The sequence below is a fragment of the Vibrio sp. 1F253 genome, assembly GCF_041439295.1.
Classification (GTDB): Bacteria; Pseudomonadota; Gammaproteobacteria; order Enterobacterales; family Vibrionaceae; genus Vibrio; species Vibrio tasmaniensis_A.
Genome location: NZ_JBGONU010000003.1, coordinates 115,343 through 173,013 on the forward strand (window position 1 = coordinate 115,343; position 57,671 = coordinate 173,013).

A 57,671-nucleotide genomic window follows, 5' to 3' on the forward strand; every position below is an offset into this window, starting at 1 on the left:
CTGATGCAGTAATGCTTTCTGGTGAAACTGCTAAAGGTAAGTACCCAGTTGAAGCTGTTACTATCATGGCTCAAATCGCGAACCGTACTGATTCAGCTCTTAAAGCTGAGCTAGGTTCTCGTCTAGACAGCCCACGTCTACGCATCACTGAAGCAGTATGTAAAGGCGCTGTAGACACAGCAGAGAAGCTAGCTGCTCCTCTAATCGTTGTTGCAACTGAAGGCGGTAAGTCTGCACGTTCAGTACGTAAGTACTTCCCAACTGCAAACATCCTTGCTTTAACAACTAACGAAAAGACAGCTGCACAGCTAGTTCTTACTAAAGGTGTTAAGCCAGTTCTTGTTGACTCTATCGAGAACACAGACGCGTTCTACATCAACGGTAAAGAAATCGCTCTACAATCTGGCCTAGGTAACAAAGGCGACATCGTAGTTATGGTTTCTGGTGCTCTAGTCGCTTCTGGTACTACAAACACAGCATCTGTTCACGTTCTATAAGAATGAACCGATTCGCATAAAATATAAAAGAGGGCTTCGGCCCTCTTTTTTTATGAAACAAAATCTTGCCTAACTTTTCAGTACGCTGTATTATCAATCACATTAGAACTACGTACTGTTAAACTCCAATAAACTCTTCCTAAGAAACGGATTAGCAGACTAGAAATCAAATATACGTGAGGTTTGTAATGTCTAGTCCTACGCTTACTGACAAAGTATCAAAGATGATTCGCCAAGATATTCTCAATGGTGAATTAACCCCAGGTAAAAAACTCGTTGTCGCTGATCTCAAAGCACGATACAACGTCGGCGCATCTCCAATTCGCGAAGCCTTAGTGCAGCTATCTTGGAGTAAATACGTAAAGCTAGAGCCACAAAAAGGCTGCTGGGTATCACCGGTATCAAAGAAAGAACTCAATGACCTATATGAAAGCCTTCGTGTTGTCTCTTCTGTTCTGCTTAAAAAGGCAATTTCAGCAGGCGATGAAAGCTGGGAACTGGAAGTATTAACCTCCTACCACAAGCTATCACGCATACAATATGTCTCAGAAGAGTTTGATTGTGTTGAGTGGGAAGAACGTCACCAGCAGTTTCATGCAGCGTTACTTGAAGGCGCAGACTCAGAGAACATGTTTAAGTTCTTTGATGATCTTATCAATCAAGTAAAACGCTACCGCTTCCTAGCGATGTCAGCGAAAAGCGCATCTGATGATCTGTTCAATATTGATGAGCATGAAATGATCATGAAGCTGGTACTTGCTAAAAATGTCGATCAAGCGACAGAACTATTGGATCAACACCTGTTAAGTTCAATGAAGCGAATTGAAGAAGTTATCGAAGCCGCATAATGTCAAGATAGATTCTAACCACATAAAAACGGAGCCTAATAGCTCCGTTTTTTATTTCCAGCATTACGGCTGAACTACCACCCAAAAAATTCTTTGTGATGAGTATTGAGTAGCACAACCATAGGTAAAAAATACAATGCACTCAGTTGAAAGCCAAGAACGGCTAATGTACCTATGGTTAACCTCACTAAAAAATCGACAAACATACCACGCCTCTTTCAATCAGACTGTATGATCCCTAAACCCTTGCTTCAGCGAACCTAATTCAACTAATGCCTTTCAAGACTTTGATAGGGTTAGCTAACCAGTTGAATTAAGTTAACGGTGCCATCCTTTTACATCTGGCAAACACTCTATTAATTGCATCTTTTATCATGAGATGACATGAAGCAAGACTGTTTGATTATTGTTCAGTTTAGCTCAAATCACCGCGAGTATTAGACTTTAGTCTAATCATATAAACTTTGTGATTTAAGTCTCTCAAAAATGAGATTCCCAATAAATATGGATGCATGGCACTGGAGGGGATCAAGCACAGTAAATAACAGGGCACTCTATAAAAAGCGCAATAGCGCCCTAATGGAGAGCTACAAAGAAATGAATGGCAATAAGAAAGTATGGACAAACGATGCTTACTTCCAGAAAGCAAAACGGCCCAAATTAAGGGCCGTTCGTATCAGTAAAATCGCTATTTTTTTCAAACGATTAAATGCTCAGTTTTAGCTTAAAAGTAGCTTTAAATCTTTCTTCGTTAGGCTTTCAACGCTCGTTCACCACGTGCGATGCCAACAACCCCACTTCGAGCCACTTCAAGTACTTCCGTTACTTCAGACAATGCCTGAATGAAAGCATCCAGCTTCTCGCTAGTGCCGGCCATTTGAACCGTATATTGCGAAGCCGTCACATCAACGATTTGACCACGGAATATATCCGCTGTGCGTTTCACTTCAGCGCGAGCAAAGCCGCTAGCGCGTACTTTTACCATCAGAAGTTCACGCTCGATATGCTCAAGCTCAGACACTTCTTGTACCTTAAGTACGTCGATTAACTTGTGTAGCTGTTTTTGGATCTGCTCAAGCTGCATTTCGCTTGAGTTAGTGGTGACATTCAGACGAGAAAGCGTTGGATCATCCGTAGGGGATACATTCAAAGACTCGATGTTGTAGCCACGCTGAGAAAACAAGCCAACCACACGAGATAGTGCACCTGGTTGGTTTTCCATTAATAGTGAAAGGATGTGTCTCATATTATGTTCTCTCCGTTTTGCTTAGCCACATGTTATCCATACCCTCGCCTTTGATCTGCATTGGGTATACGTGCTCGGTGTCATCCACACTAATATCGACAAATACCAAACGGTCTTTCATCGCCAGTGCTTTTTCCAAACCTGATTCCAATTCATCCGGAGATGAAATACGCATGCCAACGTGGCCATAAGCCTCAGCGATAGCAGCAAAATCAGGAACAGAGTCCATATATGAATTAGAGTAACGACCTTGATAAACAATGTCTTGCCACTGTTTTACCATGCCTAAGAAACGGTTGTTAAGGTTAATAATCTTAACGGGAATATTGTATTGCAGCGCAGTCGACAGCTCTTGGATATTCATTTGAATACTGCCGTCACCAGTAACAATCACAACTTCTTCATCAGGTTTCGCAAACTTAACGCCCATACCAGCAGGTAGGCCAAAGCCCATCGTGCCTAGACCACCAGAGTTAATCCAACGGCGTGGCTTGTCAAACGGGTAGTACAAAGCAGCAAACATTTGGTGTTGACCGACATCAGAAGCAACATAGGCATCGCCATTGGTTACTTTATGCAGTGTTTCAATAACTTGTTGTGGCTTAATTCGACCCGACGTTTTGTCATACGCTAAGCAGTCACGTTCTTGCCACTGTTTAATTTCACTCCACCAGCTTTCCATCGCTTCTGCATCGTTAGTTCCACCTTGCTCAATAAGCAGGTTAACCATGCTTTCTAGTACTTTTTCCGCTGAACCTACAATCGGAAGATCCACTTTAACGTTCTTAGAGATCGAAGATGGATCGATATCAATGTGCATGATCTTCGCCTCAGGACAGTATTTATCTAGGTTATTGGTCGTTCGATCATCGAAACGTACGCCAATACCAAAGATCAAGTCCGCATTGTGCATCGCCATATTGGCTTCATACAAACCATGCATGCCCAACATACCCAAAGAATTCTTATGAGTACCAGGGAAAGCGCCAAGCCCCATTAGGGTACTTACCACGGGTAAATTCAGTGCCTCTGCTAATTTTAACAGCGGCTTATCTGCCTCAGAAATAACCGCACCACCACCGACATAAAGTACCGGTTTCTTCGCTTCAAGAAGGGCTTTTAGCGCCTTTTTGATCTGACCTTTATGACCCGTAACCGTTGGGTTATATGAACGCATTTTGATCGTTTCTGGGTATTCATAAGGAAGCTTAATTTGTGGGTTTAAAATGTCTTTTGGCAGGTCAATAACCACAGGACCTGGACGTCCTGTCGTTGCAATATAGAATGCTTTTTTAACGACTTCAGGGATATCTTCCGCTTTCTTAACGAGGAAGCTGTGTTTAACGATCGGGCGTGATACACCAACGATGTCACACTCTTGGAAGGCGTCGTTACCAATAAGGTTATTTGGTACGTTACCAGAAATAACAATCATTGGGATTGAGTCCATGTAGGCTGTTGCAATACCAGTAACGGTATTGGTCGCACCTGGACCAGAACACACAAGTACTACACCCGGCTTACCGGTAGAACGAGTATAGCCATCTGCCATGTGGGTAGCGGCTTGTTCGTGTCGTACTAATACGTGTTTAATTTCAGCAGTTTTAGCATGCAGCGCATCGTAGATATCAAGTACAGAACCACCTGGATAACCAAAGATTTGTTCTACACCCTCTTCAATTAGAGACTGCACCACCATCTCAGCGCCGGATAACATTTCAGCGCCGGATGACATAGCTGTTTCAGGTTTTGTTGTCATATTGCTCTCCTCACCAGTTTCCAATCACATTTGGTGAACATGTTGGGCTGGTTTTTCATAGTCTAGGGCTTATTCGTAGCCTAATTCGAAATACTTCCACTTTTTCGGCTATGGCTGTCTGTAGTGATAACAACAAACAGTAATACGAAACAACTTTAACGCTTTATTATCATCTGGTCTAACGCCTGTTATTCGGCAACTGTGCCAAAAAACCAACTATTAGCTCAAAGCATCAAATAAAACCCAATACAGGCTTTTGCACTAGGCTTAAACACTGCTTACTTGATAAAAAAAAGCACTTAATATTTCAACAGATCGCTATTTATCGATAAACAGCGAGCTTGTTGGTGTGCGCTTTCGCACATTGTGCTGTGTCATTAGAACAAAAAAATCCCCCTAAAAATGCAATCACATTCGTAGGGGGATTTTTAAACAACTGAAAATTTATCTAAACAGAAAACTACTTATCTTTAGGCTTTTCGTTGTACATTTCTTCGATTTCGTCTTGATACTTATCGTTAATAACCTTACGACGCAGTTTCTGGGTCGGTGTTAGCTCACCATCATCCATAGAAAATGCTTTTGGCAGCAACTTGAACTTCTTCACTTGCTCAAACTTCGCTAGCTCTTGTTGTAAGTCATTCACACGTTTCTCTAGCATTTCTACTATTTGGTGATTTTTAACAAGTTCCACACGGTCATGATATTTGATATTAAGCTCTTTGGCATACTCTTCTAGCGAGTCATAACAAGGAACAATCAGTGCAGAAACGAATTTGCGCGTATCAGCGATAACAGCAATCTGCTCGATAAAGTGATCTTTACCAATTGCGCCTTCAACCACTTGCGGTGCAATGTACTTACCGCCAGAAGTCTTCATTAATTCTTTGATGCGATCAGTAATGAATAGATTACCATTTTCATCAAAATGACCCGCATCACCCGTTTTCAGGAAACCATGCTCGTCAAATGTCTTAGCTGTCTCTTCTGGCATCTTGTAGTAGCCACGCATCACCATTGGGCCACGAACAAGGATCTCATCCTTAGCGCCAATTTTCACTTCAGCGCCCGGCATCGACATACCGATCGAATCAGGGTTAAAACAACGGTCATCCCAGCACGATACTGTTGCCGTGGTTTCTGTCATGCCGTAGCCAAGTTTTACATTGATACCAATCGCGTGGAAGAAGCGACCAATGGTTTCATCAAGCTTCGCGCCACCACATGGCATGAAGTTGATGTTACCACCTAACAGAGCTCGCAGTTTAGATAACACAAGCTTGTCAGCAAGCGCATGGCTCTTCTTCAGCATGAATGATGGTGTACGACCTTCTTGATGACAAACAGAAAGCTTCGCGCCCATGTTCACCGCCCAAGTAAAGAGTACTTTACGAATAAACGGTGCTTTAGATACCTTCTCGTGAATCGCTGAGAAAATCTTCTCGTAGAAGCGAGGAACAGCAGACATAACCGTTGGTTTAACATCACTCAGTGCGTCACGAACTTGCATGGTGTCTTGCAAATAGCAGTTGGTTGCGCCTTTATAAAGGACATAGAAAGTCCAAGCGCGTTCAAATACATGTGATAGAGGTAAGAAACACAATGAGACGTCGTCTTTGCTTAAGCTGAGACGCTCATCATGGCCTTTTAGTTGATAGCCAACATTAGTGTAATCAAGCATTACACCTTTAGGCTGGCCCGTTGTACCAGAGGTATAGATAAGCGTCAGTAAGTCATCCATGCTGGCATCCGCAAGACGAACATCAAGCTCAGCTCGCTGATCTTCAACACCACGAGCCATGAACTCTTTCCAAGAGACGGCAAAGCGATGTCCTTGCAGATCGATATCATCAGACATCGCCACAACAACTTCTAGCTGTTCACACTCTTCAAAAAGGCTAACCGCCGCATCGAATTGAGCTTGCTCACCAACGAATAAGATCTTCACATCCGCATTTTGGATAATGTAAGAAGACTGTGCCGCTGTGTTGGTTGGGTAGATTGGTACCGTTACAAGGCGCGCTTGTAAGGATGCGAAGTCAGCCACAGTCCACTGAGGCATATTGTTCGAGAAGATACCGATCTTATCCTGAACTCTCAATCCTTGAGCCAATAGCGCTAATGAAAGCGTATCGATTTGTTGTCCAAATTGTTCCCAGCTAATACCTTGCCATACATTGTCTACTTTGTGCTTCAAAGCTGTACGGTTGCCGCCTTGGGCAATTTGGTCACGAAGTCTTTTTACGATATGAAAATCTAAATTGGCCATCTCTTTACCTTTGGCTTACACCTGTAAGCTTTTTTGAGCGCACAAGTGTACCTCTGATCATGGAAAAGGCAACTGATGAAGCTCAAAGTTATAAGTAATAGTACGTCTCACGCTAAGTTTTCTATCAACAAAAATAGCAGGTACAAAAAAACCCTAAGCTAGACTCCTAGCTTAGGGCTTATAAATCATAGAAATTAGTGTCTAGTTAAGCGCCACTACTTCGCCACAGATCATCATTAACTGATCTCGTAACCAGATGTGTCCTTTGTCCTTTTCACTTGATTCGTGCCAGCTAAGGAAGCCAGAAATCGCCGCATTATCGAATGGGAAATCTAGAATCTGAAGCTGATCTTTGTTTGCTGCATGTTCTACCATCCAACGAGGAGCTATCGTCACAAGTTCAGATTGACCAACAACGTAAAGTACGTTGCTTAAGCTCGTACCTTCGTAGAAAGGTGTGCAATCGAGGTCACGGTAAGCTTGCTCAGAGAAGCTACGTTGACCGTGAATGCGAGACAGTTTAGCGTGCTTTTCGTTAAGTAACTCTGCCGCTGAAACTTCACCGTTGATGCGTGGGTGAGAAGCAGAAGCGACCACAACCAATTCATCTTGGAAGATTTCAGTGCTTGAGAAACCTTGCTCATCAAAACGCGAGTAATCAATAACGAAGTCAATTTCTTGGTAACGCATGCGCTCAGAAAGTTGACGGTCAAATTCCGCATCCATGTGCAGATTAACGCTAGGTGCTTGGTCGTTGATTGTCGACATAATCTTAGGTGCAAAACGCATGTCGCAAGGGCTACAAATTGCAAGTTTGAACAAACGAGAAGACGACTCTGGTGAGAATACAGAACTTGGCAATTCGTTGCGTACTAACTGCAGCGCTTGGCGGATTGGGCCAAACAACTGACGAGCACGTTGAGTCGGTTGAATACCACGACCTTGACGCATGAATAGCTCGTCGTTGAACATTACTTTCAAACGAGCAACAGCATTACTTACCGCTGGCTGAGACATGCCCAGATTATGAGCTGCACGTGTAATATTTTGCTCTTGCATAACTGCATCAAATACAGTCAAAAGATTTAAGTCGACTCCACGAAGTGTGCTTTCCATTCTGTAGCTTGCAATTGCACTCATTGCGTCTTTTTTCTCTAACATTCAAGTTGCCTCTTGTCGGTTCGACAGGGTTAAATTGGTAATGGTGTGGGAATAGATAATCACTAATTCTTATATTTATCAGACCGATGTTTTTCGGATTGCCATTACTATTAACCAATAAATCTCGAGCTACCAACAAGATTGATAAAGAATAATTTAATTTTACCTTAATGATTAAACAACACCTAAAAATCAGTTGCTTATGGAGTTATAAAAAAACATAAAATGCGTCACTTATGAATTTCATTTCGACTTATTTAGCTGTTCTATCGTTTTGGTTACATTTGTTACAAATTATTGAACTCGTGAATCGTTCAGCTAGGCAATTCAGAAATAACACTTATGGGTTAAGTGAGCGATGCATAACTAGGAAAATCCACCTTATCCCAAAGTTGCTTTCTCAAGTCATCTTGGTTGGACCATTTGCCCGCCAAAACCCACTCAACAAGTGCACTTGCCACGTCAGGGTAAGTGACCCTTTCAGCCTGCTTTTCACCGAGCCAACTACGCAAGATAGCCGCGTCTAAAAAACTCATGGTTTGAGCCAACCCGAGCGCTTCAAGCGTCGCCACATTACTTTGTTGTTCGAACTGTCCCTCAAGAGGCTTAAGAAGCAACTTCTTACCTAAAGTTAAGGCTTCAGATGGCAATTCAAAACCGCCGTTGGCCACCACACCAGAGCACTGATTGAGATCGAATTGGAAGCCGGCATGACTGAGTGGTTTGAACTCTATATTTTCGACTCGGCTATACTCAATCACATTCGGGTGATAACAGACAAAGTGATGAGAAACAAACTTCATCAACAACTCAGAGATCGCATCAAGATCCTCAAATGGTAGATAAACCAAGGTGAAGTCTTGTGTTGCTTTCGCTCGCTCATCACACGCTGGCGTGTGAACGATAGGTGGCAATATTGGCTGTTCAAAGTGATACCAGTGCAACCCAATGGCATGCTCTGTTGGTGCAAAATGCTGAATAACGGAATGTTCAATCCAGTTGCCCCCTTCTTTAGGCACATCGTAACGGAACGCATTTTGGTGGCTTATCCCAATACATGGCACACCTTTCCTCTTAGCCGCCCATGCCGTCACAGGTTCAAAATCATTAAGCACTAAGTCATAAGGCGCAAGATCGATCTGGTTAACCTCGCGGAGAAATCGCCAGATGTTGTTCTTGATGAATGTCTTGCCGTATTTAACCTTCCCCTGCTCGCTGTAAAAAGTTAAACCGCTGCGGGTCTGATAGTTGCCAAACGCTTCCATCGAAAAGAATTTACTCTCGTCTCGCCCAGAGAACAGAAAGTCGACATCAATATTTTGCTGACGAAAAGCGACGGCCATTGCTCTCGCTCTAGCGATGTGCCCATTTACAGTGCCCTGTACGCCATATAAAATTTTCATTCAGGTTCCTTGAAGATGAATAATTCGAGCTCTGCTGTCTTTGCCTGTGTCTTTTTAATATGAACAACAGAACAAACAGCCATACGACTAAGCGCTATAAAATGAAGTAAATGGCTAGGCTTGTGCACGCTATACCTAGCGCTGCGCCAATCAGTACGTCCGTTAAAAAGTGCACACCGAGTAGGATTCGAGAGCCTGCAATCGCTGTCGCCCAAATCAAGCTAAAGAGATAGAGACTTGGATAAAAATGTCCGATTAGAGTCGCCATAACAAATGCAGCAGCGGAGTGCCCAGATGGCAGGCTGTATTTATCTGACGGCACAATGTGAGAGTGAAGTAATGAAGAGAATTCAGCGGGTCTGCGGCGCTTTAGGGTGTTTTTGGCTACCCAATAAATCGGTAGCTCTATCGCAAAAGCGGCTAGACCAACCATTAAAAATTCACGACCTGTGTAGCCATCAGCTAACAGCGCAATCAGAGCGATCAACACATATAGATGACCATCCCCGGTATGAGACACCGCTTTACTCAATGTTGCATGTTGCCCGCTATAACGGTTCTTCAAACAGAAAACAGAAAATGCCACATCCCAGCGGACAACAGGTTCGATAGTACGCATACGATCTCCTTAACAATCCTTATTCAGTTAAGGCTCAAGGTATGCCCCTGAAATGACAGTTAAGTGACGTTTTGAATGAACTAAAATGAATTTTGAAGCGAATTAACCGCTTTCACTAAGTAAGCTAATAGGAGCCTAGAAGCAGCCGATAAAAATAAAGCGACACAAGGCCGCTTTATTCTTCTATGTTTTTGCTTCTTTATATAAGCAAACAAACGCTACTTCTATCGTGCTAATGGTTATAGCGTTCGCTAATGATAGTAGTGCTGACTAATGATAATAGCGCTAAAGGCTATAGCGCTAATGGCTCATGCTTTTTCACCAACCCAAAATCCGCCAATATGGCGTAGGCAGCAGGGATCATAAACAACACCAGTAAGGTTGAAGCAAATATGCCAAACACAATTGAAATAACCAGAGGCTGGATAACCTGAGCCTGCAAGCTGGTTTCCGTCAACAGCGGTAGCAAACCTGCTGCGGTCGTCATTGATGTCAAAAATACCGCACGGAAACGCTCGCGACTGGCCTTCACCACCGAGTCATGAACGCTATCTCCCTCATCAACATGGTGACGAATGTATTGCACTAACAAGATGGAATCATTGACCACGATCCCGGCAAGCGACACAAAGCCCATCATGCTTGGCATACTCAAAGCGTGCCCAAGTATCCAGTGACCAACCACTACCCCAATGAAGGCTAGTGGAATCGCCAACATGACGACCACAGGTTCTAAGTAACTTCTGAACTGATAACTTAGAATCGCAAATACGCCGAATAAGCCGAGCAAGAACCCTTTGCCCATTGAGGCTCCGGTCTTCGCGGCATCTTTGGCTTCACCTTCAAAATCAAAACGTAAACCCGGGTACTTCTGAATAAGTTTGGCGGCTTCATCTTTTTGGAACTGAGCCAGAATCGCGGATGAACTCGCTTTCTTATTATCAATATCACCAAAGATACTGATGGTTCTCAGCCCATCAATACGTTGAATTCGCACGTAGTTACGCTGGAAATCTAACGTTGCCAATGTAGCTAGCGGGATTTGGCTGCCATCTGCAGTGATGATTGGGAAGTTAGCCAGTTGCTGTAAATCACCCGCTTGTTCTTTATCAAGGCGTACCTCAATCGAAATGTTCTCAACCCCAATTTGGATTTCATCCGCAGTCTGACCAAAGAAGGCCGCACGCAATTGGGAAGCAATCATCTGCCCATTCACATTGTAGGTTTCCGCACCTGGGCGAAGTTTAACTAAGATCTCTTCCTTACCCATGCGCATGTCATCAAGAACACCATGCACACCATGCACACCATCAAACTGATTAAGGTACTCCTGAATATCCAAAGAAGCCGATTTCAATGCAGCAAGATCATCATGTTTGGCGCGGAGCTCGATAGCACGACCACCCGGCCCCATCGTCGGTTGTTTGAAAACCAGCGAGATAGGGTCCGCCAAATCGCCGATGTCTTCCCGCCATGCATCAATGAAATCATCGATCACCGTGTTGCGACTTTCTGCACCTCGTAAGTCTAAGCGCACGGTAGCTAAGTGTGGCCCTGATTCATTGGCATCCGCGTTTGCATTGAATTGGCTGGTGATATGCTCAACCAATCTATTACCGTCCTCGACGTCTTCACTCCACTGCTCATTCAAACGTTCAGCAGATGCGACTATTTTATCGACCACTTTCTCGGTTTGAGACAGTGATGCGCCCGGTGGAAGAATGATGCGAGCCTCGGCAATATCACCATCCAACTCAGGAAATGGTTGGAATTTGACAACACCACCAGCAATCAAGGCTACCGAAAGCAACAGCAGGGTCAGCACTCCGCCCATAAAGGCATAGCGGAATGTCACCACTTTCTCAACCATGTTCATCAAAGTGGTATTACGAAAGTTCTCAAACTTCTCTAACAACACAACTTTGAAGCGCAGCGCTGGCTTGTCATTCTTTTCTTTGTGTAATGAATGAGACAAGTGATTAGGCAAAATCAGGAAGGCTTCAATCAAGCTCAACGACAGCACTAATATCAATACTTGAGGAACAGCCTTAAGCACCGCGCCCATCTCTCCATCGAGAAACAGCAAGCTACCGAAAATACACACCGTAGTTAAGAAAGAAGATAACACTCCGGGAAGCACTTTCTTAACGCCGTTGTACACCGCATCATCAACGTTTTGCCCCCGATCTAAATGGGACGCTATCGATTCGGCTATCACGATGGCGTCATCCATCATGATACCAATCGCCATTAGCAAGCCAACCAATGACATGATGTTAATCGATAAACCAAGGTTAGCCATCAAGAACAAACCACCAAGGAAGGCTACCGGCAGGCCAGCAGCTACCCAGAATGAATAACGCAAACTGAAGAACAACCACATGGTGGCAAATACCAGAACAATACCTTGCCAGCCATTGCGCACCATCATGGTTAAGCGATCCCAAAGTACCGACGAGAGATCGTTGGTCATTTGTAGCGTCACGCCATCAGGGGCAATCGCGCTCTGATCTTCAACGAAACGCGTCACGTTCTCTTTGATTCGTAACGCATCATCTTCTTTGTTTTTACTGATTTTCAACAGAGCCGATGGCTTTCCATCAAACAACACCTTCTGTTCATCAAGCTCAAAGCGGTCGGTTATTTTTGCAATGTCTCTCAGACGGATCACTGATCCATTAGGCGCAGAGCCAACCACGATACTTTCCAGCTCAACCGGTGTAATTCGTCTTTCATCAAAACGAATCAGAAAATTCTTGTCTGGTGTTTCAACGTTACCGCTTGGCAGTTTTACATTCTGACGGCCAATCTGGTCTGCGATATCACCGACACTCAAACCCAGCTGGCGAATCGCTTGAGTATCCAGTTCAACGCGGTATTGATGATCAGAGAAGCCGCTAACATCGACTAGTGAAACATCATAATCAAGCTTCATGATACGTTTGAGGTCTTCAGCGTAGGCCTTAAGCTCCGGCCACGACGTTTCTGCTGTGATGGCGATATCAACAACTGGTTCATTCCAATCCAGTTCTTGAACAACAGGCGATTCAATCTCAGTCGGGAAATCATTGATCGAGTTGATTTGAGTTTGTACATCCACCAGCATTCGGCCGATATCCGCTTTCTCATTCAACTTCAGGATTAGACGTGCGCTACCTTCGATGGCTTCACACTGAGTCTCTTCAATGTTAGCTAGGCCATCGACGGCATCTTCCATTCGTACACACAAGCTCTCTTCCACTTCTTGTGGTGATGCACCGGGATACACGATGGCAGCCATAATGTAAGGCGGATCATAAGCGGGGAAGGTTTCACGCTTGATGGTTGATAATGAGTTTATACCCATGATCAATAACCCAAGCATCAACAAGTTTGCCGCTGTTGGGTGCCTAGAAAAGAACTTGATCATGACGCACTCTCCTGAGTATCCGATTCAAGCTTGGCCTCTTCAGAGTTCGACTCTTTCAGTAACATGCCTTCAATTGCTGGCAGAACATCATTGAGAACCAGTTTATCTCCAGTTTGTAGCTCGCCACTCACAACCACTTGATTGTCTCTGCGATAAAGCACTTCAACATTCACCACTTGCAAGCGCTGATTGTCATCCATCAGATAAACCTTATCACCGTGCAAAGCGCGCTCTGGGACAACCCAACTAAGGTTGGCCAAGCCTTCAATCTCTGCTTTGACGAACATGCCATTGACCAAAGGCGTTGCACTGCTTGGCTGCAGAGCTGAATAGTCTTGACCAATTTCAAGAATGATCCCCGCAGTTGCTTGGTTCTCATCAACGGTTTCACTGATTCTCGCAACCTTTGCAGGCCAATTGAGGTTAAGGCTGCCACTGTTTAGCTGAATACTTGCTTTGATTGGCGCTTCATAAGGGTTTGGTATGCCTGCGGCATCACGAGGGAATTGAGTAAAGCTTGAGGCTAAAGTTTGCATATCGTGAATAGAGAGTTGCGCCTCAACTTCCATAACTTTAATCCCGTGAGCAACAAACATCTCTTGCTGAAGATTAACCACTTGGTTCTGTTCAATATCGACCTGAGCTATTCGCATCGCTCTAGGTAAAGTAATGGTCGTTTTATCCAAAGAGCGTTGCGCCTCTTTTACTTTAGAGACATTCACCTTAATCACTGCTTCCGCAACACGCTTTTCATCTGGCATCAATGCAATTTGGTTGTCAATATCCAATACAAGCTTCTGTTGAGACAACGCACTTTGCTGCTGGAGATCAACATCGGATTGAGAAGTTAGGCCTTTCTTGCGCAGATCTTGTTTACGTTGCAGCTCTTTATTGCTGATCACTAAGCGGTTCTTTTCGATCTTTAAGGTCTGCTTAAGGTTATCTTCTTCTTGGTTTAACTTAGCTAATGAAGTCTGGCTTGATTTAAGATCCGCTTCAGCTTGTACCAACTTCAACTCGTAATCCAAAGGATCGATCTTAAGTACCTCAGTTCCCGCTGGAATGATCTGCCCTTTTTCTAGGTCTGGATGTCGATAAACAATCTGCCCTGTCACCTCGGCGATGGCTTTCCATTCAACTTTAGGGACTACTTTGCCAAAGCCCACTGCCAACGGCGCGATCATTTGTTGTTCTAAACTGACTGTTTCGACTAGACGAGCCCTATCTCCCGCGGGCTTAGTCGGCAGATCCGGCTTTAAGCCAATCGCAGTCACAAGGCCGATGACACCAACCGCAAGTGCTGGAAAGAAGAGTAGTTTTTTATTTATTTTCATTATCTTTTGTCCTGCTCTGCAGAAGGGCTCGGTGCATTGATAAAGCCTTCGGTCATCAATTGAATGTTGTGTTCGATTAAACGGTTAAGAAATTCTTCATTAATCTCAATACCATGGATTGCTAATAGAGGGGGCGGAGCAATGAAGGGAAACACCATCAAGCTTATATACGAAACTCGACACAACTTTGGATCCATATTCTGTTTTAAGATGCCTTGTTCAACCAGCTTTTCAAAAATGACATCTTGTGCTGGCTTGGCGACATCGAGAAAAACCTTTTCGAGCAACTCTCTTTGCACTTCAGAGGGAGGCATATTCATCACTTGAGCAATCAAGCGAGGAAACTTGGGGACCTTGACCATCTCTTTATAATAAGTCCGCATTAAATCAAGAAAGTTCTCATGGCTGCTTTCTTCAACCAATCTCTGCATTTGCAATTGCATCGGTCGTAGCGTTTCACGCAGCATCGCCTCAAATAATCCAGCCTTACTGCCAAAGTAATAACGGATCATCGCAATGTTCACACCCGCACGATCAGCAATCAGGCGTGTCGAGACCTTGTCGTATGACTGAACGACAAACAGATCACGAGCATGCTCAATCAATAATTGTCGAACATCTAAGTTCTGTTGAGGTCGCCCCGCTTTTCGTGCCGTCATGCATCAACCTATCTCTATAATTAATCATTCGATTAATTATAGAGATAAACAGGCATAACAGTAGAAGATTAATTACTCACTATTTAATCAATTGATTAATTACTTTAGTCACGCTTGTGATTTTTTTGGTGAATCGTTCCATTAAAAATATTTACTACAAAGTTTTAACCTACACATCAGCCAAACGATAAACTAACCCGCCAATACAAAACCACCATTTAGTTGATATCGCTAACACTTAAACAAAAAACAGCACAAACAAAACCAAAACACTGCCAATGCACGCTGATATTGGATTTTCTTGTTTGACGCTCAGAATAAATTACGGTAAATATGGTGTTAACAGTTTATTTACGGATATTTGTGTAATGATTTTTTCTTCTTCTCTACTGCTGAAACTTCTCCTTATCGTGAACCAATCGCGCGGGTAAGTTGTGGGTCAAGAACTACACAAATATTAAAACCCGCACTAAGCGGGTTTTTTTGTAACTGGCACTTTTAAAAGAACATCATTCTTAATAATAATTTGGATAGCAATCGATTCATTATCGATATAAGGAAGCACCCATGAACGATCAAGTAATAATTTTTGATACTACCTTACGTGACGGCGAGCAAGCATTGGCTGCAAGCCTTACGGTAAAAGAGAAGTTACAGATCGCTTATGCTCTTGAGAGACTGGGTGTAGATGTTATCGAAGCTGGCTTCCCTATTTCTTCTCCAGGCGATTTCGAATCAGTACAAACCATCGCTAAACACATCAAAGACAGCCGTATTTGTGCGCTTTCTCGTGCCGTAGCGAAAGATATCGATGCCGCTGCAGAAGCGCTTAAAGTTGCTGACCAGTTCCGTATTCATACCTTCATCTCAACATCAACGGTTCACGTACAAGACAAATTACGCCGCAGCTACGATGACGTAGTAGAGATGGCAGTGAAAGCAGTCAAGCACGCTCGTAACTATACCGATGATGTTGAATTCTCTTGTGAAGATGCCGGCCGTACCCCTATCGACAACCTATGTCGTATGGTTGAAGCCGCGATTAACGCAGGCGCTAAGACCATCAACATTCCAGACACGGTAGGCTATACAGTACCGAATGAGTTTGGTGGCATTATTAAAACGCTATTCGATCGCGTACCCAACATCGACCAAGCGATCATCTCTGTTCACTGTCACGATGACTTAGGTATGTCGGTTGCAAACTCAATTGCAGCTGTGCAAGCGGGCGCTCGCCAAATTGAAGGCACAATCAATGGTATTGGCGAACGTGCAGGTAACTGTTCTCTAGAAGAAATCGCAATGATCATCAAAACTCGTCAAGAGCTTTTGGGTGTTCATACTGGCTTGGATCACAAGGAGATCCACCGTACCAGTAAGTTGGTAAGTCAGCTTTGCCACATGCCAATTCAAGACAACAAAGCAATCGTCGGTGCTAACGCATTCAGCCACTCTTCAGGTATTCACCAAGATGGCATGCTAAAGAACAAGAACACTTACGAGATCATGACGCCTGAGTCTATTGGCTTGAAAAACAAAGCCTTGAACCTAACAAGCCGTAGTGGCCGAGCCGCTGTTAAGAGCCACATGGACGCTATGGGTTATAAAGATAATGAGTACAACCTAGATTCATTGTACGAAGACTTCTTGAAGCTTGCTGACCGTAAAGGCCAGGTGTTCGATTACGACCTAGAAGCATTGATGCACTTCGCGAATCTACGTGATGAAGATGACTTCTATAAACTTAACTACCTAAGCGTACAATCTGGTAGTGTTATGTCTACCACCAGCATCAAGCTGCAATGTGGTGATGAAGAGAAATGCGAAGCGGCTGTCGGCAATGGCCCTGTTGATGCTTTATACCAATGTATCTACCGCTTAACAGGCTACGAGATCGCGTTGGATAAGTTCGACCTAACTGCAAAAGGTGAAGGCGAAGATGGCTTAGGTCAAGCGGACATCATTGCTAACTATAAAGGCCGTAAGTACCACGGTACTGGCGTTTCAACCGATATCGTTGAAGCTTCTGGTCAAGCGTTGCTACACGTTATCAATAGCATTCAACGCGCAGACACTATTGCTGAAATGAAGCAGCAAAAATTCGCGACAGTTTAAGACCCCAATAACAGAGCCCTAGAGCCGATGTTGTTGGCTTTAGGGACAAAATTTAAAACGAGCCAAACAGCTCAGTAACAAGAATTAAAGGATTAACATGACAGATAAATCATACAAAATTGCCGTACTACCTGGTGATGGCATTGGCCCAGAAGTAATGCAACAAGCACACAAAGTGCTAGACGCGATTGAAAAGAAACACGCAATTAGCTTTTCTCGCGAAGAGTATGATGTTGGTGGTATCGCAATTGATAACCACGGCTGTCCACTTCCAGAAGCCACAGTTGCAGGCTGTGAAGAATCTGACGCGGTACTTTTTGGTTCTGTCGGCGGCCCTAAATGGGAACACCTTCCACCAAACGACCAACCTGAACGTGGTGCCCTACTTCCGCTACGTAAACACTTCCAACTGTTCTGTAATCTACGTCCTGCGCAAATCCACAAGGGTTTAGAGTCTTTCTCTCCTCTACGTACTGATATCTCAGGAAACGGGTTCGACATCGTTGTTGTTCGTGAACTAACGGGCGGTATCTACTTCGGTCAACCAAAAGGCCGTGAAGGCGAAGGCGCAACTGAAAAAGCGTTTGATACTGAGGTTTACCACCGTTACGAAATCGAACGTATTGCAAAGATTGCTTTTGAATCTGCTCGTCTACGTAACAAAAACGTTTACTCAATCGATAAAGCGAACGTTCTTCAGAGCTCTATCTTATGGCGTGAAGTGGTTGAAGAGATCGCAAAAGATTACCCAGATGTCACGCTAAACCACATGTACATCGACAACGCGACCATGCAACTAATCAAAGATCCATCTCAGTTTGATGTGATGCTTTGTTCAAACATCTTCGGTGACATCATCTCTGATGAGTGTGCAATGATCACAGGCTCTATGGGTATGCTTCCTTCTGCAAGCTTGAACGAAAGCAACTTCGGCCTATACGAACCAGCAGGTGGCAGTGCTCCAGATATCGCAGGTAAGAACATTGCGAACCCAGTCGCGCAAATTCTTTCGGCAGCGCTAATGCTTCGTTACAGCCTAGGCGAAGAAGCGGCAGCGCAAGACATCGAAACAGCGGTATCTAAAGCACTTTCTGCAGGCGAGCTAACAGCAGACCTTGCAGGCAAGAACCAAGCGCTGACTACCTCAGAAATGGGTGACAAGATCGCTGAGTACATCTTAGCTTCATAAGCTAGATGCTTAGATTAAAAGCAAGTACATAAAAATAATATCAAGCCAAGTCAGCTTAGACTGTATGACTTGGCTAGAAACAAACACTGGGACTGATGCTCCCAAGGAAGAAAAGCTATGTCGACAAACCAGCAAGCAAAAACCTTATACGAAAAAGTTTATGACGCTCACGTTGCAGTTGCAGCGAAGGGCGAAACGCCAATTCTTTATATCGATCGCCACTTAGTCCACGAAGTAACATCACCACAAGCCTTTGATGGCCTGCGTGAAAAAGGTCGTAAAGTTCGCCAAGTAGGCAAAACTTTTGCAACCATGGATCACAACGTATCGACACAAACGAAAGACATCAACGCCTCTGGTGAGATGGCTCGTATCCAAATGGAAACGCTATCGAAAAACTGTGAAGAGTTTGGTGTCACGCTCTACGACCTAAACCACAAATACCAAGGTATTGTGCACGTAATGGGCCCTGAGCTAGGTATTACTCTGCCGGGCATGACCATCGTATGTGGTGACTCACACACGGCTACACACGGTGCATTTGGTTCTCTTGCATTCGGTATCGGTACTTCAGAAGTTGAGCACGTTCTAGCTACGCAAACACTAAAACAAGCTCGTGCTAAAACGATGAAGATCGAAGTAAAAGGCAAGGTGGCTCCAGGCATCACTGCAAAAGACATCGTGTTAGCGATCATCGGTAAAACTACATCTGCAGGCGGTACTGGCTACGTTGTGGAATTCTGTGGTGAGGCAATTACAGACCTTACGATGGAAGGTCGTATGACGGTATGTAACATGGCTATCGAGCTTGGCGCTAAAGCAGGTCTAATTGCCCCTGATGCAACGACATACGAGTACATCAAAGGTCGTAAGTTCTCTCCACAAGGCCAAGACTTAGAAGCGGCAATCGAATACTGGGACACATTGAAAACCGATGCTGACGCTGAATTCGATGCAGTTGTTACATTAGAAGCAGCAGATATTAAACCACAAGTTACTTGGGGTACTAACCCAGGTCAGGTTATCTCGGTAGACACGCCAATCCCTGCACCAGAAAGCTTCGCTGACCCTGTTGAAAAAGCATCTGCAGAAAAAGCTCTGGCTTACATGGGCCTTGAAGCCGGTAAATCTCTATCTGATTACAACGTAGATAAAGTGTTCGTGGGTTCTTGTACTAACTCGCGTATCGAAGACATGCGTGCAGCAGCAGCGGTAGCGAAAGGCCGTCAAGTAGCGAAACATGTTCAAGCGCTTATCGTTCCAGGTTCAGAGCAAGTTAAAGCACAAGCTGAAGCTGAAGGCCTAGATAAAATCTTCATCGAAGCAGGCTTTGAATGGCGTTTACCAGGCTGTTCTATGTGTCTTGCTATGAACAACGACCGTCTAGGTCCACAAGAGCGCTGTGCTTCTACATCAAACCGTAACTTTGAAGGTCGCCAAGGCCGTGATGGTCGTACGCACCTAGTTAGCCCAGCAATGGCAGCCGCAGCGGCAATCGCTGGTCACTTTGTCGATATTCGTGAACTTTAATTAGAGGATTTAACATGTCAGGTTTTCAACAACACACCGGATTAGTCGTTCCTCTAGATACGGCCAACATCGATACTGATGCGATCATTCCAAAGCAGTTTCTACAGAAAGTAAACCGCATCGGTTTTGGTAAACACTTGTTCCACGATTGGCGCTTCCTAGATGACGCAGGCCAACAACCAAACCCTGAGTTTGTAATGAACGAGGCACGTTACCAAGGCGCTTCGATTCTACTGGCTCGTGAGAACTTCGGTTGTGGTTCATCTCGTGAACACGCACCGTGGGCGCTTGCCGATTACGGTATTCAAGTGATGATCGCGCCAAGCTTTGCCGACATTTTCTACGGTAACTCGATCAATAACCAAATGGTTCCAGTTCGATTGACTGAGCAAGAAGTGGATGAGCTATTCCAATTCGTTGAAGCGAATGAAGGTGCAGAAATCACGGTTGATCTAGAAGCAATGAAAGTCAGCGCGAACGGCAAAGAGTACTCGTTTGAAATTGATGAGTTTCGTCGTCACTGCTTACTGAATGGTTTAGATAATATCGGCCTTACACTTCAACACGCCGATAAGATTTCAGAGTTTGAAGCTAAGATTCCTAGCTTCCTAAAATAGTGAGACGTTTCTGAATAAATCTAAAGGTTGGCCAAGTGCCAACCTTTTTTATTTGGCTAAGCTTTTAACTTAACTTCATATGTTTATTTAAATGAAGGGCAATGAAAGAAAATGGTAAGCCTTAAGGTCTTAGTAGTCAGTCATCAGGAGAATGCCATGAAACAACTACTTTTTATTGTCAGCCTACTTTTCTCAACCTTAGCTTGGTCTGCGCCTAAATCCGATCTTTGGCCATACTGGAATCAAAGCGACGAAACCAACCTAGAACAGGTATCTCATCAAGATTGGCAACAATTCCTCGATAGCTACTTGGTTAAACAGGGGCAAAATACGTTAGTTCACTACAAAGCAGTGAATACTGCCGATAAGAAAAAGCTCAAGCAATACATCAAGCAACTCGAACAGGTTAATCCGCTCGACTATTCAAAAGCGGAGCAGTATGCCTATTGGGTTAACCTATACAATGTCGTGACTGTCGATTTGATTCTTGATGCCTACCCGATCAAATCCATCACTAAACTTGGCGGACTATTTAGTTTCGGGCCGTGGGGAGATGATGTGGTAGTCGTTAACGGAAAATCACTGACACTCAATGACATTGAACACCGAATCCTCAGACCAATTTGGCAAGACCCTCGTACGCATTATGCAGTGAACTGTGCCAGCCTAGGTTGCCCTAACTTACAACCTGACGCTTTTACCTCTGACAATATTGAAGCCTTGCTAGAGCAAGCTGCAACTGAGTTTGTAAGCAGTGACAAAGGCGTACTGGAAACAAATAACAAGCTTCAACTATCATCGATTTACGAATGGTTTGCTGTGGATTTTGGTACAGAGAAACAACTTATTCGTCACTTAGAACAATATCGAACTCAACCTGTAACGAATACTCAAAACATCAGTTATGAATACGATTGGTCGCTCAACCAAGCAAACTAGCTCTAACGCTAAAGTTCATTACTAAAGCAAAAAAAAGAGGCTAGAGGTTTTTATTAACCTCTAGCCTCTTCTCAATTCTTTGACCGTATTTCTACGATTAAAAGCTTGAGCCCGGTTGCTGCAAGAATTCAATTTCTTCGGGAGTCGAATCTCGCCCTAACACTTCATTACGGTGCGGATAGCGCCCAAATCGCTCAATGATAACCTTGTGCTTAAACTCAAAATCCAGATTATGTTCCAATCCCGTTTGAGAAAAGAGCTCCACGGCTTGTTCATGGACTAACAAAGATTCACTGTGCATATAAGGCATATACAGGAAGCTTTTCTGTTGCTCGTTAAGCTGGTGATCAAAACCACCCGCTACCGCCTCTTGGGCTAGAGCCAACGCCATTGGGTCAGCCGAAAAAGCTGTAGGACTGTTTCTGCCAAGATTTCTAGAAAACTGATCAAGCACGATAATCTCTGCCAAGCGTCCTTGCGCAGTTTGTCGCCACTCAAATAGCTCACCTTGAACGGCTGCTTTATGCAGTTCAGAAAATCGAGATTCTATTAAAGCATCAATTTCTTCGCCGCCAGTAAACCAGTCTTTTGGCGTCAATTCATCGAACCAAAACTCTAGAACATCCTGATACGTTACCGTCATATAATTCCCTTTAATAAAAAACCGAATCATTTAATAGTATGACTCGGTCTATGTTCGATTACTTAAAACCTTTTACTTTCTTTATCAGATCATAAGCATTCTGAATTTCTTGCGATTTTTCTTTCGCGACATTCATCATTTCTGGTGGCAAACCCTTCGCCATCAGTTTATCTGGGTGATGCTCATTCATCAGCTTGCGGTAAGCTTTCTTCACCTCTTTACCGTCGGCACTTTCACTCACACCGAGAACTTTAAACGCATCGGCCAGTTGGTTTTGTTGCGAAGCCTGTTGCCAACCCGATGATTGCCCATGCCCTTGATGGCCACCAAAGCTTCCACCCTGCTGTTGAAAACGGAATGCAGCTTCTTGCATCTGTAAACGGCGTTCTAGTTGTTCTGCAGAAAAGCCAAGACCTTGCGCTATCTTATGTAAGACCTGACGCTCACTTGGGTGCAAGCTTCCATCGGCAAATGCTGCGGATACCTGTAGCTCTAAAAAGAACTGCAGAAGATCAAAACGGCCGCCCGATGAGATCTTCACACGCTCAAGCACATCGCTTAACGGGAAGTCACTTTCTTTGCCATCACGAAACGCATCTTGCGCCGCTTTACGTTGTTCGCCATGCAGGTTCATACGCTCCATCATTGTAGAAGCTAGCTGAATTTCTTCTGGCGTGACCTGCCCCTTAGCTTTAGCAACGTGTCCCATAACCGCAAAGGCGGATTTAAAAAACTCGTTTTGTCTTTCAGCTTGGCTTGGACCTCGTCCAAAACCAGAGCTATTGAAGCCCGATTGGTTCAATCGGCGAGCTTTATCGAACTGGTGCCCTAAAAATAGGCCAAAAACTAAACCGAGCGGCCCCCCAAATAAAAAACCAAAAAAAGCGCCCAAAATTTTGCCAAATATTTGCATTATGTGTTCTCTATCTATGAATTTTGTCTGAGTAATGCTGTCTGATGATGCTGAATGCTAATATTTCCTTTATCATAAGGAAAATGCTTTATTAATTGGATTGATACTAGATCAACCCTTCATCTAGTGACACAGGATAGTTCAACTTCATGCAATCTTTTTCCCGCACCTTGTTAGCCGCGTCTATAAGTACGGCATTATACGTATCGACAACTCAAGCTGAAACAATCACAGATAGTAGTGTGCAGGAAATGCCCTCTATAGATCAATGCTTGATCGAGCCCGCTGCAGAAAACGAGACACAACTTCCCGCTCATGTTGAGTCCGATCGCTTAGAGGCTATCAATGGTGACAAGGCAATCTACTCAGGTGATGTAAGAGTTACGCAAGGAAACAAAACCATCCTTGCCGACAATGTAACGCTTCACCAACAAGAAAATATCGTTGTAGCTGAAGGCAACGTAAACTTTAGCGATGGTCAAATTAAATCTATCTCAGACAGAGCGACCAATAATCTGACTACCGATGAAATGACGCTCGAAAATACCGATTATGAGTTCCTCTGTGAGCAAGGGCGAGGAGATGCGGTTTACATAGCAAAAACCGGAAAAGCGGTTTATGAGATTGAAGATGGCTCAATCACCTCTTGCCCTATCGGCGACAATGCATGGCGACTAAGAGCGTCAAGTATCGATGTTGACCAAAATGAAGAAGAGGCTACGTTCTACAACCCAAGGTTTGAAATTCAGAGCGTTCCTGTTTTTTACCTGCCGTACTTAACCGTTCCGATTGGTGATACGCGTAAAACAGGCTTCTTATATCCAACGGTATCATATGGCTCAAGTGATGGCTTTGAATTTGAGATCCCTGTTTATTGGAACTTGGCACCAGAGTATGACCTGAAAACCACTTTTAAGCACATGAAAGAACGTGGTACTCAGCTTAACAGTGAATTTAGATATTTAAGCGATTTTGGTTCCGGGATGATTAAGTCTGAATACTTGCCTGATGACAAAAAATACCCAGAGAAAGGCAAACGTTGGGGGGCTCAACTTTATCACTCAGGAATATTCCAAGAATCTTGGTTGTTTGAAATTGATTACTCAAAAGTTGGCGATCTCGAGTACTTCACAGATGTCAACGGCAGCGGCATTGGTAACCGTGAAGATGGCCAACTGCTTCAAGAAGGGCAGGCTACATACCGTTCTCAAAATTGGGATGCGTCTGTACTTGTGCGAGATTTTCAGGTCCTCACAAATACGACAAACAACCTTCCATACCGCCTGCTCCCACAGCTTGAATACAACTATTATGCCCCGGAGGTAATGGAGTATTTAGATTTCGACTTGATCAGTCATGTGTCTCTGTTTGATACAGATGCTAAAGGCAAACCATCAGCAACTCGTATCCACGTTGAGCCGGGAATTACCATCCCTGTAGGTAATACTTGGGGTACTTGGACCACTGAAGCCCGACTGCTTGGGACTTACTACCAACAAAATCTTGATGGTGTAGATACAACTAGTGAATTTATCAATAACGACCCAAATAAAAAAAATCCATATTATGGGCTGAAAGATAAAGTTTCTCGAGTTATCCCTGAGTTTAGAAGCCATGCAGGTATCGTTTTAGAAAGAGATACTAAGGTTATTGGCAACTACACTCAAACTTTAGAACCCCAAGTTCAATACCTGTACGTACCAAAAGAAGATCAAGACAACATCGGCCTTTACGATACGACACTTCTGCAGACTGATTACTATGGTCTCTTTAGAAGCCGCAAATACAGTGGTGTAGACCATATTGCTGCAGCTAACCAAGTCAGTTATGGTGCATCATCTCGTTTCTTTGATGATGAGTATAAAGAGCGACTCAATGTGTCTTTTGGACAGATCTTTTATATCGACAAAGATACGAAACAGAATTTACAGCTCGATCCTAAAAATAAGAACTCGAACTACTCATCTTGGGCGGTAGAGGTCGATTTTAATTACGACGACTACCTATTTTATCATGGTGGTATGCAGTACGACATCGACACCACAGCAATGCAACTAGCCAATAGCACCATTGAGTACCGTTTTTCTGGTGGTTATATCCAAACCAACTACCGTTACGTCACCAAAGAATATATAAAACAAAATGTTGAAGACACCATTAACAATATCGGTTCGATTACTAAAGATGGTATATCTCAAGCAGGATTACTTGGAGCTTACCAGATTTCGCGTAAATGGAATGCCAGCGCTCAGTATTTCTATGATTTAACAACTGAAGAAAACCTTGAATGGTTGGCCAAACTCAATTACAAGTCTGATTGTTGGTATATCGGCTTCACCTACAGTAATCAATTGCGTAGATGGGAAGGCGATTATGTGACTAATCCTAACGCAACCCCAGTATATGAGAAAAACTTTGGCTTTAACTTCGGTATTGTTGGCTTTGGTACCAATATAGGCTCTGATTCAAGCGAAGTAAGTGAAACAAGCTCAAATAACGCACTTAGCTACGGTCGCCCATTCTTCTTAAACAACTAATTTTCTTTATTGATAACACATCGGTAAATATAAAGGATTACACATGACATTGTGGAAACGCACATTAATAGCTATCGCAGCGGCTTGTACTTTATCAACAAGCTATGCCGCACCAGTTGAACTCGATAGCGTAAAAGTAATCGTCAACGAGGGCGTGATCTTACAAAGTGACATTGATACTTCAATGAAAACACTGCGCGCAAACGCGAAGAAAAGCGGACAAACATTACCATCACAAGATGTATTGAATGAGCAAGTTCTAGAAAAACTGATCATCGATACAATTCAGACCCAAGAAGCGGAACGTATTGGGGTTCGAATTGATGATGCTCGACTGGATCAAGCGATTGAAGGCATTGCCAAAGATAACAACCAAACAGTACAACAACTTACCGCATCGGTTGCGGAAGAAGGCCTTAGCTACAACGCATTTCGTGAGCAAGTGAGAAAAGAGATTGCTGCAAGTGAAGCTCGTAATGCCTTGGTTCGCCGTCGTATTAATATCCTTCCTGCAGAAGTCGACAACCTAGCGGACATCTTAGCGCAAGAAACCAATGCGACGGTTCAATACAAAATTGGCCACATCCAACTTCGATTCAATGATGACCAAACCAAAGAAGAATTAGAAGCACAAGCGACAGATTTAGTGGAAGAGCTAAACAACGGCAAAGACTTTAGCACCATGGCATATACATACTCTAAAGGCCCTAAAGCGTTGCAAGGTGGTGATTGGGGTTGGATGCGTAAAGAAGAGATGCCTACGATTTTTGCAGACCAAATCAAAATGCAGAATAAAGGCAGCATCATCGGTCCTTTCCGAAGTGGTGTTGGCTTCCATATTCTAAAAATTGAAGACGTAAAAGGTTTGGAAACCGTTGCAGTTACCGAAGTTAATGCACGTCATATTTTGATTAAGCCAACGGTTATCTTGAGTGATGACGGTGCGAAAGAGCAGCTTGAAGAAATCACTCGTCGTGTAAACGCAGGTGAAGCGAGCTTTGGTGATCTTGCACAGCAATACAGCCAAGATCCCGGTTCAGCAGTACAAGATGGTGAGTTAGGCTACCAAACTCCAGATTTATACGTTCCTGAGTTCAAACACCAAGTAGAAACGCTACCTGAAGGTAAGATCAGTGCGCCATTCAAAACCGTGCACGGTTGGCACATTGTTGAAGTACTAGACCGTCGCGAAGTCGACCGTACCGATTCAGCATTGAAAAACAAGGCTTATCAAATTCTATTTAACCGTAAGTTCAACGAAGAAGTCGGTGCTTGGCTGCAAGAAGTAAGAGCTAGCGCCTTTGTTGAAGTGGTCGAGGATGACCAAGATGACAACTAAACGCCTTGTCATTACAGCAGGTGAACCGGCGGGAATTGGGCCAGATTTAACTCTCGCATTATCCCAAGAAAGCTGGCCACATCAGCTCGTGGTTTGTGCGGATAAAAGCCTATTAGCAGAGCGAGCTGAAATGTTAGGGATTGAAGTTGAGCTGTTGGATTACGACTCAACCGCGCCCAAGCAACCTCAACGCTCTGGAACATTGGTTGTGAAACACGTTCCACTAGCTGAAACAGCAGTTGCAGGCCAACTCAACGAGGCTAACGGTCATTACGTATTAAATACTTTAGAAACCGCAGCAATTGGCTGTATGAATGATGAATTTGATGCTATTGTCACCGGCCCTGTTCACAAGGGTGTAATTAACCGAGCTGGCGTTGCTTTTAGTGGCCATACCGAGTTCTTTGCAGAGAAGTCCAATACTCCACTTGTCGTGATGATGTTGGCAACAGAAGGGCTGCGTGTTGCTCTAGTAACAACGCACATCCCGCTAGCTTATGTATCTCAAGCAGTGACCGAAGACAGATTAGAGCAAATCATTGCTATTCTGCATAAAGACTTGGTTGAAAAATTTGCTATTGAGAAACCAACTATCTACGTGTGTGGTTTGAATCCACATGCTGGTGAAGATGGTTGTTTGGGTCGTGAAGAGATAGAAACTATCACCCCTACGCTAGAAAAAATTCGCCAGAAAGATGGTATTAATTTAGTTGGCCCATTGCCAGCAGACACCATCTTTAATGAAAAATATTTGCAAGATGCAGATGCTGTTTTAGGTATGTATCACGACCAAGTACTCCCGGTATTGAAATACAAAGGGTTTGGTCGCTCAGTGAACATCACGCTTGGCTTACCGTTTATTCGCACATCAGTCGATCACGGTACCGCCTTAGACTTGGCAGGGAAAGGCCAAGCCGATACAGGGAGCTTTAGAACAGCGCTCACGCACGCCATTGAATTAGTAGAGAAAAAGCAATGAGAAATGATGTCCACTTAGGGCACAAAGCGCGTAAACGTTTTGGTCAAAACTTCCTTAACGACCCATACATTATTGATGGAATCGTATCGAGTATTAACCCACTACCAGGCCAGAACTTAGTAGAAATCGGCCCTGGTCTTGGTGCGATTACTGAGCCTGTTGGCAAGCTTGTCGACAAGTTCACAGTAATTGAACTGGATAGAGATCTTGCTGAACGTCTGCGTAATCACCCTGATCTTGCTGAAAAGTTAACGATCTATGAAGGCGATGCAATGAAGTTCGATTTCGAACAACTTGTTAAGCCAAACAACAAGTTACGTATCTTCGGTAATTTGCCATACAACATCTCTACACCATTGATGTTCCACCTTTTTGAGTTCCATAAAGACGTGCAAGACATGCACTTTATGCTTCAAAAAGAAGTGGTTAACCGATTAGCAGCGGGTCCTGGCACTAAAGCTTACGGTCGTCTAACGGTTATGGCTCAATATTACTGTAAAGTCACTCCTGTGTTAGAAGTGCCACCAACAGCATTTGTTCCGCCACCGAAAGTAGACTCTGCAGTCGTTCGTCTTCAGCCTTATGAAGTACTGCCTTACCCGGCAAAAGATCTTAAGTGGTTAGATCGCGTATGTCGCGAAGGCTTTAACCAGCGCCGTAAAACAGTACGTAACTGCTACAAGAGCCTAATCGATAAGGAAGTGCTTGAAGAGCTAGGTGTAAACCCTGGCATGCGCCCTGAGAACCTGACGCTCGAACAGTTTGTCGATATGGCGAACTGGTTGCACGACAGTCACAACGCTGACAAATAATCGAAAAAGGCTCCTACACTTCGGTGAGGAGCCTATTTTTTATGTAATACTAAAAGCATACCAACAACAAAAGGTGCGAATATGGATATATCTACGCCTTGTATCAAATGCCAAGTTCATTCTAAATATATTGAAGAACAATCTGAGCCATCTAAGAATCGCTACGTTTTCGCTTACATCATTACCATCAAAAATCTAAGTAAAACAACGGTACAACTTATGTCTCGCCGCTGGCTGATTACCGACTCTAACGGTAAACAACTCACCATAGAAGGTGATGGCGTGGTTGGACAGCAGCCTGTGATTGAAGCCAATGACGAATACACATATACCAGTGGTACGGTCATCGAAACCCCTGTGGGTGTTATGCAAGGTCACTATGTGATGACCAATCATAAAGGCATTGATTTCATAACAGAAGTCGACCCATTTAGACTGGCTATCCCCAATATCCTTAACTAGTACGCATCTCTACCACTTACAGGAAAATACTGTGTCGAATTATATTGTCGGAGACATTCAAGGATGCTTCGACGAGCTTCAGTTACTGCTTGAAACCATCAACTTTGATAGACAACAAGATACTTTATGGGTCGCCGGAGACTTAGTTGCTCGTGGCCCTAAATCCTTAGAGACGTTACGTTTTGTTCGTAACCTTGGCAGTTCAGCGAAGGTGGTATTGGGTAACCATGATTTACATCTACTTGCGGTATCCTTAGGCCTCTTTTCAGCTAAACCAAAAGACAAGACTCAACCAATTCTTGATGCTAAAGACCGTGACCAATTGCTGGAATGGTTAAGACAACAACCCTTGATGCAAGAACACCCTGAGTTTGTCATGACACATGCAGGCATCTCTCCTCAATGGAACTTGGAACAAGCACGTATAGAGAATCGAGAGATAACATCATTACTGAAATCGGACCGTTGGCAGTGGCTTATTGAGAACATGTACAGCAACACGCCAGATCTCTGGAACAACGAGTTGCAAGGCATAGAGCGCTATCGCTATGCGATCAATAGCCTGACAAGAATGCGCTTCTGTTTTGAAGATAGCCGACTCGACATGGCATGTAAGCTACCACCGAATGAAATTACCGATGAACCACTAGTGCCATGGTTTGACCTTCCGCAACGCATAAAGCTCGATAAAACCGTTGTTTTTGGACACTGGGCTGCGCTTGAAGGCTATAACGGAAAAGATGTAATTGGACTTGATACTGGATGCGTGTGGGGAGGAGAATTGACGATACTTCGCTGGGAAGACAAACAGTTTTTTACTCAAAAAGCGCTATAAAAAAACGAGATACGAGATACTTGCGCTAGCTGGGTACAGTAACGCAAGTATTTTTCAGAGCCTAACTCTTAATAACCACAGTTAACGCTCGAGAACCACAAACTCCATGTTGTGTTTATTTTTCTCGTCCGCTTGATAGGCCTCGCGAAAGCTTAACTTCCAATCTTCACCCCAATCAGGGAATTGCGTGTCGCCATCCACATCAAAATCAATATAAGTCAGATAGAGCTTGTTCGCTTTAGGCAGACAGCTTTCATAGATAGAACCGCCACCGATGATCATCACTTCATCAACATCGCTTACTAGCTCTAATGCTTGATCAATTGACGTTACAGTCGTCACACCTTCAATTTCTAAACTTTCGTCGCGGCTGATTACGACATTTACTCGGCCAGGTAAAGGGCGACCAATCGAATCATAGGTCTTACGCCCCATCACTACCGGTTTACCCATCGTTGAGCGTTTAAACCATGCGAAATCTGCAGGTAAATGCCAAGGCATCTGATTATCTTTACCAATTACACGGTTGTTTGCCATTGCCGCTATCATACTGATGATCATAAATAGAAAGTCCTGTCCTTACCTGAAAATGAAATTGAAGTTAGACGATAGGTCTACGACGATAGAATAACAGCCCCGGCACCGCCAAGCCAATCGCTAGCCCTGCGATAATGAACATCGACTTTAAGAAGTTCTCCATCAACATGGCGAGCAAATCTGGGTTATACCCTGCTCTGTTTATTTCTACCATAGCGATCATCGCTTTGAACGCAAAGACTCCTGGAACCATCGGAATCAAAGCGGCGACTGTAAAAACTTTTGGGTGTGCTAACAGTTTGTGTGACCAATGAACCCCAATCATCCCCACAATAGTCGCAGCAAAGAACGTCGCCCATTCAATGGGAATGCCAAAATGCATCATTAAGTAACGGCTACCGTGGCCAATTGAGCCTCCAAGCGCGCAATAGATCAACGCTCGTTGTGGTACGTTAAAAACCAATGCAAAGCCGACGGCAGGTATGGCAGCAAAAAACATATCGTTCAGAAGGCCTACCAATAATTCAAAGATAGTCATTAGCTTGCCCACCCCCACACGTCTGAAAGACTCATCGCCGCAACAATGCCTAAGCTTGTTGCCAACGTTAATAAACTAGCCATGGTAAAGCGTGCGAGCCCCATATTAATATGGCCTTTAAGCATATCCGCAACAGAGTTAATTAAAGGGAAACCGGGCACAAGCATCAGCACAGAAGAAGCCATCACGATAGTGGGTTGGCCACCGATGTTATAAAGAACCGCTTGCGCTGAAATAGTTGTCGTAACAAACGCTGTGATAGCAAAGTTTAATAAGGGGTTAAAATGGCGATGACCAATTTCTTGTCTGACGATCATGCCGCAAGCTGAAGCAATAAAAGTCATCATGAAGACTTGCCCGTCTCCGCCCGCAAGGTGGCTGAAAGAGGCGCACGACAACCCTATCATCACAACCACTAACCAACGGTTGTAGCGCTCGGGGCTGATGTTTTGAATCTTTTTATACGCCAAATCATAATCGAGAATTCCCTTCTCCATCATGATGCAAATGCGTTGAATGTCGGTGATAACCTGCATGTTAATGCCACGATCAGCACAGCTTCGAGTAGTCGTTATGCAATGATCATCCATTACTGTTGTCACGACCAACGCATTGGCTGACAGTGCAACTTCAACCTCATTCACCCCACAAGCAATACCGATGCGGCGCATAATATCACCGACCAGTGTGCTCTCGGCGCCGTGTGCCAATAACATTTGTCCTGACTGAGCGACTAACCTTGAGATCGCTCTTTGTTCTGATGCCATGATTTCCTTCCCATAGGCGTAAAGTATCTAGAAACGAATTCTGCATTAAAATTCGATAAGACATAATGATTTAGATACAAAAAAACCGCAATTTTCATTGCGGTTTAGTAATACTATTAGTGTGCTTTAGAAGAAGCGACCAAAGTATTTATAAGAAACTCTGAGACTTAGTCACGAACATAGATAACATGACCGTCATCTTCTTCGTCATCCCAGTCATCCCAATCGTCGTCATCTTCAGTAACGACATTCTTACCGGCCATCGCATCTTTATGGTAGTCATCCCACATAAAGTTAACTTTTTCTTCTTCTTCAATTGCTTCAACTTCACGAGGTAGGTTCTCCATGAACTCACCCAGTTTAAAGCAAAGATCTTTCGTGCCGATCTTGTTTACAGCAGAGATCTTGAAGTACTCGCCTTCCCAACCTAAAGCTTCGACGATTTCTTGAATCTTTTCATCCGCTTCTTCTTCAGGCATTAGATCAACTTTGTTGAATACTAACCAGCGAGGTTTCTGTGCCACTTTTTCGCTGTATTGCTCAAGCTCGTCAATGATCGTCAGTGCATTCTGAATAGGATCAGAACCATCAATCGGCAAAATATCGATCATGTGCAGAAGAACACGACAACGCTCAAGGTGCTTCAAGAAACGAATGCCAAGGCCAGCGCCATCAGCTGCACCTTCAATTAGACCCGGGATATCAGCAACAACGAAGCTCTTTTCAGGGACAACACTAACAACACCTAAGCTAGGGATTAGCGTGGTAAACGGGTAATCAGCAACTTTCGGTTTCGCAGCAGATACTGAGCGAATAAAAGTAGATTTACCAGCGTTTGGCAAGCCAAGCATACCAACATCCGCTAATAGAAGAAGCTCTAAACGTAGTTCGCGAACTTCACCTTTAGTACCCATTGTCTTTTGACGAGGAGCACGGTTAACAGACGACTTAAAACGCGTGTTACCAAGACCGTGCCAACCACCTTTACCAACCATTACTTTCTTGCCATGTTCAGAAACTTCAGCAACGATTTCATTAGTGTGGATATCAACAGCGCGAGTACCTACAGGTACTTTCATGGTCATATCTTTACCACGTTTACCCGTACAGTTACCACCGCGGCCATTTTCGCCACGCTCTGCATTGTAAAAACGTTGGAAACGGTAGTCGATCAGTGTGTTTAAGTTTTCATCCGCTTGGATGTAAACATCACCACCATCACCGCCATCACCGCCGTCAGGACCACCTTTAGCGACGAATTTTTCGCGCCAAAAGCTTACTGTACCATTACCGCCATCACCGGCTTCTATTTTTACTGATGCTTCATCAACGAATTTCATTTTTTAACTCCGCACTTACGTTGCGTTACCACTCATCAAGAAGTGATATAAATTCTAGCAGATCCGTGTTTAGATCGATCACCTAAGATCTAGATCGATCTGCAACCAAGGAACAAATAAGGAGAGGTTCTTTGCTTTCTGTTTCTTAAAAAACAAACGGCTTCTCAAAACTAAACTGTTTATCAAACACCAAATTGCTTCTCAAACTAAAGCCAGAGCGTCTACTTTTTTATTCTCGCTATAAATAAAAAACCCTGCCGAATCGGCAGGGCTTTTGAATTCAGCTTGAAAGCTAGTATAAATAATCTAATAAAAGATTAAATTACTCAGCTTCGATGCTTACAAACTTACGGTTTTTAGGACCTTTTACTGCAAATTTCACTTTACCTTCAGTAAGAGCGAAAAGAGTATGGTCTTTACCGATGCCAACGTTTGTGCCAGCGTGGAACTTAGTACCACGTTGACGAACGATGATGTTACCTGCAAGAACAGATTCACCACCAAAACGCTTAACACCAAGACGTTTGCTTTCTGAATCGCGGCCGTTATTAGTAGAACCGCCAGCTTTTTTATGTGCCATTGTTAAACTCTCCTAATACTTAAGCGTTAATGCCAGTGATTTTCACTTCTGTGAACCACTGACGGTGACCAGCTTGCTTACGCGAGTGCTTACGACGACGGAACTTAACGATTTTTACTTTATCGCCACGACCGTGTTGTACTACTTCTGCAGTAACCTTGCCACCTTCAACAAGAGGTGCACCAACAGCGATTTCTTCGCCGTTAGCAACAAGAAGAACTTTATCAAATTCTACAGTTGCACCAGTTTCAACGTCTAATTTCTCTAAACGAAGTGTTTGACCTTCGCTTACTCGGTGTTGTTTGCCACCAGATTGGAAAACAGCGTACATATTTTACTCCGCTTTTTCCGCACAGCCTATGGTTGTTAATTCTACAACTCGGGTGTGCGCTAAACTAATCAATAGGGCGCAGATTCTACGGGAATCATGCCGCTATGACAAGCCATATTTTTAAAATATTGGCGAAAACATGTTCGCCAAAGAAAAGTGCGGCAATGATGCCTTTAAGTGATGTATTAATCAACGTTTTTTAGTGTATTATTCAACAATTAAATACAACGTATAAGCCTTACAGGGTCTAACTTCAGCCGGATGAACAATGGATTTTAAAGCTATCCAAACGCTTACTGCCAATGATATGGCAAAAGTGAATGAAACAATTCAAGCCCAACTTAATTCTGACGTAAGTTTAATCAACCAGCTTGGTTTTTATATCGTTAGCGGTGGTGGCAAACGCCTACGCCCTTTGCTTGCTCTTTTATCAGCTCGCGCACTTGGTTACCAAGGAGAGGCTCATATAACCTCAGCCGCGTTTATTGAGTTTATCCACACAGCAACACTGCTTCATGACGATGTTGTCGACGAATCAGACATGCGACGTGGCAAAGCGACAGCGAATGCTGCTTTTGGTAATGCAGCTAGCGTTTTGGTTGGTGATTTTATTTACACCCGCTCATTCCAGATGATGACGACGCTTGGATCTTTAAGGATCCTTGAGCTAATGAGCGAATCAGTAAATGTGATTGCCGAGGGTGAAGTTCAACAATTGATGAACTGTAACAACCCAGACACCACAGAAGAAAGCTACATGCAGGTGATCTATTCAAAGACCGCTCGTTTGTTTGAAGCCGCAACCCAAATCGGCGCAATTCTTACAGAGTCTTCACCTGAGATCGAAACTGCGATGCAAAACTACGGTAAGTACCTAGGAACAGCATTCCAGCTTATTGATGATGTGATGGACTACACCGCTGATGGTAAAGAGATGGGTAAAAATGTTGGTGATGACTTAGCAGAAGGCAAACCGACGTTACCATTACTTTACGCTATGCATAATGGCTCGCCAGACCAAGCGAGCATGATTCGTGAAGCGATTGAAAAAGCCAATGGTATGGAACATCTCGACGACATCATGTCTGTCATGAAAGAGACCGGCTCGTTAGAGTACACGACCAATAAAGCCTATGAAGAAGCTGATAAAGCTATTGCTGAGCTTTCTATTCTTCCTGAGTCAGAATACAAGCAGGCTTTAACTACGCTAGCTCACCTTGCAGTAAAACGTAGCAAGTAAATAGACAGCTATATAATAAAAAAGAGCCTGTTGGCTCTTTTTTTGATCCTGCTAGATAATACTCTGGGTCTCAATAACGACTCGATTCTAACGATAGAGGTAGTTGCGCTTCGATCTCTTCAAGTTCTTCCAACGGAACTGCATATTGCTTATGACTATTGTAAGACTCAAACAACGCGAACTGCTCTTGCTCATCGATAACCAATATCTTGCCCAAGCGACCTAGATAGTTAACATTCATCCCTTTTTGTACTCTAGTCATCGTTCAATACCCTAATTCTTCGTGGTTAGAAAAAGATTACGAGTGGATTGAATACAAGGATCAAAAAAGCCGATCGCAATGATCGGCTTTCGTTAACTGTCGTTTTAGCAGAGTTCAGTTATCTATCGCTTATTTAGCGAATTCAACACCAATCTCAATATCGCCATTTAGCGTTTCTAGCATGCTGTCTAGTGCATTGCGTTCGAAGTCGCTCAGTTCACCGTAGCTAAGAATCGCTTCAGCGCCTTCTTTGCCAAGTTTAACTGGTTGTGCGAAGAATGGTGCGTGCTCGCCTTCACCTTCAACGTAGGCACACTCAATCACGTTCTCTTCGCCTTGAAGTGCTTTCACTAGAGCAAGACCGAAGCGACAAGCTGCTTGACCCATAGATAGGGTCGCACTACCGCCACCCGCTTTAGCTTCTACGACTTCAGTACCCGCGTTTTGGATGCGAGTTGTTAGCGCTGCGATTTCTTCGTCAGTAAACTCAACACCTTCAACTTGAGAAAGCAGAGGAAGGATCGTTACACCTGAGTGACCACCGATAACAGAAACACGAATGTCGCCTGGATCTTTATCTTTCAGCTCAGCAACGAACGTTTCAGAACGAATGACATCAAGAGTAGTAATACCGAATAAACGACGCTTGTCGTAAACGCCCGCTTTCTTAAGTACTTCAGCAGCGATTGGCACTGTTGTATTTACTGGGTTAGTAATGATACCAACACAAGCAGTAGGACAAGTAACGGCAATTTTTTCAGCTAGAGACTTAACAATGCCAGCGTTCACATTGAAAAGATCTGCACGATCCATACCAGGTTTACGAGCAACACCCGCAGAAATAAGCACAACATCCGCACCTTCAAGTGCTGGAGTTGGATCTTCACCCGCGTAACCTTTGATCGAAACAGGCGTTGGGATATGGCTAAGATCGGCAGCAACCCCCGGGGTTACCGGAGCGATGTCGTAAAGTGCAAGATCTGAACCAGCAGGCAGGCGGTTCTTTAGTAGTAGGGCTAGGGCTTGACCGATGCCACCAGCGGCACCAATAACAGCTACTTTCATTGTTATTCTCCTTGAGAGCTTTCTCTTATAGATTCTTTGTAGGGTAATTCTTGAGCTAAATTTAAGTTAAAAAACTATATTAATCACAAAGTGATTACAATCAATTAACGCTAGCTTTGCGACTTCGCGCAAGTCAATAAAACCGTGCTACACAGCAAGTTCGCATTATGGCGATAATCATTTGAAATGACAAAACAACTCGTCTTAAATAACACATTATCCTATTAAATTTTTACAGTGATATGACTAACAAATTACCGTGATATTTTGGCGAGAACTGAATATGTATGCGAGAATATGCAAACATCTTTGTTAATGAATAAGAATGACATATGCGCAATACAGAAAAACAAGACAACTTAGTTCGAGCTTTTAAATCACTACTAAAAGAAGAACGTTTTGGTTCGCAAGGCGAGATTGTCGATGCCCTGAAGCATGAAGGCTTTGAAAGTATCAACCAATCTAAAGTTTCGCGTATGTTAACTAAGTTTGGCGCCGTGCGAACACGCAATGCAAAAATGGAGATGGTTTATTGTCTTCCTGCTGAACTTGGTGTTCCGACGGTTTCGAGCTCTTTAAGAGAGTTAGTGTTAGATATTGATCACAACAATGCATTGGTTGTGATACACACTGGCCCTGGTGCCGCGCAGCTTATTGCTCGCTTATTAGATTCATTAGGTAAGTCAGAAGGCATACTGGGGGTAGTTGCTGGAGATGATACTATCTTCATTACTCCAACCTTATCAGTTACCACTAAGCAACTGTTCGATTCTGTATGCGAACTGTTTGAATACGCAGGATAATTGCTCACAGTTTCATAACTATCAGCCATTACTATTGGATCACAAACACCTATTTAGTTCGTGATCCAAATCACATCCTAAGATATCTATCCCGCCTCTCCCAAAAATCACTAACTCATTGATTTTAAAAAACTCAATAGCAAATAAAACACGAGATCCAACCGTCATTTGTTAGATTTTTTCGCTATATCTTTTAACATTTGAGTAATTTTCTGCCAATTTTTGATATTATTCAGCCACTTTTTCATCACATGGATTGAAAAAGGTGCCGTTTCCAAATAGGAAACTCCAGAAACGACTACACTTGTTTCAGGGTTAATAATGAATAAAGGAAGGGAAATTCATGGCATTTACCAAACTGATTAAAGTTGGGGCTATTGCAGCTGCTGTAATGGGCGCTGGCGCAGTTAACGCTCAAGAGTTCATCACAATTGGTACTGGTTCAGTAACGGGTGTTTATTACCCGACTGGTGGTGCAATTTGTAAGCTAGTGAACAAAGGCCGTAAAGACCACAACATTCGTTGTTCTGTCGAGTCTACTGGCGGTTCAATCTACAACGTTAATACCATCCGTGCTGGTGAACTAGATTTCGGTGTTGTTCAATCGGACTGGCAATACCACGGCTACAACGGTACAAGTAAGTTCAAAGACCAAGGCGAATACAAGAAACTTCGTGCTATGTTCTCTCTACATACAGAACCGTTCAACATCATCGCTCGCACCGATGCAGGTATTAACAATGTTTCAGACCTAGCTGGTAAGCGTGTCAACATTGGTAACCCTGGTTCTGGCGACCGTGCAACGATGGGTGTTGTAATGGACTCTATGGGCTGGACTAACGATAGCTTCAAGCTTGCTTCTGAACTGAAAGGTTCTGAGCGTTCACAAGCACTTTGTGATAACAAGATTGATGCATTCATCTACATGGTTGGTCACCCGAACGGATCAATTAAAGAAGCGACAACGTCTTGTGATGCAAAACTGGTTTCTGCAACAGGTCCACAGATCGACAAGATCGTAGCTGAAAACCCATACTACGCATACAGCACAGTACCTGCTGGTATGTACCGCGGTACAGATGCTGACGTAAATAGCTTCGGTGTTGCTGCAACTATGGTAACAACTTCAGACGTTTCGGATGAAGTAGCATACAACGTTGCTAAAGCAGTATTTGAAAACTTCGCAACATTCAAACGTCTGCACCCAGCATTTGCTAACCTGAAAAAAGAAGACATGGTTAAAGCGGGTATCTCTATCCCTCTTCACCCAGGTGCCGCAAAATACTACAAAGAAGTAGGTCTTCTAAAGTAACTCTACTTTAAGCCTACTAAACCAATAAGGAGGCTAGTCCTCCTTATTGGCTTTTCACGTTTTATAAAAATAATTTAAGTGAAAAGAACAACCCTTTAAGTTTCTCCAATTTGGAGGACTTACCTTCGTATCAAGCCTAAGACAAAGACGAACAAAGAACGCATTTCTCTATCCATTCACTACACTAGATAGGAAAGAAATCACGTTTAGTTGTTCGTAACAAAAGGCAGACCATCAATAATAAGGATAAAGTACATGACGCAGACAACATCACCGTCTCCAGATGTGCAAGAAATGGTGGCACAATCAGATACTGGTGCGCGTAGCCCTCGTGGTATCCAAGGCCGTATTTTATGGTTTGTGCCTCTATGTTGGTCACTGTTCCAACTTTGGTATGCATCTCCGCTGCCATTCATTTTTAACTTCGCAATTTTAAACGACACTGAAGCTCGAGCAATTCACCTTACGTTTGCTATTTTCCTAGCCTTTACCGCTTATCCAGCCATGAAGAATTCGCCTAGGGATCGCATCCCAGCCGTCGACTGGATATTAGCGCTTGTAGGTAGCTTTTCAGCTTCTTATATCTATATTTTCTATACTCAACTCGCTGAACGTTCAGGCGCTCCAACAACGTTTGATATTGTTGCAGCGGTATTCGGTATGGTTCTACTGCTTGAAGCAACACGACGCGCTTTAGGTCCACCTCTTATGGTTGTGGCAGCAGTCTTCCTACTTTACACCTTTGGTGGCCCTCACATGCCAGACGTTATTGCCCACAAAGGTGCGAGCCTGAACAAGGCAATGTCGCATCTGTGGTTAACAACAGAAGGTGTGTTCGGTGTTGCTCTTGGCGTATCAACGTCATTCGTATTCTTGTTTGTACTGTTTGGTGCAATGCTTGAGCGCGCGGGTGCAGGTGCTTACTTCATCAAAGTGGCATTCTCTCTGCTTGGCCACATGAAGGGCGGCCCAGCGAAAGCAGCCGTTGTAGCATCTGGTTTATCTGGTCTGGTATCAGGTTCTTCGATTGCTAACGTAGTTACCACAGGTACCTTTACTATCCCGCTAATGAAGCGTGTTGGTTTCCCGGGAACAAAAGCGGGTGCAGTAGAAGTCGCAGCTTCAACCAATGGTCAATTAACACCACCGATCATGGGTGCAGCAGCATTCTTGATGGTTGAGTACGTGGGCATCTCTTACGTAGAAGTAATCAAAGCAGCACTACTGCCCGCTCTGATCTCTTACATCGCCCTGATTTACATTGTTCACTTAGAGGCATGTAAAGCAGGTATGACGGGCTTACCTCGTCGTCACACACCAACTATCGTGCAAAGCCTACTCTCTTTCACTGGTACTATCTTAGGCCTATGCGTCATCAGTGCTGCGGTTTACTACGGTGTCGGCTGGACAAAAGATGTCTTTGGCGCTGCAGCCACACCAATTGTGACTGTTGCTCTATTAGTCTCTTATGTCGCTCTGGTTCGTGTTTCTGCTAAATACGCAGCTGAAGGTGGAATGGAAATCGACGAGAACCTAACAGAAGTACCTGATCCAGGCCCAACGATTAAGTCTGGCCTTCACTTCCTACTGCCTATCGTAGTTCTAGTTTGGTGTTTAACGGTTGAACGTTTCTCTCCAGGTCTATCGGCATTCTGGGCGACCGTGTTCATGATCTTCATTTTGATCACGCAGCGTCCTTTAATGACTCTGATGAACAAATCAGACGATCTCGCAGAACAAACAAAAGCAGGCTTCGTTGATCTAGCAGAGAGCTTAGTTTCAGGCGCACGTAACATGATCGGTATCGGTGTAGCGACAGCTGCAGCAGGTACGGTTGTAGGCGTGGTAACGCTGACAGGTATCGGCCTTGTAATGACCGATTTTGTTGAGTTCATCTCAGGCGGTAGCATCATTCTAATGTTGTTATTCACTGCGGTAATCAGCTTGATCTTAGGTATGGGCTTGCCAACAACGGCGAACTACATCGTTGTATCAACATTGATGGCACCAGTAATTGTTACCTTAGGTGCAGCGCACGGCTTGATCATTCCACTGATTGCGGTTCACTTATTCGTGTTCTACTTCGGTATTCTTGCGGACGATACACCTCCGGTAGGTTTGGCTGCATTTGCGGCCGCTGCGATTGCTAAATCAGACCCGATTCGTACCGGTATTCAAGGTTTTACCTACGATATCCGGACCGCGATATTGCCGTTCATGTTCATCTTCAACACCCAACTACTGTTGATGGGCATTGATTCTTGGTGGCACTTAGCACTGACGATTTTCTCTTCAGTTACTGCGGTACTTATCTTTGCAGCAGCGACACAAGGTTGGTGGTTCACTAAGAACAAGTGGTGGGAAACTATACTGCTTATCGTTCTGACCTTCTCTTTCTTCCGCCCTGGCTTCTGGTGGGACATGATTTATCCAGAGAAAGTTCTTTCACCTGGAGTTGAGATCGCTCAAATCACAGAAAATCTATCTGTGGGACAATCACTTGAATTGAGAGTCGGTGGCGAAAACTTAGAAGGTAACTATTCTGAGAAAACAGTTCGCCTTCCGTTTGAAGATTCTGCGACAACAAGTGAAGACCGCATTGCTTCAATGGGCCTAATGCTGACCCAAGCTGACGATAAGATGATTGTTGATATGGTTGAGTTTGGTAGCCCTGCTGAAGCTGCTGGCATTGACTTTGATTGGGAAATTAAATCCGTTATCCAAGATGCAGAACGACCAATGAAAGAGTGGGTATTCTTACCTGCCCTATTAATTTTGATTGGTTTAGCGATGAACCAAAGAAGGCGTGCTCGTAAGGATGAGATTAGCGCGTAATGGATAGAGCCAAATAGCGCTCTACTCTATTTGGCTTTTTACTACATGGAAAAGATAATTACAGCGCTTGGTATGTACTCGGCGCTGCTCAAAAAGAGACGAATACATGTATAGACAAATCCTTGTTCCCGTTGATCTGAACGACAAAGGCTTTTCTGATAAAGCGGTCGAGCTAGCGGTATGGCACGCGAAACACAGTAATGCTGAGATCCACATTCTGAACGTATTACCGGGCATCCACATGTCGATGGTAGCGTCTTACTTTCCGAAAGATGCAGCAAACCAAATGAAGCTTGATGTTAAAAATCAGCTGAAAGAATTTGCTGATAAGCATATCGACGATGATGTGATCTATAAAGTTCACGTTGCCGAAGGCAAGACCTACACAACGATTCTTGATTGCGCAGAGAAACTAGGGGCAGATCTTATCGTGATGCCTAGTCATAAGCGTTCAAAAATCGACAAGGTTGTACTTGGTTCTGTTGCAAGCAAAGTGGTTCAGAACTCACCAATCAATGTATTGGTAGTTAAGCCGCAAGGCTAAATCACTTAATCGACACAACGATCTAAATCTAAAAAGGTTGGCCTAAAAGCCAACCTTTTTTTATTTTGTGCTTGCACCATTAAATACTTCCAATCAACTCACTAAGTTCTGCGGATTACCTGCAACAAACCCATCAATATTATCGATTAAGATATCAGACAGTTTTTGAATTGAACTGTCGCTGCCCCACGCCACATGTGGTGTTAGCAGTAAATTAGGTAAGTGGCTGTTAGCCAATAGTGGATTCGAATTATCTGCAGGTTCTTGTGTAAACACATCCATGCCCGCACCTGCAATCTCATTACTTTTCAAAGCTTCAACTAAGGCCTGCTCATCGACAAGTCCACCACGGCCAGCATTAATTAATACCGCACTTGATTTCATCATGGTTAGCTCTCGCTCTGAAATCAGATTTCGAGTCGCTTCAGTTAATGGACAATGTAAGCTGATCGCATCCGCTTGCTGTAACACCTTATCAAAAGGTAGATACCCTTCTCGACAAGAATCTGCCCCTTTACGCTCAGTAAAGATGACATTCATACCAATCGCTTTTGCTAATATCGCGGTCGCTTGCCCTAAGCTACCACTCCCTATTAAGCCCAATGTACTGCCTGCAACATCTTGAATCGGATGAGTAAAGAAACAGAATTGTTTGTCCTTTTGCCACTCGCCTGTCTCGATATCTTGATGATAACCAACGAGGTTTCGCTTAAGCGTAAACAGCATCGCGATAACATGTTCAGGTACCGATTGAGTCGCGTAGCCCTGTACGTTAGCCACTGCGATATTGTTACCCTTGCAGTACTCTACATCGACATTGTTCACACCCGTTGCTGAAACAGCTATTAGCTTAAGTTGTTGTGCTTGAGCTAAATTCGATTCGTTGAGCACAACCTTATTGGTAATAACCACATCAGCGTCTTCAACTCGTTCAGACACTTGCTCCGGCGAAGTGAAATCATACTCAACCCATTGATGTTCAAAGCTAAGAGGTTTTAAATGTATTTGAGATGGGATGGTCGCTCGGTCGAGAAAGACCACTTTCAACTTCGGCATTGTACGTCCTTGCATTGGTATTAGTTTAACCATTCTAAGCTTTTAGCTTACTGTAGTCTGGAAGCTCTGGCGCAATTTCAAAGTGCTGTTCGATTTGTGGTGAAGCTTGAGGATAAAAATCACATGGCACGAAAGCTTTGAAAAACTGATTATTAGCCGGATGATAAAAACTCAGTTCACATGCGTGTAAAGCTAACCTATCGCTATAATTAAACGCATCTGGTGTTGCATAAAACTCGTCGCCCACAATTGGATTCCCTAGTTCCATGCAGTGAACACGCAACTGATGAGAGCGACCAGTGATCGGCAGCAATTTCAATAATGTCGTTTGAGGCTCTTGTTGCTCCACGATATATCGAGTCTGTGATGGTTTACCCTCGTCGAAACACACTTTCTGTCTAGGACGATTCGGCCAGTCGCAAATAAGAGGAAGGTCAATCAAACCTTCTGCTTCTTCTACTGAACCCCATACTCGCGCGTAATAAAGTTTGTGTGTCAGTCGATATTGAAACTGCTTCTTCAAATGACGCTCAGCTTGTTTGTGTTTAGCGAGCAGCATCAAGCCCGATGTCGACATGTCTAATCGATGTACGACTTGAATCTCTGGAAATTCGACAACTAACCGACTCCACATACTGTCGTAGTGTTCTGGCAGTCTCCCCGGCACCGAAAGTAGGCCTGCAGGCTTGTTCACCACAAGAATATCATCATCTTGATAGACAATATCAGTCCACGGTTCACGTGGGGGTGTGTACTGTTCTAACGCCATTAGAGCCTCTTAATTACTGGTTGATAAATAATTTATGGTCGACTTGTTTATTAAAAAATACAATTTTAAACACTTTTGTACATAAAAGTTGACGAAACTACAAAACATGGTATTGATAAGGTAACGGAAAATAAGAACTAAGCCTCAAAGGAAAAACGATGGAAAGTACGGCTAAAACCACCTCAACACCAACCTCCGCACCACTTTCAAGCCTGATTAAATCTCTTGGCCCAGGAATCATGATGGCCGCTGCTGCGGTCGGTGGATCTCACTTAGTCGCTTCAACGAAAGCTGGCGCTATTTATGGATGGCAACTAGCCGCACTGATTCTTTTAGTTAACGTATTTAAGTACCCATTCTTTAGAGCCGGCATCCAATATACCCTTGGTACTGGGCAAAGCTTGGTGGAAGGATATTCTAACCTCGGTCGACCTTACCTTGTTATCTTTTCGATACTAAGTGCCATTTCCGCCGTGGTAAATACCGCTGCCTTACTGCTATTCAGTGCAAGCTTACTGAGTTACTTTATTCCTTTTGATTTGGCCACCAGCACATTGTGCATGATCGTTTTAGCGACGTGTTTGATCATTCTATTCGCTGGCCATTATCGCGCGCTCGATACACTGTCTAAAGCGATCATGGCGATCCTGACCATCACAACCTTGGCTGCAGTCGCTATTGCTATCGGCTCTCCAGTTGAACCTGATGCGGCTTTTGTTCCACCATCACCTTGGTCATTGGCAGCTATTGGCTTTATCGTTGTCACTATGGGTTGGATGCCCGCGCCTATCGAGATATCAAGCATCACCTCTATGTGGCTAAAAAGCCAAAAAGAGAAACAAGAAGTGACCGCTCAATCTGCACTGTTCGATTTCAACGTAGGCTACATTGGTACGGCACTGCTTGCTTTGGTATTCGTTGCTTTAGGTGCACTAGTACTTCATGGAACAGGCGTTGAACTGTCTCGCTCTGGTGTTGGCTTCACCCATCAATTGGTCGGCATCTACGCTTCCACGATTGGTGAATGGTCTCGTCCACTGATCGCTCTTATCGCCTTCTTCTGTATCTTTGGCAGTACCATTACCGTTATCGATGGTTACTCACGCGTGCTTGCCGAATCACAGCGCCTGTTATTGAAAAAAGAATCGAGCCCAAAAATGCTGCAAGGCTGGATCATCATTGTCTCTCTCGCGGCACTCGCAATTGTGATGTTCTTCAGCGCAGCACTGATGCCAATGCTTGATTTTGCGATGGTGCTTGCCTTTGCTACTACGCCATTCTTCGCATTGCTTAACTTCATCTTAGTAAGCAAAACGAAGCTTCCTGAAGCGTTGGCGATTGGCACTAAGCTAAAATGGTTGTCTGTGGCAGGCCTTGTTTACCTATTTGGCTTCTTAGCTCTGTTCGTTTGGTGGAAGTGGTTGATGTAATCTGCTCTCCAAATTCTTAGCCAAACTGTTAACCACGCTCTTAACCAAACTACAGATAAAAATAAGGCCTTCGTGATGAAGGCCTTATTTCGTTAAAGCATTTAGCTAATTCAAAACTAGTTGTGAGAAACCACAATCAAGCGTAACGAATCCAGCTGAACTTGAGCTTTGCTGATGTAACCCGTCAGTTCATTGATTTGAGCTTCGATAACCTCTAGCTCTTCATCACGAATGTTAGGGTTGACCGCTTTAAGCGCTTGTAGACGCTCTAGCTCGCCATTCAAGTTGGTTTGCATATCTTTCTGGGCTTGCTGACGAACTTCTTCAACCTTCGGCAGTACATGCGTCTCACCGGCTTCAATTAACTTGTGAATTTCACCCTGTACTGAATTCACCAACTTGCTTGCCAAGTGGCGGTTTACCGGGCTTAGTTGACGGTTAAAGCTATCGAATTCAACCTGAGCAGATAAATCGTTACCACGACCATCCATCATCAAGCGAATCGGAGTCTTAGGTAGGAACTGGCTGATACCGCTACGCTTTGGCGCTTGTGCATCAACAAGGTAAACCAACTCAAGTAGAATCGTACCGACTGGCAGCGCTTTGTTCTTCAATAGAGATACCGCAGACGCACCCACACCTTCGCTCAATAGCAGATCAATACCGCCCTGAATCATTGGGTGTTCCCAGCTAATAAAATTCATGTCTTCACGAGAAAGCGCGGTTTCACGGTCAAACGTAATCGTTGCACCTTCATAAGGTAAGCCTGGGTAGCTTGGCACCATCATGTGTTCAGAAGGTGTCACAACTAGTGCATTTTCACCCTTGTCATCTTGGTTCAGACCAATGGTGTCAAACAGGCTCAGTGCAAAAGAAACTAGGTTAGTATCACCATCGGTAGAAGCAATTTTCTCTGCAATCTCATGGGCTTTATCGCCACCATTTGAATGCATCTCTAGTAGGCGGTCTCGGCCTTTTTCTAGATCCGATTTCAGGCTTTGATTGAGCTTCGCTGATTCTTCAATGACTTCATCAAGCTGCTCAGTGTTACCAGAAGCCAGCATTTCGATCAGTACATCAGAATACTTATCGTAAACCGTGCGACCAGTAGGACAAGTCTCTGCGAATGCATTCAAACCTTCATCGAACCAACGCGCTAGAATCGCTTGCGATGTGCCTTTTAGGTAAGGGACATGAATGTCGATATCTCGAAGTTGACCGATACGGTCCAAACGACCAATACGTTGTTCAAGCAAATCAGGGTTAAACGGAAGATCGAACATCACTAACTGGTTAGCAAACTGGAAGTTACGACCTTCAGAACCGATTTCGCTACAGATAAGAACCTGAGCGCCGCCCTCTTCTTGAGCAAAATAAGCCGCAGCTTTATCACGCTCTAGAATCGACATGCCTTCGTGGAATACCGTTGCACGCACGCCTTCACGCTCACGCAGTGCTTGCTCTAATTGCAAAGCAGTACTCGCACGCGACGCGATCACTAGGATCTTCTCGCTGCGCTTGTCTTGAATCTTTTCAATCAACCAGTTCACACGAGAATCGAACTGCCACCAGCTTGAATCTTCACCTTCAAACTCTTGGAAGATCTCTTCTGGGTACAGCATCTTCATTGCACGAGCTTCGGGAGCCATCTTGCCACCGATCATGCCAGATACACGCATTGAGGTTGTGTACTGCGTTGGAATTTCCATCGGCAGTAGGTTTACATTACGCTTAGGGAAGCCTTTGATTGCAGCACGTGTATTTCTGAAAAGAACACGGCCTGTACCATGGCGATCCATAAGGTTATCAATCAATTCTTGGCGAGCTAACGCTTGCTCTTCTTCGCTGCTATCACCTTCAATCACACGGAACAGAGGCTCAACATCTTGCTCAGAGAGCAGTTCCGTAATCTGGTTCTTCGCGCTGTTTTCAAGCTTCACGCCGGAGAACAATGCCGTTACTGCATCAGCAACCGGTGCGTATTGGTCTTCTTCTTCAACGAATGCTTCGTAATCGTAGAAGCGATCAGGATCAAGCAGACGCAGACGTGCAAAGTGGCTCTCACGACCTAGTTGTTCAGGCGTTGCTGTTAGTAGTAGCACACCAGACGTATTTTCCGCTAAGCCTTCAACCACTTGGTATTCACGACTTGGTTTGTCTTGGCTCCACTCAAGGTGATGCGCTTCATCGACAACCAACAAGTCCCACTCGCCTTCAAGTGCTTGCTCGTAGCGCTTACGGCTCTTACGTAGGAAGTCCAAAGAACACAGAACGTACTGCTGGGTATCAAACGGGTTGTCCGATTCAGCAAACGCTTCAATACAGCGCTCTTCGTCAAAGATAGAGAAATGCAGATTGAAACGACGCATCATCTCTACTAACCACTGGTGCTGTAGAGTTTCAGGAACCACAATCAGAATACGTTCAGCACGGCCAGACAACACCTGTTGGTGGATGATCATGCCCGCTTCAATGGTTTTACCTAGGCCAACCTCATCAGCCAGTAAAACGCGCGGAGCGTGACGACGACCCACTTCATGAGCGATGTATAACTGGTGAGGGATCAAGCCAGCACGCATACCACACAAGCCACGCATAGGGCTCTTGTGTTGTTGGTACTGGTTGCTCAGCGCGCGGTAACGCAACACAAAGTTATCCATACGGTCGATTTGACCTGCGTACAGCTTGTCTTGTGGCTTGTTAAAGCGGATCTGGTTGCTTAAGAAGATTTCACGCAGAGTGACTTCTGTTTCTTGGGTATCTTCGCGAGTACCTAAGTAAGTCAGCAGACCTTTGTCTTCGATAACTTCCTCGACAGACAGAGACCAACCTTCTTGGCATTCGATGACATCGCCTACATTAAACGTTACTCGGGTTACGGGAGCATCAGTACGTGCATAAACACGGTTTTCTTCTGACGCTGCAAACATTAGTGTCACTGTGCGAGCATCCATTGCTACAACGGTACCTAAACCTAAATCGCTCTCCGTATCGCTTATCCAGCGTTGCCCCAAAGCAAATGTCATGAATCGACTACCTCAATCTTATAGTTGGAATTTGGTCTTCTTAACTGCAGTTTCAAACAAGAACGTTATCCGCTCCTGAACTAAAAATATAGCCAAAAATGTCTAGTTTGCAGCCACTTTTTAAGTGCGCTCTCAATAATAAATATCTCGAGAAAATGGTGCAGAAAAAGGTCGCTAATCTTACTCGATGCTGTGATTTAGGTCACGCCTAAAGGAGATGATTTCATGCTTTTTTTCTGTTTTCGCCAGTGCAATCAAACTGTCAAAAATTCATGGTTAATCTATAGGTAGCAGATTGCTGCTCTCAAACGAACACGCGATATTTACTCGTAACGATATGGCGTTGTTCCTCTAGATGAAGTTTAGGTGAGTAGTTGACTATCACCAGAATCAGATACTAATCTTTATATGAGCTTTATCTACGTTCAATGAATGCAAGGCAAGCCGCACGTCGGCAAGGAGATGCTATGGGCGAGACCAACCGGAAGCTATTTGTTTTAGACACCAATATCCTACTTCACGAACCCTTCGCTATATTTTCTTTCCAAGAGCACGATGTCGTTATCCCCATGACAGTGCTAGAAGAACTCGACAGAATCAAAGACAGTAAAAGAGACGTTGCTCGAGATGCAAGAATTGCGATTCGAACGCTCGAAGACCTGTTCAGGGAAGCTACACCAGATCAAATATCGGAAGGCATCCCTTTTTCTAAAGACATAAACGCCTCTGGCAGTATTTCAATACTCGCAGATTACGAACTTCAAGAAAGCATCAAGGCCTTCGCCGACGACAAAGCAAGCGATAACCGAATCCTCAACGCTGTCCTCTATCTTCAAAATAAACGCGCACCACGCGAAGTGGTTCTCATCACCAAAGACATCAATATGCGTTTGCGAGCAAAAGGCGCTGGTGTCCGTTTTGTTGAAGATTATCAAACCGACCAACTGATTGATGATATCCAATACCTCACTAAAGGCTTCCAACAACTGGAAGGCTCATTTTGGGATGGTATCGACAATGTCGAGAGCAGAAGTTTAGGCGGAAAGACGCTACACACCTTAGCAAGAGCACCTTTCGAACCTACGTTCCTCAACCAATATGTGATTGACGAAGAGAGTGACTTTGCCGCTCGAGTCGAGGAGATTGAGCCGGAAAGCATTACCCTGAGAGACCTCAGTCGTGAAAGGCTAATGAATCGCAGGGCATGGGACATCACACCAAAAAACGTCTATCAGGGCATGGCGATTGATGCGCTGCTCGACCCTGATATTGATCTGGTGATTCTCACTGGTGCAGCGGGTAGTGGTAAGACGCTGTTAGCCATGGCTGCTGCACTTGAACAAACCATTGAGCGTAAACAGTTCGATAAGATCATCGTAACCCGCAACACCCCTGATATTGGTGAATCGATAGGTTTCCTTCCGGGTACAGAGGAAGAGAAGATGTTGCCTTGGTTAGCCGCAGTGACCGATACACTGGAAGCGCTGCACAAGAACGACCACTGCACAGAAGGCTCGATGAAGTACATTTGTGACAAAGCCAATATCCAGTTCAAATCAATCAACTTCATGCGTGGCCGCTCGATTCAGAATGCATTTGTGCTTTTGGATGAGTGTCAGAACCTCACCGCTTCGCAGATCAAAACCATCATCACCCGTTGTGGTGAAGGTACTAAGATCGTCTGCTCAGGTAACTTAGCGCAGATAGATTCTTCTTACCTAACCCCTGTGACTTCAGGCTTAACCTACATGGTTGAGCGTTTTAAAAACTTCGAAGGCAGTGCCAACATCCACCTCAATGGTGTGGTGCGTAGCCGACTGGCTGAGTTTGCGGAAGAGAACATGTAATAGCTTTTTTGCTCTTACTCATCATTCACCCAAAAACAAAAAGCGCCTCACATTGGAGGCGCTTTTCAATTTAATATTTTGAAGTAAGTCGGCAGAGGTTAGTCTGAATTACTCAGTACCACCAACGGTTAGCGAGTCTAGTTTCAATGTTGGTTGACCAACACCCACTGGCACACTTTGACCAGCCTTACCACACACACCCACACCACGGTCGATGCTTAGGTCGTTACCCACCATAGACACCTGCTGCATCGCTTCGATACCAGAACCGATTAACGTCGCGCCTTTCACTGGGTGAGTGATCTTGCCGTTTTCAATCATGTACGCTTCAGAAGCTGAGAATACAAACTTACCTGATGTGATATCGACCTGACCGCCGCCGAAGTTCGGGGCGTAGATACCTTTCTCAACCGTTGCAATGATCTCTTCAGGCGTGTGTTCGCCCGGTAGCATGTATGTATTCGTCATACGTGGCATTGGAAGGTGCGCGTAAGACTCACGACGACCATTACCTGTTGGGGCTACACCCATTAGACGAGCGTTTAGCTTATCTTGCATGTAACCTTTTAGGATGCCGTTTTCGATTAGCGTATTGTACTGACCATTAACACCCTCATCATCAACGTTCAATGAACCGCGTAGATCTGTTAATGTGCCGTCATCAACAATCGTACATAGGCTTGATGTAACTTGCTCGCCGATTTTGCCAGAAAATACTGAAGACTCTTTACGGTTGAAATCACCTTCTAAACCGTGGCCTACCGCTTCATGCAGTAGAACACCCGGCCAACCAGAACCAAGAACCACAGGCATTGCACCAGCAGGCGCAGCAACCGCTTCAAGGTTAACTAATGCCTGGCGAATCGCTTCATCAGCGAATTGGTAAGCAACTTGAGAACCGTTAGCATCACTTAAGAAGAAATCGTAACCAAAACGACCACCGCCACCGGCACTGCCACGTTCACGACGATCGCCTTTCTGTGCAAGTACGCTAATTGATAGACGAACCAACGGGCGAATATCACCAGCGAAAGTACCATCAGTTGCCGCAACAAGCATCTGTTCATGTACACCACTTAGGCTCACCGATACTTCAGTTACCATCGGTTCTTTAGTACGAATGTAAGCATCAAGCGCTTTAAGTAATTCTGTCTTTTGCTGTTTTTCCCAGCTTGCTAGCGGATTAACTGCATCATAGTAAGCTTGGTTAGAGTTACGCTTGAAAGCTTGTACCTTACCGTTTTGGCCTTGCTTAGCGATACCGCGAGCCGCGATTGCACTCTGTTTAAGGCCATCCAATTGGATTTGGTCAGAGTAAGCAAAACCGGTTTTTTCACCAGATACCGCTCGTACACCAAGACCACAATCGATATTGAAAGAGCCGTCTTTAATAATGCTGTCTTCTAGCACTAAAGATTCATGCCAGCTTGACTGAAAGTAGATATCAGCATAATCAATTTGGCGGGTAGCAATGCTCGCCAATGTATCTGCGATATTTTGCTCCGTCAGCCCTGTTGGGTTCAGTAGCGATTCTTCAATTTGATTGATGCTCATAAATGGCTCTTATTTGTAATTAAAATTGATTGGTAAATCGAGAATGCTGCGCGATTGGCATATTTTGCCTGATTGATTCGCAACTGGATGTGTCTATCTCAACCACCATACTTTTAGGATCTTGGTCTAGCTGTGCAACCACTCGCCCCCATGGATCAACCACCATTGAGTGTCCCCATGTTTCTCTTTGGCAAGGGTGATTTCCGCCTTGCCCTACCGCGATAATCCACGATTGCGTTTCGATCGCGCGGCATCTTAATAATGCTTCCCAGTGAGCTTGCCCTGTTACTGCGGTAAAAGCTGCCGGTACCACTATGATTTGTGCACCTTGCTTGCGTAACTCTGAATACAAGTGCGGAAAGCGCACATCATAACAAATACTCAAACCTAAGCGACCAAAAGGCGTTTCCGTTGTTACCACTCGGTCACCGGGCGTGAAAATATCCGATTCTCGATAGCACTTATGTGCATCAGCAACATCCACATCAAACATGTGTAACTTATCGTAATGGGCCACTAGACAACCAAAATCATCAATCACCAAGGTTGTGGTAGTCACGCCTTTAGCTGTGCTTATCGGCATACTGCCAATAACAATCCAAATTCGGTAAAGCTTTGCTAGCTCAGAGACTTTCTTTTGCAGTGGGCCATCATTTAGAGGCTCAGCATACTGGTGATAGTCGGCTTTACTGCCAAAGACTAACGCGTTTTCAGGGCACACAACCCACTTAGCCCCCAACTCTTTGCACTTTGCTACTTCTTGAGCAAGATAATCAAAGTTCAAGTCAGGGCGAGGGCCTGATGTCATTTGAATCAACCCAACACAATCCATGTGTATCGCTCCTCCATTCATTATGATTCAGAAATCAGCATTTCACCGTATATTAGCTGATTAGGATACTAAGGTCTTTTCGGCTAATTTAAGGTTCATTTGGCTAATTTAAGGCTTATTCGGCCAATTTTCTGAGTTTTTCTGGTAGCTGGAATTCTCCAGAACTGCGAGAAAGCTCGCTCACTGTTGGTGAATCCAACGGCCCTTTCACCGAATAATTAACTTGGGTAAAGACTTCAACAACCGGTGAAATAACCGTAGTCACCGCTAACACGTATAGCGCTGTTTGAGGCGTTACCGCAAAAGCCGTTAATACTGGAATCCCGGAGGTGATATCTGGGGTGAAGTTCACTTCAGCATCGACCTCGCGTGTATTGAGGTTGGCGATCCCTTTTATTTTCATCTCACCGGCGACCGCATCCATATTCAGATCGTTAGTCAGAAAGATACCATTTTGAATCTCGCCAGTTCCTGTGATGCTGTTGAATGCCATGCCATTATCAAATACGTCCGAGAAGTCGAGCTGCATCTTACGGATAATCGAATCTAGGCTAAACAGCCCCAGTAATCGAGCTGCGCCACTCACATCCGAGATAATACCTTTACCAAATTGGGTTTTAACGTTGCCATCAAGGGTATCCATTTTGATCCCCCAAGGCGAACCATCCCAAGTCAATTGACCTTCTAACTCAAAGGGCGCTTTTTGAATCCCGGAAGTAATACCGAAACGCTCCATTAACTCACTGTTGTTTTCACCTTCAACATCAAGAGTTAACGATGAGTGACTCTTATCACCTTGCAGTTCCCACCAGCCACTGATATCCGCTTTATTTCCGCCGCTTCGAACCTGAATCTTATTCCACTCAATGCGATCTTCCTGCCTAGTCATCTCAACATCAACCTTACCAACTTTATACCCTTGCAGCCAAAAGTCGTTCAGGGTCAGCGTCAAATTCGGCATCGCATCATGGAGCTTTCTATCCAACTCAGAGATCAATGGTGCTTCTTGCGCTTTGCGCTGTAGCAGTTGCTCTTGGTTGTTCTTGTCACTCCACTCAGGAACAAACAGATGCAGGCGATCCAATGAAACAGTCAAATCATAAGGAGGCAAGTAATTGACATCACCTTCTAACTCTTGACTAGAGACTTCCATTTGCCACGCTTGCTTATTTTTTCGAGCGCTAAAATCGACATCATTCCAAGAAATACCACCTAAGATCAGTTCTTTGCTCTCGAAGGTGATGCGACGTGGCGCAGGAATGGTTGGCGTGTTCATCTGGCTAAGGACAGCATCCGATGGTTGCACTGGCTCCATGACTACTGACAGCCAGTCATCGGCATTGAACTTATCGGTACGAATCAAGGCATGGTGCCCTACCACGGGGCTAATTTTATAGCCACCACGACCAAGGACTAAATTGGTCGCCGTTAATTCAGGAACATCGCCGGAAATATCAATCTCAGCTTGGTATTTAGTGCTCGGCAATTGCAGACGCGCGGTAATCGATTCTTGATTGCCCGAGGCTTGTAGCCTTGCCGAGCCACTTTCTAATGACTTTTTAGCTAATGGGTATGGGTAATCACTCGCTAAGTATTTGAGGTCTGACTGTAAGTCGAGTTGGTAAGTAAAACCAATATCATTAAGTTGAATATCGATCTGGCTTTGCCATTGTGCATGACCCGACAAACGGCTTAACCACTGCTCTCCGACATACGGCTTTAGAGGATTGACGTCCCAATCACCTAACACATCAAGATCCACTGCATAGCCAGGTCCATCATTAAGACCTTTAAAGTCAACCGAGATACCTTGATTAAGCAAATCAGCTGCAAGACCACTTGCTGTCACGACATCATTATCAAATTCAATACGACCAGTGGTGTTCTCTAGCACCATTGGTGGAGCTTCAATCTCAACATGATTACCACTCAGATCTGCATATCCCCACGCTCTAGGTTCTTGTTCAGAATCAAACGGAATATTAAGCTGGAACTCAGAAGAGACATCACCACTCACTTTAAGCGCAGTTAACGCAGCACCCACAGAATCTACGAGTGGCGAAGCAGTCATGTAATTTCGAACTGCATTACCAGACGCCGTTGCTTTAGCTTCAATTTCGATATGACCGCCTTCCCCTAAATAAGGAATACGACCAGTGATTCGATCTGCCGCCACATCCATCAATTGAGCGGAGCGAGAGTCTAAATACATCGCATCATTTTCAAATAACAGGTCAAGTTGAAGGTCGGTTATCAATGGCCACGCGGTATCGAAGCTGAACTTAGCGTCTTCTAAGCCAACCCAAACTTGGAAAATACCATCATGATTGGTGTACGGGTATTGGGCTAATTCACCATGCCAAAGTAATTTAACGGTGTCGGCCTTACCCGCTTGAATCGCTGTTGAAAGGTAATCGGTTAAGTCTTGGCCAAGTGCCAATGTCGGCAAATAGCGCCATGTCTCACCGACGTTGTAAGCGTCCGCTTCACCATAGAAAGAAAGATAAGGGCTAGCGTTATTTGGAAAGTCCAAGCGAAATGCGCCTAGTACTTGTAAATCTGGCGTGGCTGCAGTGATTTTGTCCGACCACAGTTTCCAGCCGTTTTCATCTTGCTGCCAAACAATATCAACCTGACCTTGTTTGATATTCAGAGGCGCTTGGAAAACATCACCATAAGGAAACACATCATCAATAACATATAAGCTGGCTTTCGCTTCCGAAGCCGAGCCAAACACATGCCCTGATACTTGGCTAAAGCCAGGGACTAACTCCCATTGTTCGATCGCCAAATCGGAAAAGTTCGCAGAGTAACGCAAGCTTTCAATTCCAGAGCCCATCGCAACGCGAATGTCTGAAACGATACCGCCCGGAGCCAATGCATTGATCATTTGGGTAGATTGCGAAGAATCTGGCATCAACTTGATCAACGGGGTAATGGTTTCAACATCAAGTTCAGAAACATTAAGTTCCCACGGGCCTTTATTCCACTTGAAAGCGACATCAAGCTCAGGCCAAGGCCTGTCATCCGTTCTTAGATTTAGTGAGTGACCATTTACCTGCCATCCACCATCAATTGGTGATAATTTAAAAACACCCGACTCAAGCATCAAGTCATGTTGACCACCTTCATTCCAAGTCAGTTCTGAAGGTAATACCTCAACATAAGCGCTAACTGGCTTGCTATTTCGTAGCGTTAGCCAGCTATTCAAGCTCACCGTGCCCGTCTCAATGCCGGATTCTGCCTGCATATAACGAGTTAACCAAGGCATTACTGAGATACTATCCGCGCTGACATAAAACTCGCCCGTCATATCAGTTAAAGAACCACCATCAACAAAGTTAGCACTTACTGACAAAGAGTTGAGGTTAGCGTCTTTAATACTTACTACACCCTCCGTAAGGTGATGTTTACCTGAGTTTTGCCATTTTAAAGTTTCGAGATCAAGCTGACGTTCTTCACCAGAGATAGTTCGATATAGAAGAGAGGAATCTTTAGCGGTCACATCCACCAAAGTTTTTAAAAGTAAATTGTCCAGCTCCTGCATCACTCGCTTGGAAGAGCCGGGGTCTTTAGGTACATCTTTACCGTTTTGCCCGGCAAATAGATCAATTGAGCGGATGTCGAGGTACATTTGATTCATGACCAAATCGGCCACGACAGGACGCATCTGCACGACCGATTGAATCAAGTCAAACTCAACTTCAACACGCTCAACAGAGAAAGCTACATCTTCTGCGTTGGGAAGGCTAGCCTTAACACCTTGCAGAGCAATAGAGGGATGAGTGTTACGCCAAAAACCACCCACATCTTGAATAGAAAACTCAAAACCGGAATGTTGGTTTACCCAAAGCTCAATTTCAGATTGATACTTATTTAAATTGGGTAAGGCTACACGCAGTGTAGTGACAGCAATGGCTAGTGTTACTAAGAGAGTAACCACTAACCATAAACATGTACGAAGAATCAGAGTAACGCTTGAACTCACAAAATATCCATTACATCATAACAACATCAAACTGCTCTTGTATGTACAGAGGCTCAGCCTGGATTTTAACTTGCTTACCAATAAACACTTCAAGCTCAGCAAGCGCGTGAGATTCCTCGCCTTCTAACGCCTCGGCAACGGCAGCCGCCGCATAAACAACAAACTTATCGGCGTCATACGCGCGATTCACTCGTGTGATCTCTCGAAGAATTTCATAACAAACGGTTTCAACTGTCTTCACGCTACCGCGACCTTCACAAGCAGGGCAGCTAGAACACAGAATATGCTCAATACTTTCACGAGTACGTTTACGAGTCATCTCAACCAAACCAAGCTGTGTGAAGCCATTAATGTTGGTTTTCACACGGTCTTTGTCTAATGCAGCTTCTAAAGAAGTTAGTACTCGCTTACGGTGTTCTTCAGACAGCATATCAATAAAATCGATAATGATGATGCCGCCTAAGTTACGAAGGCGAAGTTGACGAGCAATAGCTTGTGTCGCTTCGACGTTAGTATTGAAAATCGTCTCTTCTAGATTACGACGACCAACAAAGGCACCAGTATTGATGTCGACGGTTGTCATCGCTTCTGTTTGGTCGATAATCAGATACCCACCAGACTTCAATTCGACTTTGCGATCCAATGAACGTTGAATTTCGTTCTCGGTATCGTACATATCAAAGATAGGCTTATCACCTTCATACAACTCAAGCTTGTCTGTTAGCTCAGGCACGTATTCAGAAGTAAACTCTTTTAGATTTTCATATTCTAGACGAGAGTCGACCTGAATCTTGCTCAGCTCAGTACCGACAAAATCACGTAAGATACGTTGGCTTAAGCACAACTCACCATACAAGCGAGTACGAGCTTTGTGCTTACCACGACGTTCTAACACCTTTAG

46 protein-coding genes (2 of these 46 running past the window's edge) are annotated in these 57,671 nt (G+C 44.2%); 20 read left to right on the forward strand and 26 right to left on the reverse strand.

All coding sequences use genetic code 11. The annotated features are described in order from the left end of the window. Positions 1-497 carry the final stretch of a pyruvate kinase PykF gene (gene pykF, locus ACED28_RS02690; protein ID WP_012603178.1) on the forward strand. The gene continues 916 nt to the left of window position 1, outside the view, so 497 of the gene's 1,413 nt are visible here — the last part of the coding sequence; its start codon lies off the left edge, out of view; it ends in the stop codon at positions 495-497. 188 nt (positions 498-685) lie between these two features. After that, a complete protein-coding gene (locus tag ACED28_RS02695; protein ID WP_009847805.1) occupies positions 686-1,345 on the forward strand; it encodes a GntR family transcriptional regulator in 660 nt (219 codons plus the stop codon). Positions 1,346-2,096: 751 nt separating this feature from the next. On the opposite strand, the gene ilvN is transcribed toward ACED28_RS02695, so the two are convergent. From ilvN to ACED28_RS02740, 9 genes are all read right to left on the reverse strand, one after another. Further along, positions 2,097-2,591: an acetolactate synthase small subunit gene (gene ilvN, locus ACED28_RS02700; RefSeq protein ID WP_004735875.1), complete on the reverse strand. Its 495-nt coding sequence runs from the start codon at positions 2,589-2,591 to the stop codon at positions 2,097-2,099. Position 2,592: 1 nt separating this feature from the next. Then, a complete protein-coding gene (locus ACED28_RS02705) occupies positions 2,593-4,350 on the reverse strand; it encodes an acetolactate synthase 3 large subunit (RefSeq protein ID WP_371709216.1) in 1,758 nt (585 codons plus the stop codon). A 460-nt stretch (positions 4,351-4,810) separates the two neighbouring features. After that, positions 4,811-6,619, reverse strand: coding sequence for a long-chain fatty acid--CoA ligase (locus ACED28_RS02710; RefSeq protein ID WP_065680158.1), 1,809 nt, complete (start codon positions 6,617-6,619; stop codon positions 4,811-4,813). Positions 6,620-6,820: 201 nt separating this feature from the next. Further along, positions 6,821-7,780: a transcriptional regulator LeuO gene (gene leuO, locus ACED28_RS02715; protein WP_017100430.1), complete on the reverse strand. Its 960-nt coding sequence runs from the start codon at positions 7,778-7,780 to the stop codon at positions 6,821-6,823. 347 nt (positions 7,781-8,127) lie between these two features. Then, positions 8,128-9,183 carry an MJ1255/VC2487 family glycosyltransferase gene (locus ACED28_RS02720; RefSeq protein ID WP_371709217.1) on the reverse strand — a complete coding sequence of 352 codons (1,056 nt, stop codon included), beginning with the start codon at positions 9,181-9,183 and terminating at the stop codon, positions 8,128-8,130. A 94-nt stretch (positions 9,184-9,277) separates the two neighbouring features. Further along, positions 9,278-9,802, reverse strand: a complete 525-nt coding sequence (locus ACED28_RS02725; RefSeq protein ID WP_009847812.1) for a phosphatase PAP2 family protein — start codon at positions 9,800-9,802, stop codon at positions 9,278-9,280. Between the two features lie 292 nt (positions 9,803-10,094). After that, positions 10,095-13,211, reverse strand: a complete 3,117-nt coding sequence (locus tag ACED28_RS02730) for an efflux RND transporter permease subunit (RefSeq protein WP_371709218.1) — start codon at positions 13,209-13,211, stop codon at positions 10,095-10,097. Continuing rightward, on the reverse strand, positions 13,208-14,545 hold the full coding sequence (locus ACED28_RS02735; protein ID WP_371709219.1) for an efflux RND transporter periplasmic adaptor subunit: 1,338 nt from the start codon (positions 14,543-14,545) through the stop codon (positions 13,208-13,210). Before ACED28_RS02735 ends, ACED28_RS02730 begins: the two co-directional genes overlap by 4 nt. Then, a complete protein-coding gene (locus ACED28_RS02740) occupies positions 14,545-15,204 on the reverse strand; it encodes a TetR/AcrR family transcriptional regulator (RefSeq protein WP_371709220.1) in 660 nt (219 codons plus the stop codon). The genes ACED28_RS02735 and ACED28_RS02740 overlap by 1 nt, the downstream gene beginning before the upstream one ends. Before the next feature lie 567 nt (positions 15,205-15,771). Between ACED28_RS02740 and leuA the strand changes: the two genes are divergently transcribed. The 5 genes from leuA (at position 15,772) to ACED28_RS02765 (ending at position 21,594) form a co-directional block, all read left to right on the forward strand. Then, entirely contained in the window at positions 15,772-17,319 is a 1,548-nt protein-coding gene (gene leuA, locus ACED28_RS02745; protein ID WP_009847816.1) for a 2-isopropylmalate synthase, read from the forward strand. Positions 17,320-17,416: 97 nt separating this feature from the next. Further along, positions 17,417-18,508, forward strand: a complete 1,092-nt coding sequence (leuB, locus tag ACED28_RS02750) for a 3-isopropylmalate dehydrogenase (RefSeq protein ID WP_371709221.1) — start codon at positions 17,417-17,419, stop codon at positions 18,506-18,508. A gap of 117 nt (positions 18,509-18,625) precedes the next feature. After that, a complete protein-coding gene (gene leuC / locus ACED28_RS02755; RefSeq protein ID WP_371709222.1) occupies positions 18,626-20,038 on the forward strand; it encodes a 3-isopropylmalate dehydratase large subunit in 1,413 nt (470 codons plus the stop codon). 14 nt (positions 20,039-20,052) lie between these two features. Then, entirely contained in the window at positions 20,053-20,655 is a 603-nt protein-coding gene (leuD, locus tag ACED28_RS02760; protein ID WP_017061388.1) for a 3-isopropylmalate dehydratase small subunit, read from the forward strand. 156 nt (positions 20,656-20,811) lie between these two features. Continuing rightward, a complete protein-coding gene (locus tag ACED28_RS02765; RefSeq protein ID WP_371709223.1) occupies positions 20,812-21,594 on the forward strand; it encodes a DUF547 domain-containing protein in 783 nt (260 codons plus the stop codon). A 97-nt stretch (positions 21,595-21,691) separates the two neighbouring features. On the opposite strand, the gene ACED28_RS02770 is transcribed toward ACED28_RS02765, so the two are convergent. Both ACED28_RS02770 and djlA read right to left on the reverse strand, forming a co-directional pair. Further along, positions 21,692-22,237 carry a DUF924 family protein gene (locus ACED28_RS02770; RefSeq protein WP_371709224.1) on the reverse strand — a complete coding sequence of 182 codons (546 nt, stop codon included), beginning with the start codon at positions 22,235-22,237 and terminating at the stop codon, positions 21,692-21,694. Positions 22,238-22,295: 58 nt separating this feature from the next. After that, the gene (djlA, locus tag ACED28_RS02775) at positions 22,296-23,150 is read right to left on the reverse strand and encodes a co-chaperone DjlA (protein WP_009847822.1); all 855 of its coding nucleotides are present in this window, start codon (positions 23,148-23,150) and stop codon (positions 22,296-22,298) included. Positions 23,151-23,299: 149 nt separating this feature from the next. Here djlA and lptD point away from each other — a divergent pair, with 149 nt between their 5' ends. The 6 genes from lptD to ACED28_RS02805 all read left to right on the forward strand — a co-directional run bounded on the left by lptD (position 23,300) and on the right by ACED28_RS02805 (position 30,114). Continuing rightward, positions 23,300-25,687, forward strand: coding sequence for an LPS assembly protein LptD (lptD, locus tag ACED28_RS02780; RefSeq protein ID WP_017100841.1), 2,388 nt, complete (start codon positions 23,300-23,302; stop codon positions 25,685-25,687). Between the two features lie 43 nt (positions 25,688-25,730). Next, the gene (gene surA / locus ACED28_RS02785; protein ID WP_009847824.1) at positions 25,731-27,026 is read left to right on the forward strand and encodes a peptidylprolyl isomerase SurA; all 1,296 of its coding nucleotides are present in this window, start codon (positions 25,731-25,733) and stop codon (positions 27,024-27,026) included. After that, positions 27,016-28,005: a 4-hydroxythreonine-4-phosphate dehydrogenase PdxA gene (gene pdxA / locus ACED28_RS02790; RefSeq protein WP_167855767.1), complete on the forward strand. Its 990-nt coding sequence runs from the start codon at positions 27,016-27,018 to the stop codon at positions 28,003-28,005. The genes surA and pdxA overlap by 11 nt, the downstream gene beginning before the upstream one ends. After that, the gene (rsmA, locus tag ACED28_RS02795) at positions 28,002-28,817 is read left to right on the forward strand and encodes a 16S rRNA (adenine(1518)-N(6)/adenine(1519)-N(6))-dimethyltransferase RsmA (RefSeq protein WP_009847826.1); all 816 of its coding nucleotides are present in this window, start codon (positions 28,002-28,004) and stop codon (positions 28,815-28,817) included. The genes pdxA and rsmA overlap by 4 nt, the downstream gene beginning before the upstream one ends. A gap of 81 nt (positions 28,818-28,898) precedes the next feature. Next, positions 28,899-29,279 carry a Co2+/Mg2+ efflux protein ApaG gene (apaG, locus tag ACED28_RS02800; RefSeq protein ID WP_371709225.1) on the forward strand — a complete coding sequence of 127 codons (381 nt, stop codon included), beginning with the start codon at positions 28,899-28,901 and terminating at the stop codon, positions 29,277-29,279. A 31-nt stretch (positions 29,280-29,310) separates the two neighbouring features. Then, positions 29,311-30,114 (forward strand): symmetrical bis(5'-nucleosyl)-tetraphosphatase, encoded by an 804-nt coding sequence (locus ACED28_RS02805; protein WP_371709226.1) that lies wholly within the window; start codon positions 29,311-29,313, stop codon positions 30,112-30,114. Between the two features lie 81 nt (positions 30,115-30,195). Here the strand turns inward: ACED28_RS02805 and folA are convergent, their stop codons facing one another. The 6 genes from folA to rplU all read right to left on the reverse strand — a co-directional run bounded on the left by folA (position 30,196) and on the right by rplU (position 34,207). Then, a complete protein-coding gene (gene folA / locus ACED28_RS02810; RefSeq protein ID WP_371709227.1) occupies positions 30,196-30,675 on the reverse strand; it encodes a type 3 dihydrofolate reductase in 480 nt (159 codons plus the stop codon). Positions 30,676-30,715: 40 nt separating this feature from the next. Then, positions 30,716-31,189, reverse strand: coding sequence for a threonine/serine exporter family protein (locus tag ACED28_RS02815; protein WP_371709228.1), 474 nt, complete (start codon positions 31,187-31,189; stop codon positions 30,716-30,718). Next, the gene (locus ACED28_RS02820; protein WP_269335457.1) at positions 31,189-31,956 is read right to left on the reverse strand and encodes a threonine/serine exporter ThrE family protein; all 768 of its coding nucleotides are present in this window, start codon (positions 31,954-31,956) and stop codon (positions 31,189-31,191) included. The genes ACED28_RS02815 and ACED28_RS02820 overlap by 1 nt, the downstream gene beginning before the upstream one ends. A 167-nt stretch (positions 31,957-32,123) precedes the next feature. After that, on the reverse strand, positions 32,124-33,296 hold the full coding sequence (gene cgtA / locus ACED28_RS02825; protein WP_371709229.1) for an Obg family GTPase CgtA: 1,173 nt from the start codon (positions 33,294-33,296) through the stop codon (positions 32,124-32,126). A 322-nt stretch (positions 33,297-33,618) separates the two neighbouring features. Further along, the gene (rpmA, locus tag ACED28_RS02830) at positions 33,619-33,876 is read right to left on the reverse strand and encodes a 50S ribosomal protein L27 (protein WP_004735905.1); all 258 of its coding nucleotides are present in this window, start codon (positions 33,874-33,876) and stop codon (positions 33,619-33,621) included. A 19-nt stretch (positions 33,877-33,895) separates the two neighbouring features. Continuing rightward, positions 33,896-34,207, reverse strand: coding sequence for a 50S ribosomal protein L21 (gene rplU / locus ACED28_RS02835; RefSeq protein WP_004740823.1), 312 nt, complete (start codon positions 34,205-34,207; stop codon positions 33,896-33,898). A 268-nt stretch (positions 34,208-34,475) separates the two neighbouring features. Here rplU and ispB point away from each other — a divergent pair, with 268 nt between their 5' ends. Then, positions 34,476-35,447 (forward strand): octaprenyl diphosphate synthase, encoded by a 972-nt coding sequence (gene ispB / locus ACED28_RS02840; protein ID WP_371709230.1) that lies wholly within the window; start codon positions 34,476-34,478, stop codon positions 35,445-35,447. Between the two features lie 70 nt (positions 35,448-35,517). On the opposite strand, the gene ACED28_RS02845 is transcribed toward ispB, so the two are convergent. Both ACED28_RS02845 and mdh read right to left on the reverse strand, forming a co-directional pair. Beyond that, positions 35,518-35,709, reverse strand: coding sequence for a hypothetical protein (locus ACED28_RS02845; RefSeq protein WP_009847833.1), 192 nt, complete (start codon positions 35,707-35,709; stop codon positions 35,518-35,520). A gap of 129 nt (positions 35,710-35,838) precedes the next feature. Beyond that, positions 35,839-36,774, reverse strand: a complete 936-nt coding sequence (mdh, locus tag ACED28_RS02850) for a malate dehydrogenase (protein ID WP_371709231.1) — start codon at positions 36,772-36,774, stop codon at positions 35,839-35,841. A 332-nt stretch (positions 36,775-37,106) separates the two neighbouring features. On the opposite strand from mdh, the gene argR reads away from it, so the two are divergent. The 4 genes from argR to ACED28_RS02870 all read left to right on the forward strand — a co-directional run bounded on the left by argR (position 37,107) and on the right by ACED28_RS02870 (position 42,268). Next, a complete protein-coding gene (gene argR, locus ACED28_RS02855; RefSeq protein ID WP_004735909.1) occupies positions 37,107-37,577 on the forward strand; it encodes a transcriptional regulator ArgR in 471 nt (156 codons plus the stop codon). A 343-nt stretch (positions 37,578-37,920) separates the two neighbouring features. After that, on the forward strand, positions 37,921-38,889 hold the full coding sequence (locus tag ACED28_RS02860) for a TAXI family TRAP transporter solute-binding subunit (protein ID WP_009847835.1): 969 nt from the start codon (positions 37,921-37,923) through the stop codon (positions 38,887-38,889). A 255-nt stretch (positions 38,890-39,144) separates the two neighbouring features. After that, positions 39,145-41,724 (forward strand): TRAP transporter permease, encoded by a 2,580-nt coding sequence (locus ACED28_RS02865; protein WP_009847836.1) that lies wholly within the window; start codon positions 39,145-39,147, stop codon positions 41,722-41,724. 106 nt (positions 41,725-41,830) lie between these two features. Then, a complete protein-coding gene (locus ACED28_RS02870) occupies positions 41,831-42,268 on the forward strand; it encodes a universal stress protein (protein WP_029222921.1) in 438 nt (145 codons plus the stop codon). 93 nt (positions 42,269-42,361) lie between these two features. On the opposite strand, the gene ACED28_RS02875 is transcribed toward ACED28_RS02870, so the two are convergent. Together ACED28_RS02875 and rluA are read right to left on the reverse strand one after the other, a co-directional pair. Continuing rightward, the gene (locus ACED28_RS02875; RefSeq protein WP_371709232.1) at positions 42,362-43,324 is read right to left on the reverse strand and encodes a D-2-hydroxyacid dehydrogenase; all 963 of its coding nucleotides are present in this window, start codon (positions 43,322-43,324) and stop codon (positions 42,362-42,364) included. Between the two features lie 34 nt (positions 43,325-43,358). Beyond that, complete coding sequence (gene rluA / locus ACED28_RS02880; protein WP_371709233.1) at positions 43,359-44,093, reverse strand: bifunctional tRNA pseudouridine(32) synthase/23S rRNA pseudouridine(746) synthase RluA; 735 nt, start codon at positions 44,091-44,093, stop codon at positions 43,359-43,361. A gap of 158 nt (positions 44,094-44,251) precedes the next feature. Between rluA and ACED28_RS02885 the strand changes: the two genes are divergently transcribed. Continuing rightward, on the forward strand, positions 44,252-45,523 hold the full coding sequence (locus ACED28_RS02885; protein WP_371709234.1) for an NRAMP family divalent metal transporter: 1,272 nt from the start codon (positions 44,252-44,254) through the stop codon (positions 45,521-45,523). A gap of 116 nt (positions 45,524-45,639) precedes the next feature. On the opposite strand, the gene rapA is transcribed toward ACED28_RS02885, so the two are convergent. Next, on the reverse strand, positions 45,640-48,549 hold the full coding sequence (rapA, locus tag ACED28_RS02890; protein WP_371709235.1) for an RNA polymerase-associated protein RapA: 2,910 nt from the start codon (positions 48,547-48,549) through the stop codon (positions 45,640-45,642). Between the two features lie 467 nt (positions 48,550-49,016). Between rapA and ACED28_RS02895 the strand changes: the two genes are divergently transcribed. Next, on the forward strand, positions 49,017-50,396 hold the full coding sequence (locus ACED28_RS02895; protein ID WP_371709236.1) for a PhoH family protein: 1,380 nt from the start codon (positions 49,017-49,019) through the stop codon (positions 50,394-50,396). A 108-nt stretch (positions 50,397-50,504) separates the two neighbouring features. Here the strand turns inward: ACED28_RS02895 and tldD are convergent, their stop codons facing one another. From tldD to rng, 4 genes are all read right to left on the reverse strand, one after another. Next, a complete protein-coding gene (gene tldD, locus ACED28_RS02900; protein ID WP_371709237.1) occupies positions 50,505-51,950 on the reverse strand; it encodes a metalloprotease TldD in 1,446 nt (481 codons plus the stop codon). 19 nt (positions 51,951-51,969) lie between these two features. Next, positions 51,970-52,782, reverse strand: a complete 813-nt coding sequence (locus ACED28_RS02905) for a carbon-nitrogen hydrolase family protein (RefSeq protein ID WP_017098898.1) — start codon at positions 52,780-52,782, stop codon at positions 51,970-51,972. Between the two features lie 115 nt (positions 52,783-52,897). Beyond that, entirely contained in the window at positions 52,898-56,770 is a 3,873-nt protein-coding gene (locus ACED28_RS02910) for a YhdP family protein (protein WP_371709238.1), read from the reverse strand. A gap of 10 nt (positions 56,771-56,780) precedes the next feature. Next, positions 56,781-57,671 carry the 3' portion of a ribonuclease G gene (gene rng / locus ACED28_RS02915; protein WP_009847846.1) on the reverse strand. It continues 579 nt past the right edge of the window, so only the last 891 of its 1,470 coding nucleotides appear in the window; its start codon lies off the right edge, out of view — the gene reads right to left on this strand; the stop codon is at positions 56,781-56,783.

What these genes read in the sequence shown, in the direction of transcription:
- leuC (WP_371709222.1), top strand. Translation starts at nt 18,626, where the DNA reads ATGTCGACAAACCAGCAAGCAAAAACCTTATACGAAAAAGTTTATGAC.
- ACED28_RS02740 (WP_371709220.1), bottom strand. Translation starts at nt 15,204, where the DNA reads ATGACGGCACGAAAAGCGGGGCGACCTCAACAGAACTTAGATGTTCGA.
- mdh (WP_371709231.1), bottom strand. Translation starts at nt 36,774, where the DNA reads ATGAAAGTAGCTGTTATTGGTGCCGCTGGTGGCATCGGTCAAGCCCTA.
- ACED28_RS02885 (WP_371709234.1), top strand. Translation starts at nt 44,252, where the DNA reads ATGGAAAGTACGGCTAAAACCACCTCAACACCAACCTCCGCACCACTT.
- rplU (WP_004740823.1), bottom strand. Translation starts at nt 34,207, where the DNA reads ATGTACGCTGTTTTCCAATCTGGTGGCAAACAACACCGAGTAAGCGAA.
- djlA (WP_009847822.1), bottom strand. Translation starts at nt 23,150, where the DNA reads ATGCAAATATTTGGCAAAATTTTGGGCGCTTTTTTTGGTTTTTTATTT.
- ACED28_RS02875 (WP_371709232.1), bottom strand. Translation starts at nt 43,324, where the DNA reads ATGCCGAAGTTGAAAGTGGTCTTTCTCGACCGAGCGACCATCCCATCT.
- ACED28_RS02725 (WP_009847812.1), bottom strand. Translation starts at nt 9,802, where the DNA reads ATGCGTACTATCGAACCTGTTGTCCGCTGGGATGTGGCATTTTCTGTT.
- ACED28_RS02895 (WP_371709236.1), top strand. Translation starts at nt 49,017, where the DNA reads ATGGGCGAGACCAACCGGAAGCTATTTGTTTTAGACACCAATATCCTA.
- ACED28_RS02720 (WP_371709217.1), bottom strand. Translation starts at nt 9,183, where the DNA reads ATGAAAATTTTATATGGCGTACAGGGCACTGTAAATGGGCACATCGCT.
- tldD (WP_371709237.1), bottom strand. Translation starts at nt 51,950, where the DNA reads ATGAGCATCAATCAAATTGAAGAATCGCTACTGAACCCAACAGGGCTG.
- rsmA (WP_009847826.1), top strand. Translation starts at nt 28,002, where the DNA reads ATGAGAAATGATGTCCACTTAGGGCACAAAGCGCGTAAACGTTTTGGT.
- ACED28_RS02905 (WP_017098898.1), bottom strand. Translation starts at nt 52,782, where the DNA reads ATGGATTGTGTTGGGTTGATTCAAATGACATCAGGCCCTCGCCCTGAC.
- ispB (WP_371709230.1), top strand. Translation starts at nt 34,476, where the DNA reads ATGGATTTTAAAGCTATCCAAACGCTTACTGCCAATGATATGGCAAAA.
- argR (WP_004735909.1), top strand. Translation starts at nt 37,107, where the DNA reads ATGCGCAATACAGAAAAACAAGACAACTTAGTTCGAGCTTTTAAATCA.
- ACED28_RS02730 (WP_371709218.1), bottom strand. Translation starts at nt 13,211, where the DNA reads ATGATCAAGTTCTTTTCTAGGCACCCAACAGCGGCAAACTTGTTGATG.
- ilvN (WP_004735875.1), bottom strand. Translation starts at nt 2,591, where the DNA reads ATGAGACACATCCTTTCACTATTAATGGAAAACCAACCAGGTGCACTA.
- leuA (WP_009847816.1), top strand. Translation starts at nt 15,772, where the DNA reads ATGAACGATCAAGTAATAATTTTTGATACTACCTTACGTGACGGCGAG.
- ACED28_RS02735 (WP_371709219.1), bottom strand. Translation starts at nt 14,545, where the DNA reads ATGAAAATAAATAAAAAACTACTCTTCTTTCCAGCACTTGCGGTTGGT.
- leuD (WP_017061388.1), top strand. Translation starts at nt 20,053, where the DNA reads ATGTCAGGTTTTCAACAACACACCGGATTAGTCGTTCCTCTAGATACG.
- ACED28_RS02870 (WP_029222921.1), top strand. Translation starts at nt 41,831, where the DNA reads ATGTATAGACAAATCCTTGTTCCCGTTGATCTGAACGACAAAGGCTTT.
- pdxA (WP_167855767.1), top strand. Translation starts at nt 27,016, where the DNA reads ATGACAACTAAACGCCTTGTCATTACAGCAGGTGAACCGGCGGGAATT.
- ACED28_RS02860 (WP_009847835.1), top strand. Translation starts at nt 37,921, where the DNA reads ATGGCATTTACCAAACTGATTAAAGTTGGGGCTATTGCAGCTGCTGTA.
- ACED28_RS02820 (WP_269335457.1), bottom strand. Translation starts at nt 31,956, where the DNA reads ATGGCATCAGAACAAAGAGCGATCTCAAGGTTAGTCGCTCAGTCAGGA.
- ACED28_RS02770 (WP_371709224.1), bottom strand. Translation starts at nt 22,237, where the DNA reads ATGACGGTAACGTATCAGGATGTTCTAGAGTTTTGGTTCGATGAATTG.
- cgtA (WP_371709229.1), bottom strand. Translation starts at nt 33,296, where the DNA reads ATGAAATTCGTTGATGAAGCATCAGTAAAAATAGAAGCCGGTGATGGC.
- leuB (WP_371709221.1), top strand. Translation starts at nt 17,417, where the DNA reads ATGACAGATAAATCATACAAAATTGCCGTACTACCTGGTGATGGCATT.
- rpmA (WP_004735905.1), bottom strand. Translation starts at nt 33,876, where the DNA reads ATGGCACATAAAAAAGCTGGCGGTTCTACTAATAACGGCCGCGATTCA.
- ACED28_RS02710 (WP_065680158.1), bottom strand. Translation starts at nt 6,619, where the DNA reads ATGGCCAATTTAGATTTTCATATCGTAAAAAGACTTCGTGACCAAATT.
- surA (WP_009847824.1), top strand. Translation starts at nt 25,731, where the DNA reads ATGACATTGTGGAAACGCACATTAATAGCTATCGCAGCGGCTTGTACT.
- rapA (WP_371709235.1), bottom strand. Translation starts at nt 48,549, where the DNA reads ATGACATTTGCTTTGGGGCAACGCTGGATAAGCGATACGGAGAGCGAT.
- ACED28_RS02695 (WP_009847805.1), top strand. Translation starts at nt 686, where the DNA reads ATGTCTAGTCCTACGCTTACTGACAAAGTATCAAAGATGATTCGCCAA.
- folA (WP_371709227.1), bottom strand. Translation starts at nt 30,675, where the DNA reads ATGATCATCAGTATGATAGCGGCAATGGCAAACAACCGTGTAATTGGT.
- ACED28_RS02765 (WP_371709223.1), top strand. Translation starts at nt 20,812, where the DNA reads ATGAAACAACTACTTTTTATTGTCAGCCTACTTTTCTCAACCTTAGCT.
- ACED28_RS02865 (WP_009847836.1), top strand. Translation starts at nt 39,145, where the DNA reads ATGACGCAGACAACATCACCGTCTCCAGATGTGCAAGAAATGGTGGCA.
- apaG (WP_371709225.1), top strand. Translation starts at nt 28,899, where the DNA reads ATGGATATATCTACGCCTTGTATCAAATGCCAAGTTCATTCTAAATAT.
- ACED28_RS02705 (WP_371709216.1), bottom strand. Translation starts at nt 4,350, where the DNA reads ATGACAACAAAACCTGAAACAGCTATGTCATCCGGCGCTGAAATGTTA.
- rluA (WP_371709233.1), bottom strand. Translation starts at nt 44,093, where the DNA reads ATGGCGTTAGAACAGTACACACCCCCACGTGAACCGTGGACTGATATT.
- ACED28_RS02815 (WP_371709228.1), bottom strand. Translation starts at nt 31,189, where the DNA reads ATGACTATCTTTGAATTATTGGTAGGCCTTCTGAACGATATGTTTTTT.
- lptD (WP_017100841.1), top strand. Translation starts at nt 23,300, where the DNA reads ATGCAATCTTTTTCCCGCACCTTGTTAGCCGCGTCTATAAGTACGGCA.
- leuO (WP_017100430.1), bottom strand. Translation starts at nt 7,780, where the DNA reads ATGTTAGAGAAAAAAGACGCAATGAGTGCAATTGCAAGCTACAGAATG.
- ACED28_RS02845 (WP_009847833.1), bottom strand. Translation starts at nt 35,709, where the DNA reads ATGACTAGAGTACAAAAAGGGATGAATGTTAACTATCTAGGTCGCTTG.